General features: G+C 56.3%; 40 protein-coding genes, 1 tRNA gene and 5 pseudogenes (2 of these 46 running past the window's edge). 36 read left to right on the forward strand and 10 right to left on the reverse strand.

Going from position 1 to position 57,671, the window contains the following annotated elements:
• From BBOMB_RS00895 to BBOMB_RS00905, 3 genes are all read right to left on the reverse strand, one after another.
• On the reverse strand, window positions 1–892 hold the 5' portion of the coding sequence (locus tag BBOMB_RS00895; RefSeq protein ID WP_044086386.1) for a YifB family Mg chelatase-like AAA ATPase. It extends 638 nt beyond the left edge of the window; 892 of the gene's 1,530 nt are visible here — the first part of the coding sequence; it begins with the start codon at window positions 890–892; its stop codon lies off the left edge, out of view.
• Window positions 892–1,302, reverse strand: coding sequence for a YraN family protein (locus BBOMB_RS00900; protein ID WP_044086817.1), 411 nt, complete (start codon window positions 1,300–1,302; stop codon window positions 892–894). Before BBOMB_RS00900 ends, BBOMB_RS00895 begins: the two co-directional genes overlap by 1 nt.
• Before the next feature lie 359 nt (window positions 1,303–1,661).
• Window positions 1,662–2,504: a pyridoxamine kinase gene (locus BBOMB_RS00905; RefSeq protein ID WP_044093266.1), complete on the reverse strand. Its 843-nt coding sequence runs from the start codon at window positions 2,502–2,504 to the stop codon at window positions 1,662–1,664.
• A gap of 524 nt (window positions 2,505–3,028) precedes the next feature.
• Here BBOMB_RS00905 and BBOMB_RS00910 point away from each other — a divergent pair.
• The 10 genes from BBOMB_RS00910 (at window position 3,029) to BBOMB_RS00955 (ending at window position 19,756) form a co-directional block, all read left to right on the forward strand.
• Complete coding sequence (locus BBOMB_RS00910; protein ID WP_044086389.1) at window positions 3,029–4,309, forward strand: glycoside hydrolase 5 family protein; 1,281 nt, start codon at window positions 3,029–3,031, stop codon at window positions 4,307–4,309.
• A gap of 278 nt (window positions 4,310–4,587) precedes the next feature.
• Window positions 4,588–5,865, forward strand: coding sequence for an ABC transporter substrate-binding protein (locus tag BBOMB_RS00915; RefSeq protein ID WP_238549845.1), 1,278 nt, complete (start codon window positions 4,588–4,590; stop codon window positions 5,863–5,865).
• Window positions 5,866–5,941: 76 nt separating this feature from the next.
• Window positions 5,942–6,856 (forward strand): carbohydrate ABC transporter permease, encoded by a 915-nt coding sequence (locus BBOMB_RS00920; RefSeq protein WP_414133059.1) that lies wholly within the window; start codon window positions 5,942–5,944, stop codon window positions 6,854–6,856.
• Window positions 6,856–7,689: a carbohydrate ABC transporter permease gene (locus BBOMB_RS00925; protein ID WP_044086392.1), complete on the forward strand. Its 834-nt coding sequence runs from the start codon at window positions 6,856–6,858 to the stop codon at window positions 7,687–7,689. The genes BBOMB_RS00920 and BBOMB_RS00925 overlap by 1 nt, the downstream gene beginning before the upstream one ends.
• A 284-nt stretch (window positions 7,690–7,973) precedes the next feature.
• A complete protein-coding gene (locus BBOMB_RS00930) occupies window positions 7,974–9,578 on the forward strand; it encodes an EndoS/ChiA family endoglycosidase (RefSeq protein ID WP_052377321.1) in 1,605 nt (534 codons plus the stop codon).
• Between the two features lie 268 nt (window positions 9,579–9,846).
• On the forward strand, window positions 9,847–13,047 hold the full coding sequence (locus BBOMB_RS00935) for an alpha-mannosidase (protein ID WP_044086393.1): 3,201 nt from the start codon (window positions 9,847–9,849) through the stop codon (window positions 13,045–13,047).
• A gap of 281 nt (window positions 13,048–13,328) precedes the next feature.
• Window positions 13,329–14,432: a LacI family DNA-binding transcriptional regulator gene (locus tag BBOMB_RS00940; RefSeq protein WP_044086394.1), complete on the forward strand. Its 1,104-nt coding sequence runs from the start codon at window positions 13,329–13,331 to the stop codon at window positions 14,430–14,432.
• 173 nt (window positions 14,433–14,605) lie between these two features.
• On the forward strand, window positions 14,606–15,535 hold the full coding sequence (locus tag BBOMB_RS00945; protein ID WP_081867196.1) for an ABC transporter ATP-binding protein: 930 nt from the start codon (window positions 14,606–14,608) through the stop codon (window positions 15,533–15,535).
• Between the two features lie 178 nt (window positions 15,536–15,713).
• A complete protein-coding gene (locus BBOMB_RS00950; RefSeq protein ID WP_044086395.1) occupies window positions 15,714–18,479 on the forward strand; it encodes an ABC transporter permease in 2,766 nt (921 codons plus the stop codon).
• A gap of 275 nt (window positions 18,480–18,754) precedes the next feature.
• Entirely contained in the window at window positions 18,755–19,756 is a 1,002-nt protein-coding gene (locus BBOMB_RS00955) for an aldo/keto reductase (protein WP_044086820.1), read from the forward strand.
• A 319-nt stretch (window positions 19,757–20,075) separates the two neighbouring features.
• Here BBOMB_RS00955 and BBOMB_RS08455 read toward each other — a convergent pair.
• From BBOMB_RS08455 to BBOMB_RS00965, 3 genes and pseudogenes are all read right to left on the reverse strand, one after another.
• Window positions 20,076–20,573 (reverse strand): annotated as a pseudogene (locus BBOMB_RS08455) (LuxR C-terminal-related transcriptional regulator); the annotation flags it as partial.
• Window positions 20,574–20,702: 129 nt separating this feature from the next.
• Window positions 20,703–20,930 (reverse strand): annotated as a pseudogene (locus BBOMB_RS08460) (response regulator transcription factor); the annotation flags it as partial.
• Between the two features lie 45 nt (window positions 20,931–20,975).
• Entirely contained in the window at window positions 20,976–23,516 is a 2,541-nt protein-coding gene (locus tag BBOMB_RS00965; protein ID WP_044086399.1) for a sensor histidine kinase, read from the reverse strand.
• Between the two features lie 222 nt (window positions 23,517–23,738).
• Between BBOMB_RS00965 and BBOMB_RS00970 the strand changes: the two genes are divergently transcribed.
• The 4 genes from BBOMB_RS00970 (at window position 23,739) to ychF (ending at window position 28,075) form a co-directional block, all read left to right on the forward strand.
• Window positions 23,739–25,124: an alpha/beta fold hydrolase gene (locus BBOMB_RS00970; protein ID WP_044086400.1), complete on the forward strand. Its 1,386-nt coding sequence runs from the start codon at window positions 23,739–23,741 to the stop codon at window positions 25,122–25,124.
• A 52-nt stretch (window positions 25,125–25,176) separates the two neighbouring features.
• Window positions 25,177–25,983 (forward strand): pyrroline-5-carboxylate reductase, encoded by an 807-nt coding sequence (proC, locus tag BBOMB_RS00975; protein WP_414133042.1) that lies wholly within the window; start codon window positions 25,177–25,179, stop codon window positions 25,981–25,983.
• A 176-nt stretch (window positions 25,984–26,159) separates the two neighbouring features.
• Window positions 26,160–26,813, forward strand: a complete 654-nt coding sequence (locus BBOMB_RS00980) for a Type 1 glutamine amidotransferase-like domain-containing protein (protein ID WP_044086401.1) — start codon at window positions 26,160–26,162, stop codon at window positions 26,811–26,813.
• A 173-nt stretch (window positions 26,814–26,986) separates the two neighbouring features.
• On the forward strand, window positions 26,987–28,075 hold the full coding sequence (ychF, locus tag BBOMB_RS00985) for a redox-regulated ATPase YchF (RefSeq protein WP_044086403.1): 1,089 nt from the start codon (window positions 26,987–26,989) through the stop codon (window positions 28,073–28,075).
• Between the two features lie 213 nt (window positions 28,076–28,288).
• Here ychF and BBOMB_RS00990 read toward each other — a convergent pair whose 3' ends face one another.
• Window positions 28,289–28,894, reverse strand: coding sequence for a Type 1 glutamine amidotransferase-like domain-containing protein (locus BBOMB_RS00990; protein WP_044086404.1), 606 nt, complete (start codon window positions 28,892–28,894; stop codon window positions 28,289–28,291).
• 200 nt (window positions 28,895–29,094) lie between these two features.
• On the opposite strand from BBOMB_RS00990, the gene BBOMB_RS00995 reads away from it, so the two are divergent.
• The 6 genes from BBOMB_RS00995 to BBOMB_RS01020 all read left to right on the forward strand — a co-directional run bounded on the left by BBOMB_RS00995 (window position 29,095) and on the right by BBOMB_RS01020 (window position 33,496).
• Entirely contained in the window at window positions 29,095–29,307 is a 213-nt protein-coding gene (locus BBOMB_RS00995; RefSeq protein WP_044086407.1) for a zinc ribbon domain-containing protein, read from the forward strand.
• A gap of 61 nt (window positions 29,308–29,368) precedes the next feature.
• The gene (locus BBOMB_RS01000) at window positions 29,369–29,746 is read left to right on the forward strand and encodes a DUF488 domain-containing protein (RefSeq protein ID WP_044086408.1); all 378 of its coding nucleotides are present in this window, start codon (window positions 29,369–29,371) and stop codon (window positions 29,744–29,746) included.
• A 153-nt stretch (window positions 29,747–29,899) separates the two neighbouring features.
• Complete coding sequence (locus tag BBOMB_RS01005; RefSeq protein WP_161787676.1) at window positions 29,900–30,397, forward strand: nuclear transport factor 2 family protein; 498 nt, start codon at window positions 29,900–29,902, stop codon at window positions 30,395–30,397.
• Between the two features lie 365 nt (window positions 30,398–30,762).
• Entirely contained in the window at window positions 30,763–31,218 is a 456-nt protein-coding gene (locus BBOMB_RS01010; protein WP_044086410.1) for an Hsp20/alpha crystallin family protein, read from the forward strand.
• Window positions 31,219–31,470: 252 nt separating this feature from the next.
• The gene (locus tag BBOMB_RS01015; RefSeq protein ID WP_081867198.1) at window positions 31,471–32,796 is read left to right on the forward strand and encodes a uracil-xanthine permease family protein; all 1,326 of its coding nucleotides are present in this window, start codon (window positions 31,471–31,473) and stop codon (window positions 32,794–32,796) included.
• A gap of 181 nt (window positions 32,797–32,977) precedes the next feature.
• Entirely contained in the window at window positions 32,978–33,496 is a 519-nt protein-coding gene (locus BBOMB_RS01020) for a gluconokinase (protein ID WP_044086412.1), read from the forward strand.
• Between the two features lie 368 nt (window positions 33,497–33,864).
• Here BBOMB_RS01020 and BBOMB_RS01025 read toward each other — a convergent pair whose 3' ends face one another.
• The gene (locus BBOMB_RS01025; RefSeq protein ID WP_044086823.1) at window positions 33,865–34,539 is read right to left on the reverse strand and encodes a FadR/GntR family transcriptional regulator; all 675 of its coding nucleotides are present in this window, start codon (window positions 34,537–34,539) and stop codon (window positions 33,865–33,867) included.
• 282 nt (window positions 34,540–34,821) lie between these two features.
• Here BBOMB_RS01025 and BBOMB_RS01030 point away from each other — a divergent pair.
• From BBOMB_RS01030 to BBOMB_RS01085, 12 genes and pseudogenes are all read left to right on the forward strand, one after another.
• Window positions 34,822–35,235 (forward strand): annotated as a pseudogene (locus BBOMB_RS01030) (6-phosphogluconate dehydrogenase); the annotation flags it as partial.
• Between the two features lie 146 nt (window positions 35,236–35,381).
• Window positions 35,382–38,717, forward strand: a complete 3,336-nt coding sequence (locus BBOMB_RS01035) for a UPF0182 family membrane protein (RefSeq protein WP_081867199.1) — start codon at window positions 35,382–35,384, stop codon at window positions 38,715–38,717.
• Window positions 38,718–38,979: 262 nt separating this feature from the next.
• Window positions 38,980–39,579 carry an aminoacyl-tRNA hydrolase gene (pth, locus tag BBOMB_RS01040; RefSeq protein ID WP_044086826.1) on the forward strand — a complete coding sequence of 200 codons (600 nt, stop codon included), beginning with the start codon at window positions 38,980–38,982 and terminating at the stop codon, window positions 39,577–39,579.
• A 67-nt stretch (window positions 39,580–39,646) separates the two neighbouring features.
• Window positions 39,647–43,147 carry a transcription-repair coupling factor gene (gene mfd, locus BBOMB_RS01045; protein WP_044086828.1) on the forward strand — a complete coding sequence of 1,167 codons (3,501 nt, stop codon included), beginning with the start codon at window positions 39,647–39,649 and terminating at the stop codon, window positions 43,145–43,147.
• Window positions 43,148–43,310: 163 nt separating this feature from the next.
• The gene (gene eno, locus BBOMB_RS01050; RefSeq protein ID WP_044086414.1) at window positions 43,311–44,606 is read left to right on the forward strand and encodes a phosphopyruvate hydratase; all 1,296 of its coding nucleotides are present in this window, start codon (window positions 43,311–43,313) and stop codon (window positions 44,604–44,606) included.
• A 368-nt stretch (window positions 44,607–44,974) separates the two neighbouring features.
• Window positions 44,975–45,352: pseudogene (locus BBOMB_RS08465) on the forward strand (FtsB family cell division protein); the annotation flags it as partial.
• A 263-nt stretch (window positions 45,353–45,615) separates the two neighbouring features.
• The gene (locus BBOMB_RS01060) at window positions 45,616–46,197 is read left to right on the forward strand and encodes a DUF501 domain-containing protein (RefSeq protein ID WP_044086830.1); all 582 of its coding nucleotides are present in this window, start codon (window positions 45,616–45,618) and stop codon (window positions 46,195–46,197) included.
• A 295-nt stretch (window positions 46,198–46,492) separates the two neighbouring features.
• Entirely contained in the window at window positions 46,493–47,515 is a 1,023-nt protein-coding gene (locus BBOMB_RS01065) for a Ppx/GppA phosphatase family protein (protein WP_044086832.1), read from the forward strand.
• Window positions 47,516–47,578: 63 nt separating this feature from the next.
• Window positions 47,579–47,658, forward strand: a tRNA-Leu gene (locus BBOMB_RS01070).
• Window positions 47,659–47,958: 300 nt separating this feature from the next.
• A complete protein-coding gene (locus tag BBOMB_RS01075; protein WP_044086833.1) occupies window positions 47,959–49,578 on the forward strand; it encodes an L-serine ammonia-lyase in 1,620 nt (539 codons plus the stop codon).
• 162 nt (window positions 49,579–49,740) lie between these two features.
• Window positions 49,741–50,142 carry an FKBP-type peptidyl-prolyl cis-trans isomerase gene (locus BBOMB_RS01080; RefSeq protein ID WP_044086416.1) on the forward strand — a complete coding sequence of 134 codons (402 nt, stop codon included), beginning with the start codon at window positions 49,741–49,743 and terminating at the stop codon, window positions 50,140–50,142.
• Between the two features lie 62 nt (window positions 50,143–50,204).
• Entirely contained in the window at window positions 50,205–50,687 is a 483-nt protein-coding gene (locus tag BBOMB_RS01085) for a GreA/GreB family elongation factor (RefSeq protein ID WP_044086418.1), read from the forward strand.
• Window positions 50,688–50,786: 99 nt separating this feature from the next.
• Here the strand turns inward: BBOMB_RS01085 and trhA are convergent, their stop codons facing one another.
• Together trhA and rpsT are read right to left on the reverse strand one after the other, a co-directional pair.
• Complete coding sequence (trhA, locus tag BBOMB_RS01090; RefSeq protein ID WP_044086420.1) at window positions 50,787–51,671, reverse strand: PAQR family membrane homeostasis protein TrhA; 885 nt, start codon at window positions 51,669–51,671, stop codon at window positions 50,787–50,789.
• A 271-nt stretch (window positions 51,672–51,942) separates the two neighbouring features.
• Window positions 51,943–52,203: a 30S ribosomal protein S20 gene (rpsT, locus tag BBOMB_RS01095; RefSeq protein WP_044086421.1), complete on the reverse strand. Its 261-nt coding sequence runs from the start codon at window positions 52,201–52,203 to the stop codon at window positions 51,943–51,945.
• 210 nt (window positions 52,204–52,413) lie between these two features.
• On the opposite strand from rpsT, the pseudogene BBOMB_RS07455 reads away from it, so the two are divergent.
• The 4 genes and pseudogenes from BBOMB_RS07455 to gltB form a co-directional block, all read left to right on the forward strand.
• Window positions 52,414–52,737: pseudogene (locus BBOMB_RS07455) on the forward strand (HIT domain-containing protein); the annotation flags it as partial.
• A 249-nt stretch (window positions 52,738–52,986) separates the two neighbouring features.
• Window positions 52,987–54,867 (forward strand): translation elongation factor 4, encoded by a 1,881-nt coding sequence (lepA, locus tag BBOMB_RS01105; protein ID WP_044086834.1) that lies wholly within the window; start codon window positions 52,987–52,989, stop codon window positions 54,865–54,867.
• A 254-nt stretch (window positions 54,868–55,121) separates the two neighbouring features.
• Window positions 55,122–56,537 (forward strand): radical SAM family heme chaperone HemW, encoded by a 1,416-nt coding sequence (gene hemW, locus BBOMB_RS01110; protein WP_044086836.1) that lies wholly within the window; start codon window positions 55,122–55,124, stop codon window positions 56,535–56,537.
• Between the two features lie 228 nt (window positions 56,538–56,765).
• Window positions 56,766–57,671 carry the start of a glutamate synthase large subunit gene (gene gltB, locus BBOMB_RS01115; RefSeq protein WP_044086422.1) on the forward strand. 3,672 nt of this gene lie beyond the right edge of the window, so only the first 906 of its 4,578 coding nucleotides appear in the window; its start codon is at window positions 56,766–56,768; its stop codon lies beyond the right edge, outside the window.

Consider the following 57,671-nt stretch of genomic DNA (forward strand, 5'->3'; position numbering starts at 1 on the left):
GCTGGGCTATACCGGGACCTCCACCGACGAGAGACGCTGTTGATGCGGTGTGGTGCGGTGCTTCGAATGGCGGCACGTCGCTGATGCCGTAGCTACTCAAAGTGCCGCACAGTGAGCGTATGGAGGCTACCTCAAGCTGTTCTTTTTCGTTCAATGGAGCCATAATGCCAGGAAGGCGCGAAGCAAGCATGGTCTTGCCTGAACCCGGAGGCCCGGTCATGAGCATGTGGTGTCCACCGGCGGCCGCCACCTGAAGCGCCCATTTGGCGTATTCCTGGCCGACTACTTCGGCCATGTCGCCTATTGCTGGAGCATGGGCGGCCGTGTTCTCGTCGGTATCTTCCGCGAATGTCTGGCTGTTTTTGAACTCATATGAGGCCTTTCCTCCCATCATCTCGATCAGTTCACCCAAATGCCTTACCGGTATCGTCTCCATGCCTTCCACCAATGCGGCTTCTTCCTGGTTGCCTTCGGGGATGAACATACGTTTGATGCCATGTTCTTTGGCGAACAGGATGATGGGGAGCAATCCTTGTATGGGTAGTACGGACCCGTCAAGATTCAGTTCGCCGAGCACAATTGTCCGTGACAGGCTGTCATGATCAATGACGCCGGCCGCGCTCAGCACGCTGATGGCTATCGCCATGTCGTGGGACGAACCTCTTTTTGGCATGGATGCTGGGGAAAGGTTCACGGTGACCCTAGTTTGTGGCCAAGCGAATCCACTGGCTTGGCAGGCGGATTTCACACGTTCACGCGCCTCGCTCAATGAGGCGTCAGGCAGTCCGATAATCGAGAAATACGGCAAACCCGGGGAAATGAACGCCTGCATTTGGATGGTGAACGCCTTCAGACCGACCAGCCCGACGGACATGGCATTGCCGATTACCATCAGAACGCCCCTGGTATCCAGTGGACCAGCACATGGCCGTCATGCACCCACAGTGATATAGCGTCGAAACGAATCTGCGTGTGCTTGAAGTTCCTGCCTGGTCCAGAAAGCCATGAGACTGCGGTTCTGCGCAGGTTGAGCTGTTTGTGTCTGGTGATAGCCTCCTGAGGTGTTCCATAGTGCAGCGTCCTACGGGTCTTGACTTCCACGAAGACGAGAGTGTCGTCGCGCTCGCGCATGATGATGTCGAGTTCGCCGTGACGGCTGCTCCAATTGCGGGCAAGGATCTGCCAACCGCGTTCCTTAAGCCACTGTGCTGCATATTGTTCACCGAAGGCACCCAATTTACGTGGGGAAAGCCTTTCGTCACATAGGATCCGTTCAATGTTCTGGAGGGATGCCTCTTCCATTGCGATTCCCGCCGCACGCGGTTGTCCTTCTGGTGAACTGTTCGAGATCGCAACGAGGTTTCTTGCAGCCTCGATGGTCTCGGCGGCGCATTCCGACGTAGTTGCCGCTGGAAGGGCGCCATCGGTTTGCTGATTCAGTGCCATTCGCGTGCAGTTGGTTTCATTGTAAACTGTGTTCGTATCCATGCACACAAGCCAAGCATGATTCGGGCCATGAAAGAGCCTTGAGGGAGGTCATGTGGTCGAACGGTCCACGCTCATGCGGCGATGGCGTGTCGAATTTGTGGGATTCCCTCCGACTGTTGGATTGAGAATATACCTATGAGTGTACCAATTCAAGGATGCTCATGCGTTTCGCTTCATCGCGCCAGTCCTGTGAGTTCATGTAAATCCAGTTCGAAGCTGACTCCGCGGTTCTCAAAATCCGGCTGATTAACGGTGTGCTCCATGGAGTGGCGGACGAATTCACCTGCCAGTGCTACCGCGTCTTTCAGCGGTTCACCTGCCATGACGGCGCCGCATACGGCTGAAGCGAAGGCGTCGCCTGTGCCGTGAATCATGTAGGGCAGCTTTTCGTGTGTCAGGGAGTCCTTCACGAGTTTCCCGTCTTCTCTTCTACCCACAAAGTTGTGCAAGGCGCCGTCATTGCGGTCGATGCCTTTGAGGATCACATTCTTTGTGCCCAAATCCAGCAATGCGTTGAGCCAATCGTCAACCTGTACGTCCGTGAGGTTCTGGCCAGGGTATGTACGTCCCGTCAGCAAGCTTGCTTCAGTGAGATTCGGCAGAAGCACGTCGGCACCTGCGGCGAGCGTGCCGGTTGCGTCGCACATCTCTTGTGTGTAAGTGGGATACATCTTCCCGCCATCTCCCATCACGGGATCGACGATGCGTAAAGCCGTGGGGTATTCATCGTAAAGTCGTTTGATCAGATCGACCTGTGTGGCTGAACCGAGGAAGCCGGAATAGATGCCGTCAAGCTCGACACCGATTTGTTTCCAGGTATCGAGATAGTCGTTCAACATGTCTGTGGTGTCGTGAAACGTGTAGACAGGAAATTTTGTATGCGCAGAAAAAAGCGCGGTCGGCACCGGGCATACGTCGCATCCAGCTGCGGAAAGGATCGGAATTGCCGCGGTAAGGGAACATTTGCCATAGCCGCACATGTCATGCACTGCGGCGACGCGGGGGGATGTATCCATGGGCCCTCGTGAAGAGCACTGAACTGCTTGTCATCTTGACCTTCTATCTGCACTGCCAGATGGCGGCTTATGTCGCTTTAAGAACTGGCTCTGCGTGAATACCGTACCATCGTAGTCAATGCTTCGCCACTTGAAGACCATATCTGAGTGATTCCCCGGGTGAGGGAGCTATGGCGGCAGCCGTTGTACACGAAATGTTGGCGGCGAAGGAAGTCTGGATTTTCGTGCGGGGTAACATTTGAAGCCGCGCTCATTGACGTCAAAAGCCTGGGCCTCATGGCTTGTCGGCGTTTGGCGCGGAGCTTGATGTTTCATGCTGACACACCTCATACAAATAGAATTTGACATTTTCGTCACAACTAAGCATTATTGAACTAAAGCGCTTTAGTAGTGTCGCATTGGAGGCTGATTGTTGCCTTCATTTGCGTCCTTGCTAATTAGTGAAGTCGACGCAAAGACGATTCCGTGCATGGCATACGATGCGAAAACGGATGAGGACCAAAGAGGGAAGGTGTAAGCAAAAGATGAGGTTTGGAGTTAACTACACTCCTTCGCATGGTTGGTTCCATTCCTGGTTGCATCAGGATTGGGACAGCGTGGCTAGGGATTTGGACGCCATAGCTTCTCTAGGTCTTGACCATGTCAGGATATTCCCGCTGTGGCCTGTGCTTCAGCCCAACCGTACGTGGATCAACCAGTCTGGGCTTGACGATCTTCGTCATATGGCCCAACTGGCTAGCGATCGTGGTCTTGATGTCTATTCGGATGTGCTGCAAGGACATATGTCGAGTTTCGATTTTCTTCCTTCGTGGCTTATCACATGGCATAAGACGAACATGTTCACCGATTGCAAGGCCATTGAGGCGCAGTCCCAGCTGGTAAGCGCAGTTTACGATGCGCTGGCTGACGTTCCTCGGTTTAGGGGGCTCACGGTCGGCAATGAATGTAATCAGTTTGAAGACGCCTCGCATCCAATGTCCATGCCCGCGAACGCAGAACAAATCAACGCATGGCTTCATGCCATGATCGATCCCATCGAGTCCGAGGCGTCAAGGCGCGGTCAGATTGTTGTTCATGGTGAAAATGATGCCGTCTGGTATGAGGAAGGCCATGCGTTCACGCCTACCGCAGCTTCGAGTATCGGTGATGTCTCGGTCATTCATTCATGGGCTTTCAATGGGACGGCCCAAAGGTATGGCTCACTCTCCGAAGCGACGACCCGGCATGCGGAATATCTTATGGAATTGTCCAAGGCGTTTGCGACGCAGCCGGATCGCCAGGTATGGCTTCAGGAGATCGGTGCGCCAGGCAATGTCATCAATCAAAGCGACGCCCCTGAATTCTGCAGGCGCTCCGTGGAACACGCGTTGGATTGTGAAAATACATACGCGATTACGTGGTGGTGCTCGCATGATGTCGATAAAAGCATGGGTGATTTTCCTCCATTCGAGCACGATTTGGGTCTTTTTGACCAAGATGGAAACCTTAAACCGCTTGGGGTGGAGTTCTCTCGGTTGGTCAAGGATTACAGCTTGGCCCGCGTTCCCAAACCCCGCAGGTGTGCGCTCGTCGTGCGGAGCGATGAGCAGGGTGAGCCCGTGATGAAGTCGGCTTGTGCTCCGGGCGGTTCGTTGTTTGACAAGTGGATGGAGCTCAGTGACGCTCATGAACGCCCTGCGATTGTCTCTTCAAAGCAGGCGCAGGACGCGGAGTTTCTTGCGAACAGAGGAATACAGGAGTGTATAACGGTTCCGATGCAAGCCGGCATTCCGTACAACGCTGTTTCCGACCCCTCACTTGGATAGTGCAATACGCGGTGTATGGAGGGAATTCTGAAGGCGGCCTGGTGCCGCCTGAGCTAATGGTCTCGCGAGCCTGTGTCTTAAGAGAAATGCCATCTGACTTTGAATGAAACACGTAGTGATGAAATTGACAATCCTGGTTCCATTGTGCATAATGTAACTAAAGCGTTTTAGTATCTTTGTTGAAACGACAGGAGGTGAGTGATCACAAGGAAGTGAAATGATGATGAACGTTGATTCTGACTTATCGAAAAATTAAAGAAAGGGAAAAGATGTTTTCAATGAAGAAAGTCGCAGCCGTCACCGGAGCGGCTGCTATGCTGCTTTCGATGGGCGCCTGCGGCAACAAGGACAATGAAGCCGCCAACGGCAACGTCGAGATTAAGTTCCAGACTTGGAACCTGAAGAACGACAAGTACACTCCGTACTTCACCAGTCTTATCTCCGCGTACGAGAAGAGCCATAAGGGCGTGACGATCAAATGGATCGACCAGCTCTCCGATAATTATGAAGAGAAGCTTTCCGCTGATGCGGCCGCCAATAACCTGCCGGATGTGCTGGATGCGAATCCGTCGTTGATGTTCGGCCTTGCGAAGGCCGGTGCCTTGATGGATGTGGGTAAGGAGGCTCCGAACGCTTCAAAGAATTACTATCCGAACGCTTGGAAAGCGGTCACTTTCAGCGGCAAGGGCATTACGACGGCGGCTTACGGCTTCCCCTGGTACGTCAATGACGGCCCGATGTATTACAACATCGAGCTGATGAAGAAGTGCGGGCTTGATCCCGACAAGCTGCCGGTGACGTATGATGACTACTTCGCCGATGCCGACACGATGGTTAAGAGCGGTTGTGGTGCGTTCATGTCCACGAACACGGCCAGCGACGCAGCCGACTATGCATCTGCGGGCGTTCAGTTCATGAGCAAGGACAAGACTGAATACACGTTCAATACGCCGAAGGCGGTCGCTCATCTGCAGCGTTTCATCGATCTGTACAACCAAAAGGGTATTCCGCCGGAAGCACTGAATGCACAGTGGTCGCAGCAGGGTGAGTTCTTCCAGCGTGGCAGCATCATCGCCATGGGCGGCAGCGCCTATTCGGCGGCCGATTTCAAACAGAACTCGCCGGATTTGTACAAGAACCTGGCTGTAGGGCCCAAGATTACTGATGAGGGTCGTTCCGCGACCGTGAGCTACGAGATGCTGGCGGTGAATTCACAGACCAAGCATAAGAAGGAAGCACTCGACTTTGCCCAGTTCGTCACGAACTCCAAGAATCAGCTCGAGTTCGCCAAGAAGTCCAACACCTTCCCGTCCAGTGCCGGCGGTCTCGACGATCCTTACTACAAGAAGATCGATACCAGCGATTTGCAGGGCAAGGCTCTCGCCATCACCCTCAAGGAAGTGCAGACCGGCTATTCAAGCCGTCCTCCGCAGTTCACCGATGCGGCTGGGAGCCAGTATCTTCAGCAGCAGGTGGCGCTTGCGATGCAAGGCAAGCAGACGGCAAAGCAGGCCCTTGACAAGACAGTTGATTTCGCGAATAAGAAGTTGAAGTAGTTATAATATGAATGATACGGATATTTCCGTCGGTTCCCGTTCGGAGGCTTCGGTCTCCGGGCGGGTGGAACCGTCGATGAAGAAACTTGAGGAAGGCAAGCCTCGCAAGCCGAAGCGTTCAATCGGAACAATACTTGCTCCGTACCTGTTTTCCTTCCCGGCGTTTGCGATTGTGTTTGTATTCGTCGTCATAGCAGCCCTCAATACGTTCCGTTTGGCTTTCACCGATTCAACGCTTTTGATTCCCGGAAAGTTCGTAGGTTTCCAGAACTTTGTCGAGGTCTTCCATGACGAGTACTTCTGGACCGCAATGTTGAACTCAACGCTATATGTGGTGTGCGTGGTGCCGTTTATGGTCATCTTGCCCTTAATATTAGCCAATTTGGTGCGTGGTAATTCTAAGATTATGGGCTTTTTCCGGACAGCTTTCTACACACCAGTGGTGATGTCGGCGGTAGTTGTCGGTATGATTTGGACGAATCTTTTGGATTCCAAGGGATTGATCAATTCCATTCTGGAAACCACACGCATCATCAAGCACCCAATACCTTTTCTCACTGATCGCTGGCTTATACTTTTCAGCGCGATGTTCGTCACGATTTGGCTGGGTTTGGGCTATTACATGGTAATTTATCTCACCGCCCTGGCCAATATCGATGATGCGCTTTACGAGGCGGCTTCGTTGGATGGAGCCGGTCCCGTGCGCCAGTTCGTCTCTATCACCATGCCAGGTGTGCGTTCCACGATGGTGCTGATTATGATGCTTTCGACCATTGCCGCATTCCGCGTGTTCAATGAAATTTATGTTCTTACGAACGGCACCGCAGGTCCTGGTGGTGAAGACATCACCATGTCCATGCTTATTCAGCAGCAAGGCACTGGCATTCAGGCTCGCACGGGGTACGCGAGCGCTATATCGCTCATCGTATTGGCAGTTGTCGGAACCATGCTTATTGTGCAGCAGATTGTCCAAAAAAGGGGTGAGGACTGATGGGCCATAAGAAAATAACCTTGGGGAAGGTCGTCCAATATGTTGTTCTTGTTTTCATGTTCGTCCTTTTGGTAGGTCCGTTCGTGTGGGAACTTTCCCTATCTTTCAAAGGGCCAGGAGACAACGTCTACGCAGTGCCGCCGTATGTGATTCCCAGAACGCCGACCATCGAAAATTACAAACAGGTGTTCCGTCAGGTACCCGTTTTTCACTACATGATCAACACGATCATCGTTGCGATTATCGCCATTGCAGGGAATGTCATATTCTCGACTATGGCCGGTTACGCGCTCGGCCGTTTGAAATGGCGTGGGCGCAATGCGATGCTCGCCTTGTTCATGGGCACGATGGTGATTCCCGTCGAAGGCGTCATGATCTCCCAGTTCCTTATCATCCGCAGCATTCATTTGCAGAATACGCTTCTGGCGGTGGCTCTACCTGGGATGGTGGGTGCCATCAACATCCTGCTGATGACGAATGCGTTCAAGGCGATACCGAACGAGCTTGAGGAGGCGGCGCAGGTCGACGGCGCCAACGTATGGCAGCAGTTCTTCCATGTGTGCCTTCCGCAGGTTAAAGGAACGATGACCGTGGTCGGAATATTTGCTTTCGTAGGGGCTTGGAACGATTTCCTGTGGCCATTGATCGTCATATCGGATGAAAAGAATTACACGTTGACACTGGGCATGAACAGGTTGAAGGGCATGTTCGTCTCAGACCCCAGGCTCATAGCGGCCGGTGCCTTGGTGTCGTTGATTCCTATCCTCATCTTCTTCGCCTGCTTCCAGAAGTACTTCTTCCAAGGTCTGGAACAAGGCGGAATCAAAGAGTAAAACAGGCATGGCAATCAGCAAAGGTTGTTTGCTTGGAATTGCTCGTATGCTTTCAATGGCGGTCAATGATTGGAAGCATACGAGCAATGTTGTTTACGGATGTTATGGGAATGCGTCCATTGTCCTGTGTTTGTTTTTCGACAGCTAGGCGGTCACTTCTCTCATTATTCCGCTGGTCTCTTGGGGCTTTCGAGGATGAAGCCCATGCATAAGGCATCGAGTGTCTTTTCATTTTATGGCGGTGCAGCACAATTGAAAGAGAAATCAACAGCAAAGGAGCAGTTATGAAAAGAAGTGCACGTTTTGGTCACCTTTTGTGGGTGGCGTTCGCGGTGTTGCTTGCATTAGCTGTGGCATTTTCGGGATTTTCATTGGAGGCCAGCAACACTTATGCGCAGGCGGACAAACAATCAAGCTCCCTCAATCGGAAGCATTTTATGGTGTATTACCGTGCTTGGCGTGACAAAACCATGAAGGGTGTCAATACCTCATTGCCGGATGAAAACTGGCTTACGATGTTGGACATCCCTTACGGCGTTGATGTCGTTAACGTGTTCAGTTATGTTCCGGCCGGGCAAGAAGAGCAGGCCAAGCCTTTTTACGATGCCTTGAAGAGCACTTACGCACCTGAATTGCACAGAAGAGGCGTTCGATTAGTCCGTGGGGTCGGTTACAGCACGATAGTTGCCGTGCCTCATGCCGGAGCTGAGCCGACTGAACAGGAGTATGAGAATTACGCCGCATATCTTGTCAAGACGCTGTCCACTGATGTCGGTCTCGACGGCCTAGACATCGATATGGAAGAGTATCCCAACGATCAACAGGTTAAGCTGAGCGATGGAGTTATCAAGGCGATGTCCAGGTTGATTGGTCCACAATCAGGCAACAGACAATCGATATTTCTGTATGACACCAACGGCAGCTATCTGAATCCGTTCAAGAATGTAGAGAATTGTTTCGATTTCTTAGCCTATCAGCAATACGGAAGCGACTCGACGCGTACGGCGAGAGCAGTGAATGCTTACCAAGGCCAACTGCCGGCCGATCGATTCGTGCCCGGCCTCACTTTCCCTGAAGAACAGGACGGCAATAACAGATGGCTTGACGCTTCTGAGCCATATACCCAAAGCAATATATATGAGGTGGCCAGCTACGTCCAGCAAAAAAATCTCGGTGGTATGTTCTTATACGCTTTCGATCGTGATGGACGGACGTATGAACCTGATGATCTGAATCATATCAAGCCATCCAATTTACTCTGGACGAAAACCGCCATCGCTCAAGTCAACGGCATGGAATTGGGTGAAGCGAAGTCCCTTGCACATCACTTCGTCGATCGCATGAAATATGTGAAGTCCAATATCACTGAGGTGTCTGCGGCTATTGATGCCGGAACCAATCTATATGAAGTCAACAAAGCCGTATTGGGTTCTGATTATGGCACCGGTTATGACCCTACATATGATCCCATCCTTGAATCGGAGCTCACCCAGGTGGATATTTCCGAAGTGGAACGGAGCATCGACCGTGCGGATACACTCATCAACGCGTTGTCTCACGGCGGGTCGTATGATCCTTCTCGAGTCAGCGCATTAAAGAGCGCCCGAGACAACGCCGCGCGGGCCATCGGAGGGAAGACCTATACCGTTCAGGGGGTTGCTGGGGTGGCGTCCAATCTTATTGAGTCCTTGAAAACTTTCGACGTTTCGAACCTACCGGCTAATCCTGCGCAGAATCCTTCGTCGGTGCCCAGGCCGCGCGAGAAAGACTCGTTGGCAGCGACTGGATTTGATGCGGCTTCCTGCATCGAATTCACGGCAGCCGTGTGTTGCGCGGCCGGTATTCTGCTTGAAATGGCCAAGAAGAGGTCTTCGGCGACGCGGGCGTAGATTATAGGAATGTGCTCGATTTGAATTGACGCGAGAAGCATATGAAAAAACGGACTCGATCTGACGGTCGGGTCCGTTTTCTTGTCATCTTGCTTTGGGAATGCTTAGTGGTGGTGCTTGCCGGAGAATCTCCCGATGTCTACGTATAATTTAGCGTGTCGAGATTGACTTTCAGAGTGTGTTTAGGATAATTGAACTAAAGCGTTTTAGTACCGCAAGTTCCGGTGCTGCAACGATGCCGCAAAATTCAACCGAGGAGAATTCATAGATGTTTCTTGTACCGGACCAACAATTAAGCAGATGTGATCGGGTCATGCAGCAAAGGCTCGCTCCGCACATCCATCATGTGATGGCCACGTGCACTCTGCGTGCTTTTGATAATCCTGGGGAGCCGGAACCGTCATCGGAGTTCTTGGCCAAGGTTCGTGATGGTTGTGTCGAGTTCCATGAATTCAATGTCCCTGGCGTCTGGGGGACGGTATGGGGAACAACGTGGTTTGAAATCCGCGGCGTGATTGATTTGGCGGCGGCTCAAGGCAAGAAGATCGAGCTTGTGGTCGATCTCGGTTGGCGTGAGAATGCGGGTCCTGGTTTCCAGGCCGAAGGAATGGTCTATCGTGCGGACGGTTCCGCCATCAAGTCGGCTCACCCACGCAATCAATGGATCCCGCTGATTGATGAGGATGGCACCCGTCATTGCGACATCAACCCCGATGGAAGTTTTACGTTGTACATGGAGGCGGCTTCCAATCCGTTTGTAGAAGGGCCGACTCCTTTCTCTCCCACCGATCGCGGGGAATGCGCCACAGGTAAACCTGATGATCCGTATACGCTGCGGCGTGTGGACGTTTGCGTGTTCGATCGCGAGGCGCATGGATACTACGAAGACTTGGAAGTGGTCTCACAGCTGATGCGTGAATTGCCGAAGGATTCTCCTCGGTATTGGCAGCTGGCCAAGGCGTTGCAGCGTAGCCTCAATGCCTATGATGAGCGCAACCTGAGCACTCTCGATGAGGCAAGAGAGCAGCTGGCCGGTGTGCTGGCCGAACCAGCGCAGTCCAGCGTCGTTAATCATGTCGCAGTGGGTCATGCGCACATCGATTCCGCCTGGCTGTGGCCGGTCAGGGAAACTCACCGTAAGGTAGCTCGTACTGTCGCCAACGCTTTGGCTCTGATGGATGAGGGTCCGGACTTCATATATGCCATGAGCTCGGCGCAGCAATATGAGTGGCTCGAACAGGAACATCCGGACCTGTTCAGGAGGGTGCAACAGCGAGTCAAGGAAGGACGTTTCATACCCGTCGGAGGCATGTGGGTCGAATCAGACGGCATGTTACCTGACGGTGAGTCCTTGATTCGTCAAATAAGTTTCGGGCAGCGGTACTTCAAAGATAAATTCGGCATGAATCCACGTGGCGTCTGGCTGCCAGACAGCTTCGGATATACGGGGGCGTGGCCTCAGATAGCCAGACGAGCCGGTTTTGATTGGTTCCTGACGCAGAAAATCTCCTGGAATGACACTACCAAGTTCCCGCATCATTCGTTCGTGTGGAGGGGAATAGACGGAACGGGGATTCTCACGCACTTCCCGCCAGTGGACTCGTACGATGTGCCAATGAATGTGCACGATTTGACGTACTCGCAAAGTAATTACCTTGATAAGGATCTTTCGCGCAATGCTATCATACTGTTCGGCTACGGTGACGGCGGCGGTGGCCCCACCCGCGAGATGGACAGCAGGATTCGTCGTATGCGCGACCTTGATGGGGCTCCCAAGGTCGATTTCGGTGCGCCAGATGAACTCTTCGATAGGGTTCGCGAGGAAATCGTGGATCACGGCGACGGCGAGACGCCGTCGTATCAAGGCGAACTTTACCTTGAGCTGCATCGCGCCACGCTCACCGCACAGCAGGAGATGAAACGTGGCTGCCGGCGTGAGGAAAACATGCTGCGAGTTACTGAGTATATGTGCGCTTCGGCCAGTGTGCGCAACCCGGATTATCGGTATCCCGAAGATGAACTCAACCGTATTTGGAAGACGCTGCTGCTCAATCAGTTCCATGACATTCTCCCTGGTTCAGCCATCGCTTGGGTATGCCGTCAGGCCCGCGAGGAATATGCACGGGACATCGCGCGTCTCGCTGAAATAGCGCAGGAGGCCGGTGATGCGATTTCCTCCGTCAGACCAGATGTTGCAGAGGTGAGAAACGCACGTATCGTCTCGGTTGCCGACCGTCCGGAAGACGCTTGGAGAGTATTCCGGGCGAACCACGTGCCTGCGGCTGTGGAGGCTTCGAACCCCGTGACCCAAGCGCAGGTGGCATCTTCGGCTGTCGGCGTGCAGCCGGTCGGCGCTTCGGCTGTGCTGCTGGACCATGACGGTGAGGACACGGTTCTTGACAATGGTCTTCTTCGTGTCACCGTCACACCTGATGGTTGTGTCAGTTCACTGTACGATTTGTCGGCAGACCGTGAGCTTATTCCGCAAGGGTCTGCGATGGGTCGTTACGAACTTATGACCGATCAGCCATTCCAGTGGGACGCTTGGGACATCCAACGCGACTCGTTCCTCATGGCGAGCGCCATTGGAGACTCACAAGTTGTCAATTCAACCGTGGAGCCCGATGGTTCAGTGCGGGTTGATGTTGAGACCAAGGCGTCCGGCGTTGACATATGCACCCATATCTCATTGCGCCCCGCCAGCCGTGCGCTGGACTTCGACGCGCATGTGGATTGGCACACGAAGGAGCAGTTCCTTAAAGTCGATCTGCCGCTCGCCTTGACGCCCGTCAATGCCCAATATGAGTGCCAGTACGGCTTGATTGAACGCCCGATCCGTAAGAACACTCAAGCCGATGAGGCGAAGTTCGAAAGCTGCACTCGCCGATTCGTCCGTTTGGAGGATCCGACCTATGCCGCTGCCGTGGTGAACGCCTCCACATACGGTTCTGATATAGCTCCTATCGATGCGGACGCGCATGAGTCGAAGCAGGCAGGAACGATGCTTCGGTTGTCGTTGCTTTCCGCTCCGCTGTACCCAGATCCCAACACAGATCAGGGTGAGCACAGCTACTCCTGGTCCGTGGTGACTCAGGCGGATTTGGATACGGTGCTGGCCCAGGCGTCCAGAATCAACGCACCCGTCCTTCCGGTACTGCCGGACATCAGCCCACTGGCACAGGTTGAAGCACAGGAAGGCCGCATGGTACTGGACTGGATCAAGATGGCAGATGATGGTTCCGGCGACGTCATCCTAAGACTTTATGAGCCTTCAGGTGGCCGGGCGAAGGGAACGCTGCACCTGTGCGGCGAACTCGAAGGCGGACGTATTGAGGAAGTCGGTCTGTTGGAAAACGCGCAGATTGATGATGATTTGTCCCGCGCCATCCAACCGGGGATTCATGATGCAGGAGACATGGAAATACATTTGGAGCCCTACCAACTCGCCACATTGCGCATACACCGCTAGAGCTGGAAGTCCTAAATAACGTGGCTATAACATGATTCGTCAATGTGTTCCGCTGTATAAGCCTGTGCCATATGGTGGAACACATTGCGCAACGGACCTCCTGTCGATGGCTCGTTTTTCGCTACCGTGTTTGCGGCGGGCTTGCGTCTCCCCTATGATAAGAATCAGCCAATCGTTCAAGGCTGATTGGCGCGCTTGATGGAGGAAGGTCAACTCGATACGCAAGTGAGCAGGTTGTGTCGCAGATGCGTTCGTTACAGGTTGGAAAAGGACGAGTTGTTATGGAAGACGATGGTGTGAACGCTCGTCGGGGGCGTGTCAGCCTCAAGGACGTGGCTGACGACTTGGGTATTTCCCAGACCGCCGTGTCATTCGCAGTCAACGACCGTCCAGGCGTTTCGAAGGAGACGAAGGAACGGGTCAAGGAAGCGGTTGAAAGACTTGGATGGAGTCCTGTGTACGCCGCCCAGGCTTTAAGCTCCTCGAAGACCATGACGGTCGGTTTCGCTCCTTCGCGTTCCCACAGCAACCTTCAGTCGGAATCGTTCATGTTGCATTTCATGTCGGGCCTGCACGATTCTCTCAGTCGCCAAGGTTACGGTTTGCTCTTCCGTCCGACTTCTTCGTTGCGCGAGGAGGTGGAGACCTATCGCGATTGGGGCCGTCGCAAGCGTGTGGACGGAGTAGTGTTGGTGGATTTGCGCTCGGATGATCCGCGGCCCCAACTGCTTAGAGGAATTGGAATCCGCACAGTGCTTGCCGGAGGGCCTGATCCGAGCAATCTCATCCCGTCACTCTCGATAGATGATTCGGGAACAATGGCGAAGGTAATTGAGCATCTGGTGCAGGCGGGGCATAGCCATATCGCTTATTTCGCAGGCAATGAGAATCTTGACTACAGCAAGGCCCGTGTCGCCTCATTCATCAAGCTCGCGCAGCAGGACCATCTTCGCGCACCTACAGTGGTTCCCACACGGTTCGACACCCAGCTAGCCGTGCGGAAAACCTGTGGTCTGATGGCTTCCCCTGACCCGCCAACGGCATTCATCTATGAAAATGAAACGATGGCAGCGGCCAGTCAACGGGCGTTGGAAGAGCTGATGGCCAACAGAGGTGTGGTCGCACCAGGGGGTGAGAGTTTCGCTTCCAAAGAAGGATCCGTGGCGATGCCGCATTTGCCGGCCATCGTCAGTTTTGAGGATTCGTTCGTGTGCAGCGCCGTATATCCGTCGATAACCGCCGTTCACCGTGACCCCGCTGAATACGGCAAGAAGGTGGCTCGACTGTTGATCAAGGACATGGATGGCGAGCATGTGGCCGGCAATCGGAGAATTCTTGCGCCAAGACTGGTAGTGCGAGAAAGCACGAGTTGGACTGTCGATTAGAAGCTTTGCCTATACAGGGCGACCATGTTGTGGCTGCCATCTCATCCTCGGGAATGAACGCGAGGGCAATCACACACTGAGGTGAATTCGTCCTTTGGCATGATATCTTCCCGTTGCATCGTCGTCTACAGTTGTGGTCATTGGGTAATGCAACCGATAGATAGGAGAGCGACATGGCTCAACTCCCTAATGATGCACCCGTCTTATTGCGCAACGTGAGTGATGGGAAGCGTGCCGAAGATGGACGATTCGCGGTTCAGGCCATCGACCTCGTCAAGGATTATGGTCATGGTGAGAATCTCGTTCATGCGTTGCGGCATGTGGACATAGGGTTCGAGCGAGGTAGATTCAGTGCGATTATGGGTCCTTCGGGCTCGGGGAAATCGACGTTGATGCACACGCTCGCAGGTCTGGATTCAGTCACGAGCGGTCGAGTGTTCCTGGGCGGCGACGAGATCACCGGATTGAAGGACAACGAGCTCACCGTGCTCAGAAGGTCAAAGATAGGCTTCATCTTCCAGAGTTTCAACCTTCTGCCGATGTTCACCGCGGAGCAGAACATACTCATGCCATTGACGCTCGCCGGCGGCAAACCTGACAGGGAATGGTATTCCAGGCTGGTGGAGACGTTGGGGATTGCCGACCGTCTCAAACACCGTCCCTCCGAGCTTTCCGGTGGTCAGCAGCAGCGTGTCGCCATAGCCCGTGCCTTGATCACGCGGCCGCAGGTCGTCTTTGCGGATGAGCCTACAGGGAACCTGGACTCCGCATCAAGCGCCGAGGTCCTGAGTTTTCTCAAGCAATCTGTGAAGGAGCTGGGGCAAACCATCGTGATGGTGACCCACGATGCCGTGGCGGCTTCGTATTCTGATCGCGCAATAGTCTTCGCCGATGGCCGCATTGTGGCGGATGTCGACCATCCCGAAGCAGAGCAGATGAGCGATTTGCTGATGAGGGAACGGAAACTTGCCATACGCGATTCCATCATGCCAAGACACGGCGTGGAGCAGTCGCAGATCGGTGGTGTGGGTTCGGCATTAGGTGTTGCCGCCTCGTCGGGACGCCATGCCATGCCTGGATCCAACTCGGGTATGCATTATTGAACATGTATGGAACCATTGCCGCACGGGCACGGCGTTGCGGCGCCGCCTCGAGCGATTCGACGTAAAGGCGCGGAGGACAGTCGGCAGTTCACGCGCATATGATTGGAGTTCCAAAAAGCGATTCGACGCAAAGGCACGAATGACGGTGCCATGAGACCGAAGAAATGAGAGAACGGATATGTGGTCCATAACTCTGAGACTGATGAAAAAGAACGCGAAGATGCTCATCCCTGCAGGCATCGCCATCATGATAGGCACAGCGTTCATAGCGGCGACCTTCCTCTTCGGCAATGCCATGGAGGATTCGTTGACGACACAAATGACCGCGCAGTACGGACGGGCTACTCATGTGGTGAGCCAGAAGGACGAGGATGAGGTCGCGCTCCCGGAGGGTATGACGCCTACCGTGGGCGATTTCAACATTGATTCGATGCGTGCAATCGATGGTGTCGAAGACGTGAGGGTTATGATGCAGACCGAATTCACGGTTGCGACACAGGGCAGGAAAGCCCATCTGTACGTTGAATCCACTGCGGCGGACACGGCGTTGCTGCCTGTGAGCATCGTCAAAGGTTCACAGCCGAAGGGTGCCGGTCAGATAGCCCTACCGGAAGGCATCGCGAAGGATTTGCATGTGGGCGTCGGCCAGAGTATGCAGGCGAAGCTGGGAGCTGCCGATGTGCCAGATGAAAAGAGTGGTGGTTCTGCGCCGGGTGCGAGTCGAGAGGCATTCGGTGAGGATGTATCAGGGAAACCGGAAGACGGTGGGTCGTCCGACGATGCCGTTGCCTCCAGGACATCGTCCCCTGAGAATACAGGCGTGGATTTGAAGGTGGTGGGCCTTACCCGGGACGATACTGGATTATATGGTGCTTTCGGAGGTGCCGCGATCGTTTCGGATGACGTATTGGTGCGCAGTTACGGCGTCACCGATGTCAATCGGATTCCCGTGGATTCCGCGACGGTGCTGGTGAAGATCAATCCCGCCAAGTTCGGCACGGCGCCGGCGGCCATCAAAAAACTTCTGCCGAAAGGCTACTCTCTGTCCACCAGGCAGGCTCTGGCCGATGGGCGTATCCGCAAACTGAGCAAGGAAGGCACGTCTGTGGTCACCACCTTCCTGCTGTGCTTCGCGATTCTCGCCATGTTCGTGGCTGCACTGGTCATCGCCAATACGTTCCAGGTCATGGTGGCCCAGCGGCGCCGTACGCTTGCGCTGCTGCGCGCCATCGGAGCCAAGAAAGGGCAGTTGTACCGTTCGGTGCTTACGGAAGCTGGCTTGCTTGGCGTCATCTCCTCCATCTTGGGCATCGTTCTGGGCGTGGCACTCATGGAACTGATGTGCGGTACAAAATGGATGAACGCATCAGGCGCGCCCTTGAAGGTCGTCGTCACGCCTCCGGTCATTTGGGTGCCATTGGTGTTCGGCGTCATCGTTACGGTTCTGGCCTCCATCTCTTCGGCGCGGTCGGCTACGAGCGTCACGCCTTTGGAGGCGTTGCAGCCGTTCGAAGCTGCGGCCTCTCGCAAAGCCGGACGTGTTCGTGCCTTCCTGGGGATCTTGATGCTTGTGGCTGGATTGGTGCTTTGTTTTGCTGCGATTCGCCAGATGCCCGGTCTCATCAATGGTTCTGGAGCTTCGCAGAAGGATAGTTCGAACACATACGATGGGCTCCTGCTTTCGGCCATCGCTGGCTGCGCTCTGATATTTCTTGCTCTCGCAATCATGGCTGTCTTCTGGCTGCCTTGGATCATGAAGGGCGTGGGCTCAGTGATCTCGCATTGCGGTCCAAGCGCCAATGTTGCCAGCGCAAACATCCAAAAGAACCCTCGCCGTGTGGCGGCCACAGGGCTGGCCCTGCTCATCGGCGTCACATTGGTCTCAACCATCGCGACCGGGGCGGCAAGCGGAAAGCGGACCATCAACGAATCGCTGGACTCCCATTACAGTGTCGACATGTCGGCGGACGGCGACGGGCTCGACCGGGCGGCGGCCAGGGAGATTGCCGTCGTGAAAGGAGTGAGTAAAACCCTCTATATGCCGGCCGCCATTGTGCAGATCAAAGGGGACAAGGGCCTACAGGATGCGGATCGGCAAATGCTTCTTGTCGGTGTGGATTCCATCGAAAGCCTGCGGTCCGTGCTTCGTCTGAATCTCAGTCGCACGACATTGGACGACGGCAGCGTGTTACTGCCGCAAATATCCGAGGCAACGGGTCACAAGCTCACCGTCGAAGAAAAAGTGGTGTTCCAATCGGCGGATCTGGGTGATGAGGCCAAACCTAACGGCAAATCGTTGGTGTTGAAGTCGAGCCAACTTGATTACCGTCGGGTTTCAGGCAGCACTCAACCCGTTGGTTTCGTAACAATGAAGCATTTTCGCAACGGTGATCTCCACGCCCAAAGCCACTTGCTTATCGGCCGGCTGGTCGATCCGAACGACATGACGGTGTTCAAGGAAATACAGGCATCGGTCTCAAACAACCACGTGCAGATATCAGGCCCGGCCGTGGAAAGGCAGAGATGGAATAAGACAATCGAGAGTATCATGCTGCTGATCGTAGGGCTTTTGGCTGTCGCCGTGCTCATCGCGCTCATCGGCGTGGCGAACACGCTCAGTCTTTCGGTCATAGAACGCACCAAGGAGTCGGCGACGTTGCGTGCCATAGGTATGACACGTGGCCAGTTGAAGCGGTCGCTCGCCATCGAGGCGTTGCTCATATCACTGGTCAATGCCGTATTGGGAGTGATGCTTGGAACCGGCTTCGGCTGGCTGGGTGCCTACATGGTGTTCAGCCTATACGGGAAGGTTTCGTATCCGTTTAATTGGAAGGTCAATGGCATCATGCTCATCGTCGCCGTATTGGCGGCGCTCTTCGCCAGTGTGCTTCCGGCCCGCAGAGCTGTGAAGACGCCTCCTGTGGAGGCTTTGGCAGAAGCGTAGCGCAGGCATTCGATGACGTCCTTGTACATACGAAGTGAAGCGCGGTGTGCAAGGACATCATCGCTGCGCCATGGGCAGTGCAATCCGGGTGGCACGTTGTCATCCGCCAGCGACCATGGTCGTTGATTGCCCGCCATGCGCGTTGCCGTTGGGTTTTCTATCGCGGCTTTCTCGGACAAGGCGATATTGCGCCGTGCACTGAATGGCTGGAGTCGTGCGGTTGTCGTGCCTATAATAAAAGCATAGGCACGAAGCCTGTTTTCGGGGAGGAAACGATGTTTGATTATGCAACGACGTATACGCCGGATCAGAACCGGTATGGACGGCTGGATTACCAACGGTGTGGGAAGAGCGGTTTGATGCTGCCGCCCGTCTCATTGGGTCTGTGGCACAACTTCGGAGACACCGGCAATTACGACACCATGCGCCGCATGATGTTCACCGCGTTCGACAACGGCATCACCCATTTCGATCTCGCCAACAACTACGGTCCCGAACCCGGTAGCGCCGAGGTGAACGCCGGTCGTATTCTGCACAAGGATTTCGCCGGTCATCTCGATGAGCTGGTCATCAGCACCAAGGCAGGTTTCGAGATGTGGGAAGGGCCATACGGCAACTGGGGCAGCCGCAAGTACCTGCTCAACAGCCTCGATCAGAGTCTGGAGCGTCTGGGGCTTGATCATGTGGACATCTTCTATCACCATCGCATGGATCCGAAGACGCCACTCGAGGAGACCATGGGTGCGCTCGCCACGGCCGTGAGTAGCGGCAAGGCCTTGTATGTCGGACTTTCCAACTACGACGGACAGACGCTTGAGGAGGCCGCGAAGATTCTCGATGAACTGCATGTGCCCTTCATCATCAACCAGAACCGTTACAACATTCTCGACCGCACGGTGGAGCGCAATGGACTTAAGGAGACGGCCCGAAGACTGGGCAAGGGGTTGATCACGTATTCTCCACTTGAGCAGGGCATTCTTACGGACCGGTACCTCAAAGGCGTGCCGAGTGACTCACGTGCCGCGCGAGGCGAAATGGACGCTTCCGAAGTCGATCGAACGGCGGCCAAGGTCGTCAAGCTCAACGAGATCGCACGACGCCGAGGTCAAAGTCTTGCCCAGATGGCCTTGGCCTGGCTGCTTCAGGACGATACGGTGACCAGCGTGCTTGTCGGGGCTTCTCGCCCCGAGCAGATACTTGATGACCTCAAGGCGGTGGGGAATACGGAGTTTTCCACTGACGAGCTGAAGTCCATCGACGCCATATCCCAGGCCTGAGTGGTTTCGGCGTCCGGCCGTCGCAAAACGAGTCGCGCAGCGTAGGGTAATGCCGCAGGTTCACTGATTGTCAAGGTCCGCGATGGCTGCGGTGTCCCGATGCTCATCACTGTATCGTTATCCTGATTCCGTACTGATTGCTATGCGGCTTGTGCGCAATTCGTCGTGATTCCAGGGTCCGTCTTTGCGGTCGGTTTCCGGCATCATGACGAATGGGGCGGTATGGAGTGTACGTTATTGTGTGCGACTTTCTCGGCTGGTGCTCATCTTGGCGGCGCAGGGGCTTGCGAAGCCGGAATCCGCACATGCCGGGTGCGTTTTAGGAAACGAGATGGTTGTCGTAGGCGAATACCACTGCCTGCACACGGTTGCGAGCATGTATTTTGGCTAGGATATGCGCCACATGCGTCTTCACGGTGGGCATGCTGATGAAGAGCTTATCCGATATCTCTTGGTTTGACAGGCCGCGGGCGATTTCCACCAGCACTTCGCGCTCTCGTTCGGTAAGGTCGTCAAGCTCCGGATCGGCGTATGCGATTCCTTCACCATTCGTCTTTTTGTCATCGCCTTGATTCTTTGATATGGAAGGTTCGATCGTCGAGGTGCCCATTCCTGTGTCTCCTCTTGCACTCATATGGGCGATAAGGCGTTTTGTGGCGCTCGGGGCGATGATGGCATTGCCTTGGTATACGGTGCGAATCGAACTGAGCAGGGTCTCCGGTTCGGTGTCTTTGAGCAGGAAGCCTGAAGCACCTGCGTTGATTGCGCTCATCACATATTCGTCCAGGTCGAAGGTGGTGAGGATGATGACTCTGGTCGCTGGTCTCCGATTGGCGTATTCCCTGGTCTGCCTGTCATCAGATTTGGTGTCGTTGGCCTCCTTGTATGCATCATTCGCCTCATTCCCTGTCGTTGCCGGTGCAATGTTCCGGTCGTGGTCCTGATCCTCCATGATAAGACGGGTGGCTTCGATGCCATCGACCCTGGGCATACGCACATCCATAAGCATCACATCGGGCCGGAGCCTGCCGCACATCGACACGGCCTCATCGCCGTCGCCTGCCTGTCCGACGACGGTCATGTCAGTCTGAGAATCGATGACCATCGCGAAACCGGCGCGAACCAGTTCCTGGTCGTCCGCGATCAGTACCCGTATCGGTTGCGTTTCACTCATGCCATCACTGTAACACGGCGTATGTGCGGCTGGCCCGAAGAATGGTCATCGCGACACAGGGTGCATTCTCGGTTCCTTATGTGATTCGGAAGGGCTTTCCTCGGTCTGTCTCAGGACACCCAGCAGACTTCGTATGTGGCTCAGCGCTTGCCGTCCTTGGCGGGCGATGGAGGCGAAGGATTGGGCTATGCGTTCGGCGTCGGTTTCGGATGGTTGCAGTCCGTCTGAGCGGGCTATGGCCTTCAACAGTTCCAATCCGACTTCGGTTTCCTTGATGACGCTGCCAAGGGCTCGGTCCACGTCGGCTTGGATTTCGGAACTGATGTGTGACCGCTCAAGATTGGCAGCCAAGACCTTCTGACGTTCCCTTTCGCTCGTGAGCGCCTCGGCCCGCGCCCTGAGAAGGATGGCATTGTTGCCGTTTAGCTTGACCATCATTGCACAGATGATGATCACCAACGTCACCGCGGATGAGAAGGCCGCAATGAGCAGGAACAATCCAAGCGAACCGTACGAATCAAGCGCCGGCCGGGACGTGTTTCGTGGCCTGCCGTTCGGCAACAGGTCAAGCATGCTGCCGTAACCCTGTGATTGCGTCGTGGCCTTCGCTGAAAACAGCAGGCAGGTGGCGAAAGCAGCCAGGCTTGACCAGATTCTTGCGGAGCGTACCGAGTAGAGGCATATCGAGTAAAGCAATACCAATGCCAAAACATCCATCGATGGTATCGAATCGAGGAACACCATATGAATAAGCACCGTTGTCACCGCCAGGCCGGCGCTGAAGCGTGGGCATCGACGTCGTAGGGCCAATGCGAAACAGATGGGTAGGCTTTGCAGGAAGCTTTCGGTAGGAGTCAGTGAAGGCCGACCGATCAGATACGTTTCGGGGACGGAGGTCAGGAGCATGCCGGTCGAAGGTTTCATCGTGACGATGAGGAGAATCAGAGAGGCCACGGTGGCATCGACGGCCAGATAATGACGCTGCCCCCATATGGAAAACCGGTTCATGAGTCCGGACCATTTGCGTCGATTCTGGTTGTTGGATGCTCTGTTCTGCTGGTTGGACGCACCGGTTGCGGTCGTCACGGCGGCATGGGAGTGCGGAGAGGAGGGATATGCCAAGACATCGCCGTTTTCATCCGAGATTCGGTTTTGCTTGCTTCGTGCGTCTGTAGCGTCCCGTCCCTGCTTCGAATGGTTCCCGTATGCCGGACCGACCGCCTCTTTCGCAGCATCGTCGACATGCGCAATCGCCCCCTCTTGGGCGGACGTTTCGTCGGTTCGTACCTCGTTGGCCTCCCGTATGGCGTAGGGTATGACCGCGCGGACGGTGAATCCGCCCCCGACGCGAGGGCCGCTGCTGAGCTTGCCTCCTATCGCTTCCAGACGCTCGCGCATACCAATGAGCCCGTAGCCGCTTTTGTGGGCGTCCAATGCCGACGCCGCCCCGCGCCCGTCATCGGTCAGTTCGATTTCAAGCGCGTCGGTCGTCCACTGTTCGATGTAGTTCACGTGTGCGTGTGCCCCCGCGTGCCTGCGCACGTTCGTGAGTGCTTCCTGGACGACCCTATAGGCCACGCCGTCGGCCTGGACGCTCAGTGAGTTTGAATTCGGTTCGCCGACGATGCGGCGCGAGACCGACATGTTCGCTCCGTCGCACGGCTTCCCGATGAGGGTGGCGATGTCGGCATAACCGTGATGCTCGGTCTGTCCGAACATGCCGAACAGTCCTTTCATGTCGTCCAAGGCGTGTCGGGATTCCAGTCTTATGGTGTTCATCGTTCGCCTGGCGAGCTCCAGGTCGTGGGTTGCGGCGTACCGCCCTCCATCGGCCTGGGCGATGACGGTCGAAAGGGTGTGCGCCACGACATCGTGCATGTCACGCGCGATGCGTGCCCGTTCCGCCATACGCGCGATATGCGCCTCCTCCTCGTTTCTCGAGGCGATGGCCCGATTGCGTTCCCGCAACATGGTGACGGTGTGTCTTCTCGCCCTTTGCCAGTAGCCCAACACGATGGCCAATGCCAGGAATACGGCCGTGAATGAAAGCCTCTCGAGCGAATCGTGCAGCAGGCGGCTTCCACAGGCCTTGGTAAGACCACTCGAATAGGCGGTGGCGCAATCGAGATTCCCTGTGATGGTCCGGGTGCTTTTGGGGGGAAACATCGGGCCTGCGACCCGCGACCAGATGATGGTGGGCGTAGCCGCGAACGTCATGAGGAACGTCAGCAGAATGAAGGATTTGGTGTGCTCGGGTTTCCCATAGGCGATGACCGAATACACCAATGACATGGTCGAAAATACGTCCACGGGCAATAAGGTGGGGCCAAGTATGAGTTGAAGAAGAACGAGCAGCACGAAGATGAGTGCGCTCGGCTCGGGATATTTGCGCCGTGTCGCAATCGGCACGGCCAGAGCGACGGTCCACAGCATCACTGACAAATCCCCTGGCATCCACAACAGTCCGGCGGTCATGCTCCTGGTTGCGGCGGCCAGGGAGATCATGGTGAACAGCAAAGCAAGCGCCGCGTCGAAGATCATGGTGTGTCTCTTGCTCCATGCGACGAATTTGTTCAATGCTCCCATGCCTTCAGACTATCGTGAAGTGAGGGCGTGCTCCATCATACGCAGTGGTGATATGTCGCGTCGCTGCGCTCCCGATCCTTGATGCCGGCATGTGCGGATTTGGCACGGTGGTGGGCAGGTAGGCCCGTATACTGATGGCTGGCCGATGATTTATGCTGTTTGTCACACTGTTTGGGACTATCGGGTCTCAAGGGGCCGTGTGGTTGGATTGCGAGGTGCGAGATGGCGTTGCTGGCGAAATATCATGTTCCGGGACTGTATGTGGAAGACCGTTCCATTCCTGTTCCGCTTGACTGGAGAGGAAAGACGCCAGGGCAGTGGGTATGCGGGTCTCAAGAGGGCGTCGACAAGAGCGGAAGGACGCTGCAGCTATTTTATCGCGTCGTGTGTGCACCTGAACATGTACATGATGATCTGCCGCTATTGGTGTTCTTTCAGGGCGGTCCGGGTGGAGCGGGACCGCGTCCGATCAGCCCATCCAGCGACGGTTGGATTGAGGAGGCGGTCAGGCATTTCCGCGTCATCCTTCCTGACCAGCGTGGTACTGGCCGTTCCTCACGCGTGGATTCGCATGTCATGGTGCGTTTTGGCTCGGCTCAGGACCAGGAGGCATATCTTAAGCGCTTCCTCGCGGATTCCATCGTGCGGGACTTCGAGCATCTGCGCCTGACGCAATTTGCTGGTGCGCGATGGGTGACTCTGGGGCAAAGCTACGGAGGGTTCCTCACCTTGGCCTATCTTTCATTGTTCGCTCAAGGGGTCGTCGCCAGCTTCACCACCGGTGGCATTCCGCATGTTCCGGCCGACGCCCAGGAACTGTATGAGCATACGTTTCCGCGCATGGAGCGTAAATCGCTTCAATATTATGAACGCTATCCACAGGATGTCGAACGTGTTGGCATGGTGGCGCGAATGTTGACGGACGACGTGCGCCCTGTGAAGTTGACCAATGGGGATCGACTCACCGTGGAGCGTCTGCAGACGTTGGGTGCGACTTTCGGAATGAAGCCAAGTTTCGAATGGGTGCACTGGGTTTTCGATTCCGCGTTCGTGGACGGTGACGGGTCGGCCAGCGTCAGGTCCGCATTGTCCGATCAATTCCTGGAATCGGTGGAGTCCTATTCATCGTCGAATCCGCTGTATTGGCCGCTTCAAGAGGCTATATATGCGGATGGGGGCGACGAGGGTGAGCTTGCCCGTCCCCTCGATTGGGCCGCGCAGCGGGTGCGTGACGGGCTCCCGCAGTTCGGTACGGACAGGTGTCCGTTGCTGTTCACGGGCGAAGCAGTCTTCCCCTGGATGTTCGAGCAAGAAAGCCAGTTGCGACCGTACCGGCAGGCCGTTGAACTGCTCATGCAGGACGTGCGGTTCCCGAAGATCTATGATGCGGCACAGCTGGCCCGCAACGAAGTTCCGCTTCAGGCGGCGGTGTATTTCGATGACATGTACGTGCCTTCAGAACTTCAGCTAGACACGCTTTCGCGGATAGGCAACTCCCATGCCTGGGTCACCAATGAGTTCGAGCATGACGGCGTGCATGGACCGCAGGTGTTCGCGCGTCTGTTCAAGCAGGCTCTGGATCGCGGCGATTTGGAGGAGCTGTTCTGACCAAGCTGGTTAAGATGGTTACGATTATGTGAGGAGTATGAAAGGAACGCATATGGCTTACGATTTGACTGATATCACAGTGGGTTTCATCGGTTTCGGGAACATGGCCCAGGCTATGGCCAAGGGTTTGGTGAACGCCGGGGTGGTTCGAGGCAGTCAGATTATCGCGAACGCGGTTCATTTCGACAAGCTTGAGCAATCGGTCCAGGCTCTGGGAGCACGGGCCTCCCACAGCGCCGCCGAGACCGTCGATGCAGCGGATGTGGTAATCGTGGCCGTCAAGCCATACCAAGTCGAGAAGGCGCTCGCAGGTGCGGAGGACCTGCTGAGAGCGAATGGAAGATTTCTGCTTTCAGTGGCGGCCGGACTTGACCTTCGATATTATCAGGACTTGTTGGGTAAGGATGTGCATGTGCAGTGCGTGATTCCCAACACCCCCATCGAAGTGGGTCAAGGGGTGCTGGTGACTGAGAGCGCCGATTCGCTCACCGATTCACAGCGTGAGGCCTTCGAGGCGCTGTTCAGTCCGGTAGCTCTCATTGAGCGTGTGGACACCGCGCTGATGGGCATCGGCTCCTCCGTTGCCGGCTGTGCGCCCGCGTTCACGGCCATGTATATTGAAGCCCTCGGCGATGCCGGCGTGAAGTATGGGCTGCAGCGCAATGTCGCCTATCGGTTGGCCGCGAAGATGACCGAAGGTGTGGGGGCGCTGTATATGGACACCGGTGTGAACCCGGGGGCTCTGAAGGACGCCGTGTGCTCTCCGGGAGGAACCACCATCAAAGGTGTCACGGAGCTGGAGAAGGCCGGTTTTCGAGGTGCGGTGGTTCGTGCCGTCGATGCCATCGAGATGGGCTGAGTCGTTCTCGATGTCCGTCATATGTGACGAAGAAGCCATGTCAATGGTGGTCCGTAGGTTCTCTGGATTGGTATAATGGAGGGAAGTCAGGGGTTGTGCCGTTACCTACCAGTCAATCGTCGACTCGGTGGCCCGGCGTGCGACCTATGCATAGAGTATCGAGGAAAGGCGGGGTTATGTCTAATCTGGTACTTTCATCGCGCCTCGTTCCCGCCATTCGTTCCCTGCGCAGACTTGGGGCACCGCGCTCCGGCGCCAAGCTGGTCTACATCCCGACGGCGGATATGGGGGACTGGCGCAGGAAACCCGTTTCCCGCCATCTGAACATCCGTCGACTGACCCAAGCGGGCTTCAACGTGCATGTGCTTGATGTGGCCCATGCGACGCCGAATGAAGTGGAATCCGAGCTTCGAGGTGCCGATGTCATTTGTGTTGGCGGTGGCAATACGTTTTATCTTATGCAGGAATTGAGGCGTTCCGGCGCGGCGGACGTCCTTGTCGAGGAAGTGGATGCTGGCAAACCATATATCGGCGTTTCGGCCGGCGCGGTGGTCGCGGGGCCGGACATCGGTTATATAGCACCGATGGACGACCCGGCAAAGGGACGTTTTCTGCAGACCTGTAAGGGACTTGGATTGGTCGATTTCCGCGTGGTGCCGCATGTCGGTGCCGCGCTCTTGGGGCGTGCGGCGGCATCGATAGTCAGATTGCAGGAAAATCTGGCTGCTTCGATGGCTGGGCGTCAACCGCTGTCATCGAAGCTGGAACTGTTGACGGATAGAGAAGGCATCGTCATCAACGGTGCCAAGGCCATACGACTGGCCATCTGACACCGGCCCAAGAAGTTCGTCATACCGTTCCCACGGTGATGTTCGTCATGCCACGGACACCCCATCGTGGCATGTGACGCCGCCAGGCAAGGCTCGAAGACCGTGAAGCGAATGCCCATGGCGGTGCCGTTGTCTGCTTTGCACCGCGTCAAGCCCCGCCGTAGACTTAAGGTATGTCTTTAACAATAGGAATCGTAGGATTGCCCAATGTCGGCAAGTCCACCATGTTCAACGCCTTGACTCGCAACAACGTGCTCGCGGAGAATTATCCGTTCGCCACTATCGAGCCGAACACCGGCATCGTTCCACTGCCCGATAAAAGGCTTCCCGTGCTTGCTGATCTGGTACATACCGACAAGGTCGTTCCGGCGACGGTCACTTTCGTCGATATCGCCGGCATCGTTAAGGGCGCCTCCGAAGGTGAGGGTCTGGGCAACAAGTTTCTGGCCAACATACGTGAGGCGGATGCAATCTGTGAGGTGGTGCGTGCCTTCGAGGATGACGACATCGTGCATGTCAACGGGAAGGTCGATCCAGCCGACGACATCGAGACCATCAACACCGAGCTGATGCTGGCCGATCTGCAGACCATTGAGAACGCATTGCCGAAATTGGAGAAGGATCTGCGCGGAAAGAAGGTCAGTCAGGAATATGTTGACGCCGTCAAGCTGGCTCAGCGAATTCTGGGTGATGGTGAGACCATCGACCATGCCGCCGCTGCAGGCAAGATCGACAAGGATTCCATTTACGACCTGCATCTGATGACGGCCAAGCCGTTCATCTACGTGTTCAATGTCGATGACGACGAGCTTTCCAACGAGACCCTGAAGAAGCGGCTCGCGGATTCGGTCGCACCAGCGCAGTCCATCTTCCTCAATGCGCAGTTCGAATCCGATCTTACCGAACTCGATGATGCCGATGCCCATGAGATGCTGGAAGACGCAGGACTCAAGGAATCCGTTCTTGATCAGCTGGCTCGCGTCGGTTTTGATGTGCTTGGGTTGCAGACGTTCCTTACCGCCGGAGTCAAGGAAGTGCGCGCGTGGCAGATCCATCAAGGTTGGACTGCCCCGCAAGCGGCTGGTGTCATCCACAGTGATTTCGAACGCGGTTTTATCAAGGCCGACATCGTTTCCTACGACGATTTCGTGGCTGCCAAAGGGTCTATGAACGAAATCAAGGAGGAAGGAAAGCTTCGGCAGGAAGGTCGTGATTACGTCATGCAGGATGGGGACATCGTCGAGTTCAAGTTTAACGTGTGACCAGACCAGAATATTACGGCGGTTGACGGTTTCCTCGGACTGCGGCCGTGTGGTCAGTCTTCTGCGTGCAGCTTTTCGGGTTTCCTGAAGAAAGGGTCTGTGATGGCCGCGTCGGATTCTTGGGACGGGGACGTCGGTGACCACGGGCTTCGTGATTCGCCTGTGCAATCGGTGATTAGCCGCCGCTCGTCGGTGGTTGGAGCAACGGTGCGTCTAAGCGATGACGGATTGCCTGGTTCCATCGACTTCGAGCGCCTGTCCATCCTCCAAGAGGAGCAACGGATACGCGGAACCGTACCGTTCAACGGTTTCGGTGATGATCGTAGCGGGATATGCCCCGTCGCCTTGCGCATGGGGTATGATGACCCGATCGATGAGATCCAGGGCGGTGTAGTCATGAAGATTGGGAGCGAGGTCGGGGGAGTCCATCACACTTATGGGTTCGATGCTGGGTCCGGCCACGACCGAACCGGCCGATGAACCTACATAGGGCAGGCCCTCGCGCACTTTGTCCACGATGAGTTTATCGGCGCCCGAAGTCTTCAACGCGTTGAGCAGGTCGAAGGTCTCGCCGCTGGCCATATAGATTCCGTCCGCATGATCCAACACCTCAACGAGCTGGTCCGGTGGCGTGGTGGCGACCATGACATCGACGAGGTCACAGCCATACAGCCGGACCTGGTCGTGCTCCCATTCGGCGTGTTTGCGGCCACCGGGGCTCGCCAACAGTGTACGCGCGGCGTCTGCGATGTAGACGACTGTCCCTGAAAGAACCTCCTCCATTCGAGGGTGAAGCATTGAAGTCAGCAGCAGATGCATCGTGACGGTCCTTTCCGTTCCTCATTGTCAGGGTCGACAACGATTCTAACACGGCCACAGGGCTTGGAGCGTGGCATAGGGAAACGGATTCCCGCTTCATGTTTGCGATGCGTCATGGCGAGCCGTGATATTGTTCATGGTGGTGATGTATCCTTTTACTCTAGTGTTGATTGGTTTCACTTCGAATGAGAGGCCGTCTTATGGATCGTAGACAGTACCGTTGTGACAAGTGTGGATGCACCGCTTTCGTCTCCGACCAGTTCCAAGCCACCGGCGGCAATTTCGCCAAGCTTTTCGATGTGCAGAACAAGCGTTTCATCACCATCAGCTGCACAAACTGTGGCTACACCGAGCTGTACCGTGCACAGACCAGTGCCGGCATGAACGTGTTGGATTTCCTCTTCAGTTCGTGACGTATGACGCACACATGTTTCGCAAAGGTCGGCTTTGACGGTTGAAAGACAGGTATGGGAAGTGGCTAGGATAACAATCAAACGGGTCTATGACGACGCTTCGCAATCCGACGGCTTTCGTGTGCTCGTGGACCGACTTTGGCCACGAGGGGTTTCCAAGGTCGGAGCGCATGTCGCTGTGTGGCTCAGGGACATTGCTCCGAGCGGCGCTCTGCGCACTTGGTTTGGGCATGACCCCTCCAAGTTCGACGAGTTTCGTCGTCGTTATGCCTCTGAGCTTGACGCGATGGACGAAGCGTATGTTCCGGAAGCGGGACCGGTCGCTGAATTGCGTGGCATCTGTCGTGAACATGACGTGGTGACTTTGGTGTATTCCGCGAAGGATGAAGAACACAACAACGCCGTGGTATTGCGAGATTACCTACTGCGCATGATGTGAAGGTGCCTTAGTGCCGGATTGAGCATGAACGGCTCCTGAATTCCGGTTTGCTTATCCATCGTTCGCCGTCGTCCCGGTGCTTCGTACGCCGGGGTGGGAGAATGAGACGGATGCGGCAACGTGCCCTACAGTTTTCGTTACAATAGGAACATGGTGGCATATTCTTTTTCGATGAAGCGAGCACGAAGCCGTGAGCGCGCGATAACCGAGTATTTCAAGATGTGGGTGGCTCGCGATTTCGACAAGCTCGATGGGCTCTTCGCACCCGATTGCAGGTACGAGGAGTATACCGGTTCCATTTACCAAGGCCGCGATCAGATACATCGTTGGATCGACGCTTTGCAAGCCGCCCAAGTGGTGGTAAGTTGGCGGGTGCATGATTTCCTACATGGACGCGGGAACCAGGGGCAGCCTGAAATAACCGTGACATGGACGTTCTGCGCCTATGATCTGGCCGACCGTTCGCACTCACTGTGTGAGGTAGACGGCGTGGCTGGGCAATCCGATGGCGTGGGTGCCGAAAGGGAGGGGAGCTACGAATTCGATGGTGTTTCCATCATCGAATTCGACAGGCAGAACAAAATCAACTCCGTGCGTGAGTTCTATGCCAAACACGATCGTCGGTATCCATACGGGGACATCGCCGGGTAGCGGACCAAGTGCTCATTGGAGCCGGACGGGTGCGTCTAGCAAGCGGAGCACTCGCCATTTCCCGGTTGCCCTAACTGTCGGTCGTAGATGCCGGACACTGCTCGCCCGTCGTTGGCTTTCGCGATTCCGGTGCCTCATAGTCTGATTTCCTGTTCGGGAATGACTATGTAAGTCGAATTCCGAAACGATTTTACCGTCGGTAAAATTCAGGAATTCGCATGTGCGCGTGTGGTTGAAGGAAGTGAAAAGGAACGCAGGAGCCGGGAGGTTCCGGAAGGTTTCGGGTGCTGTTGTTGCACCGGGTGTTGCTCTCGTTGTCTCGGATGGGCAGCCAGCCTTCACTCACACGTAAGGGAGTATGTGTTATGGCTATGTTTCCAGCTTTGATGAATGATGCGTTTCATGATATGTTCGACGATCCGTTCTTCAGCCGTTGGACCGACGCCCCGGAGAGGATGTTGACCGGTGTTTCGTCGCCAAGCCTTATGAAGACCGATGTGCGCGAGAATGACAACAATTACGAAGTGGCCATCGATATGCCGGGCTTCAACAAAGACGACATCAAGGTTGATCTTCACGACGGATATTTGACCGTTTCCGCGCATAAGGACGAGGATGGCGGAGACAAGGACGAGAACGGTAAGTGGTTGCGTCGTGAACGTTATGTAGGTTCCGCTTCGCGTAATTTCTACGTGGGTAACCAGCTTCGTGAGGACGACGTCCGTGCCAATTACAAGGACGGCACGTTGCACCTTGAGATTGCGAAGAAAGATCCTCAACGTAAGGTCGAGGAAGGTCACCACATCGCCATTGAAGGCTGAGCTCTATCATGGTGTGACCGGTCGGGTGTCGTATGCGCGTCCGACCGGTTTTGCATGTTCGCGCGCGTTGTAGTCGTGCTTGAGGTTCGTGCAGACCGCAGTGGCTCTCGCACTTTCGTCGATAGGGGGAGCTTTCGGCAGCAGGCTTCATTGCCATTTTGTCGTTGCGGCGAATAGAATATTCCATCGGCGAACGGCAAACCGATTCGGCGTCAAGGACGTCTTTACGGCGAAGAATGATGAGGAGCAGCGATGAACGGCATGTTTACATGGAAACTTCACGGTGATGGAAAGACTTTGAACCCAGGCGAGGTGGTAGACCCCGATGAGCGCATGACGTGGGGCAGGACAGCAGGGATAGGCGCACAGCATGTGGTGGCCATGTTCGGTGCCACCTTCCTTGTCCCGATTCTGACACATTTCGACCCGTCGACCACCTTGTTCTTCACGGCAATGTCAACGGCGCTGTTCCTGTTGATCAATCACAATGAGCTACCGAGTTATCTCGGTAGCTCATTTGGTTTCATAGCCCCCATCATGGCCGTGGCCAGTGCGGGCAAGGGGCTTGCGGCCGCGAGTTTCGGAATCATGTGTACGGGGTTGCTTTTGGCTCTGATTGGAATCCTGGTTCATTTCGCGGGTTCCAAGTGGATAGACATCATCATGCCGCCGGTGGTCAATGGAGCCATAGTGGCCATCATAGGCTTTAATCTGGCCCCATCGGTGTGGAACAATTTCAAGCAGGCGCCAGACACCGCCGCGGTGACCTTGGCTGCGGTGCTTCTCGTGGCGGTTCTCTTCAAAGGCCTCCTAGGCCGACTGAACATCCTGGTCGGCGTGCTCATAGGTTACGCCTATGCCTGCATCCGCGGGCAGGTGGACTTCGCTGCAGTGGCGAAGGCCTCGTGGATCGGCTTCCCTCATTTCCGTACGCCGGTGGCCGACTGGTCGGTGCTCCCAATGTTTATACCGGTTGTCATGGTGCTCATTGCGGAGAACGTTGGGCACGTGAAGTCCGTCGCGCAGATGACCGGCCGTGACTATGACGACAAAATCGGCACGGCCTTGTTCTCCGATGGTCTGGGAACCGCGATAGCGGGCTTTGGAGGCGGCTCCGGCACCACCACGTATGGCGAGAACATCGGCGTCATGGCGGCCACACGCGTGTACTCCACCGCCGCCTACTGGTGTGCCGCTGGTTTTGCATTGGTTCTAAGTCTGTGCCCGAAATTCGGTGCCGTCATCAACACTATTCCGGCAGGCGTGCTCGGCGGAGTGACCACATTGCTTTACGGCATGATCGGCATGACCGGCGTGCGCATCTGGGTCGACAATCATGTCGATTTCGCCAACCCGCTTAATAACATGACGGCCGCCGTAACGATGATTATCGGCATCGCGGATTTCGGCTTCGCGGTAGCCGGCATCAAATTCAACGGCATCGCCATCGGCACCGTCGTGGTGCTCGTGGTCTACCATCTGCTGAAGGCCATAGGTCGGGCCACCGGTGCCATTCTTCCCGAAGCTGTGGAGGGTGAGGACGCGCCTGCCGTCGACCGGCAATCGGCAGGCAAGTAATTATCCGAAGGTTTGTACAATGTCCCCGCCGCATGAGCATGCAGCGGGGACTATTTTTTTGAGACTCTCTAAAAGTATATAAAAGCTCTCAATTACATAACACATCGCTCTTTTGACAAATCAAGAAATCCCTGATAGCCTGATTGCACTTTGGTTCATTGGCAATGTCGCAAGGAGCTTGATGAGCGTGCATATCGTTGTTATGGGTGTGGCCGGTTGCGGCAAGACTACCGTTGCCGAGGCGATACGGGATCAGCTTGGCTTTGAGATGGCTGAGGGTGATGACTTTCATTCAAAGGCGAATGTCGATAAAATGAGCCGAGGTGTTCCTCTTACCGATTCAGACCGTTGGCCTTGGTTGGGCGCCATCAATCGATGGATGATCGATCGTTCGGCACGAGGCTGTTCCACGGTGGTTTCATGTTCGGCCCTCAAACGGTCGTACCGCGATGTATTGTGCAAGGGAGTGGATGTGTTGTTCATTCACTTGGTCGGATCGCAGGAGCTCATCGGATCGCGGCTTGCAATGCGCACGGGGCATTACATGCCGTCTTCACTGCTTCCCAGTCAATTCGCTGACCTCGAGATGTTGCAACCTGACGAGAACGGTGTGGAGATTCCGGTGGACGGCACTCCCGAAGAGGTTGAGGCGCTGGTGATGAAGACCGTCAAATCGTATTGCGCCGGAAAAGGAGAATGACCGGCGCGCGCATCGGGCGTCGTGCGATTTGCGGCAGTCGGACCAATCGATTGAAGTGCGTACCTTGCCCGATACGGGAGAACCGGTAATTGGTGCTCGGGAATTGCAGACAGGGCGTTGGAAGATCCGGATGCTGTCGGACTGAGGATGGAAGAGCGTATTGGCTTGAGTCTGAATCCTGATTCGTTGCATACGAGGCATGATTGGCGCGTATGCCAATCGTCATCACGTCATCGTTGATGCGGGTAGGAAGTCATACATGACGGGCGACGGCGTTGTGCACAGGCACGCGTCCGCTCCTCGCGCGAGGTCGGGAATGGTGTGGTGCATATCTTACGAGCTGCGTCGCTGATGCGCTGGACGATACATCAAGGCCGTTCGGTGGCGGTTTTGACTTCATCCACAATGAGTGCCATGGCTTGGCTGGCAAGCGAGGGTTCCTGCTTCCAAATGGCCTGCGCTACCTGTTCATGGGCATCGAGTGCCTCAGGTTTTGGCTTTGCGGGATAAAGACCCATCTCCACTCGACTCACGATCACAGTGCTGATCTGCGGGGCCAAGGCGGCGAACAGCTCGTTGTTGCTTTCCGTCAACACCAATGTATGGAAACGGCTGTCAAGTTTATGGAATGTGTCAAGGTCACCGGATTCGCCGCTTTTACGCATCTCCATGGCGAGCACGGGCATGAGAGCGCGTGTCTCCAGGGATGCGTGACGGGCGGTATCGGCAGCGGCGGTGGGTTCGATGGCGAGTCTGAGTTCCGTGAGACTCGCCAGTTGCCTGTTTCGGGCGTTCGAGTGCAGTTTCCAACGGATCACCTGGTCGTCGAGGGCCTGCCAGGCTTCGAGTGGCTGCGCCACAAGTCCCACTCTTTTCTTGATGATGACGGCGTGCGCCGATTCAAGCGTATGCGAGACCTCACGCGCGACGGTCCTTGAGATGGAGAAGCGTTCCTGAATGTTGCCTAAGGTGATGCTGGTACCGGCTTCCCATCGGCCTTCGATGATATCAATGGCCAAGGATTCCGCCACCGGCTGTTGCATGGGCGTGCTGCCGGATGATTTGTCTGTGCTCCGAGATGATGTCAAATCCATACGTTTAGGGTAGCAAAAAATATGCATAAACCGCCGAATGACTGGATAGTTCTTAGTTCAGCAGCAAAAAGAGTATTATTTATGAGAAACGTCATTATATAATAATATCTAATACTATCTAATACTATCTATTATGAATGATCAGTCATTTGTTTTCAAGGAGGAAATACGCAGTTGAGAATGGTCGGGTTGGGGCGCATGGGCGCCAATATGGCGGCTCGCTTGCGTTCCGCTGGGCCAGTTGGGGGTGGCCATTTCGCGAAAATGGTCCATAATGGCATCGAGTATAAAATGATGCGGACCTTTGGAGAAGGCTTCGCCACTATGGAACGCACGGAACTGATTGGGAACCCGGCCGAAGTCATGGCTTCATGGAAATCGGGAAGTGTGGTTTCTTCATGGCTCTTGGATCTGCTTGTCGAAGGCATGCAAAGCGATTCAGATTTGCGTCATGTTCCGCCTGTAGCTGATGAATCGGGTGAAGCGAAGTGGATGATTGAGGTGGCCTGCGAGCTTGGAGTGCCGACGCCGGTTACGAGCTCTGTCCTATTCGCCCGCCAGGCCTCACGCGGCAGCGAGGATGACGCGATGCGTGTGGTGACGTTGTTGCGTTGTCAATTTAGAGGACATGTGACGTCAGGTTGACTTGTCGCTTAAGACTTTGCATTTATCAAGCACGGTATCCCTCGGTGCGGGTGGTGAGATCGGTCCCTCCATTCCATGCTCGTTTGCATATTGCCGGTAGTGAGCAGGATGCTGGGCAGGGGAGTACGGTAGGGTACGATTGAGGCATGTCCTTCTTAGACGATTTCGTTGACATGCTTGGCGCTGCACTGACCGGTTCCTTCCAGGGCTCACCATATGAACAAACAGCCAGACGTCGCGGCGGTGAACGGCGGTCTTTCCACAATGGCGATGATGACGGTCCCACCATCCTCAATGTAGAAACCGATGGTGAAGATGATGATCCACATCGTCGTACCGGCGCCGCCAGACATGACGATTCCCATGGCCCGCGTGGACCGCGTGGTCCACGCAGGCCGCGCATCATGGGGGGTGGTGGCCGTTCGTCAAAGAATCTATCCGCAGCCCAAAAGGCAGTCCTCGTGATTGTCGTTTCATTGCTGGTCATATTTGCGTTGCTGTTCGGTCTCGATCACTTCATCACCGACCTCATGTGGTATGACCAGCTCGGTTTTCAAAGCGTTGTGTGGACGCAGCTGTGGACCAAGGTCGGGCTTTGGGTTGCCTATGCTTTGGCTTTGCTTGCCGTCAGCTATTGTTCCGCTTGGATGGCGATACGAACGCGACCGGACAGTCCTGACGGTTCGACGATTCGCATTCATGGCGACGTCGTGGAAGTGGGCAGGTCACTTAGTTCCAAAACGGCGCGTCGCGGTGCGATGATTATCGCGCTTCTCGTCGGAATCCTGTTCGGTGCCCGATTCAATTCGAACTGGTCCGAGGTGCTGTTGATGCTGCACGCTCAAAACTTCGGCATCAAGGACCCGCAGTTCGGCCTAGATAACGGGTTTTATGTCTTTATCCTTCCAGGGCTTCGACTGGTGCTTTCGGGACTCATGGTGCTGTTCGTCTTCGGTCTTGTCTTTTCGCTCGTCGCCCATTTCGCGATGGGAGGGATTCGCATATCCATGCCGGTCCATGGGCACGGCATCGTATCGCTCACCGGACATGCGCGTCGGCAAGTCGCTTTTTGGGTGGTGCTGAACATGCTGCTGTGGTCGGTACGCCAGATCGTGGGAGTTTTCTCCAACCTCACCGACGATGGCAGCCGCTTCACCGGCGCCGATTACACGACGGTTCACGCCAATATTCCGGTCACCTTCATCATGGCTGCGCTCACCGCCGTACTGGGCATTCTGCTTGGGGCATGGATTCTGCGCTCACGTTCCCTCGACAGTCCTGCTTCGGTGGGAGTCAGGGCGAGTGCGGCGTTGAAGGCGTGGCGCGTGCCTATCATCGCCGTTGCGGCGACGATAGTCATTTCCTTGGTGCTTGGGATGTTGTGGCCCACGGTACTGCAGCGTTTCAAGGTCAATCCCAACGAGCAGGAGATGGAATCGGCGTACATCTCCCGCAACATCGCCGCCACCAGACATGCTTATGGGCTGGATGGCGTCAGAACGGAACAATACAACGCCACCACCAAGGGGCGGTCGGGCGCACTGGCATCCGATCCCGAAACCACGGCGCAGATCAGACTGCTCGACCCTCAGGTCGTCTCCTCCACCTTCAAGCAGATGCAGCAGTCAAAGCAGTATTATTCGTTCCCCGATTCTTTGGCCGTGGATAAGTACGATATCGACGGTAAGAGCCAGGATACGGTGATAGCCGCGCGCGAGCTCAATCTCGAGGGCAATGACAACCGCAACTGGGTCAATGACCATACCGTTTTCACCCACGGCTACGGTATCGTTGCGGCTTATGGCAACAAGGTCACCGCCGATGGATACCCGAGGTTCTTCGAATCAGGCATTCCGACGCAAGGCCAGCTGTCCAAAAGCCAGCATTACGAACCGCGTATCTATTTCTCACCTAATTCACCGGACTATTCCATCGTCGGTTCACCGAAAGGCTCACAGCCTTGGGAGTTCGACTATCCCAAGGGGTCCACCGGTGCCTCCAACACGTTCCAGGGCAATGGCGGGCCGAAGATAGGCAACGCCTTCACCAGATTGCTGTACGCCCTGCGCTTCGGATCGGACCAGATATTCTTCTCCGACCGAGTGACGTCGAATTCTCAGATATTGTATGATCGCAGCCCCAAGGACCGTGTGGCCAAAGTGGCCCCCTACCTGACCCTGGATGGGCGTGTGTATCCTGCAGTGGTGAATGGGCGTGTGAAGTGGATCGTCGATGCCTACACCACCTCTGATGCCTACCCCTACGCCCAAACCACCGATCTTGGCAGAGCAACGGAGGATTCCACCACGATATCCTCGCATACCGTCAAGGGACTCATGAGCCAGCCGGCGAACTATATACGCAATTCCGTCAAGGCCACCGTCGATGCCTATGACGGTTCGGTGGACCTATATGTATGGGATAAGTCGGATCCCGTTATCAAGGCGTGGGAGAAGATATTCCCCGGGCAATACCATCCCATCTCCGACATGTCAGGGGACTTGATGAGCCATATGCGCTACCCGGAAGGCTTGTTCAAGGTCCAACGCCAACTACTGTCGAAGTACCACGTCACCAGCGCCGGACAGTTCTTCTCCGGTGAGGATTTCTGGCAGACCCCGGTCGATCCGACCGAATCGAAGGCGGCCCAAAGCAACGATGTGCTGCAGCCCCCGTACTATCTGACGCTGAAAACGGGCGGTTCTTCGGAGCCATTGTTCTCGTTGACGTCGACGTATATTCCAGCCGGCGCCTCCACTCGCGAGATTCTGACCGGATTCCTGTCGGTAGACTCCGATGCAGGCTCCAAGAAGGGCGAGGTGGGGCCGAATTACGGCACCATACGTCTGCAGGAATTGCCTAAGGACCTGAACGTGCCCGGTCCGGGGCAGGCGCAGACCAATTTCAACACCAACCCGGTCGCGTCAAATCAGCTCAACTTGTTGGAGACCGGTTCGACGAAGCTCAAACGTGGTAATCTGCTCACCTTGCCCCTTGGAGGTGGCTTGGTCTATGTCCAGCCTGTCTATGTGCAATCCAACAGTGGGACGAGCTACCCGTTGCTCAAGAAGGTTCTTGTGGCTTTCGGTGACCAAGTCGGATTCGCAGACACCCTTGATGAGGCGCTGAACCAGGTCTTCGGCGGCGATTCAGGGGCTTCTGCCGGTGATGCCGAGAACAGCGGCGGTTCCCATGATTCCGGCGTTACCTCACCTGACAACGGTGATGGCATCGCAAAGAGCCAGGAAGGTGGGGCAGGTGCGAACGGTAAGACGGCACCGGGCAAAGTGCAGTCGGGATCAGGCGCATCCGGTGGTTCGGCAGCATCAAACCCTGAGCTCAAGGCCGCATTGAACCGTGCTTCACAAGCCATGAAGGATTCAGACAGTGCCATGAAATCCGGAGACTGGACGGCTTATGGCAAAGCGCAGAAGGATCTGAACGACGCCATCAACCAGGCCATTGAGTTGGAAGGCAAATAGGTGGCAGTCAGGCCGGTCCTTCGATAGGTGCCGCACCGGGTTGTGCCTTGTGCGTTGTAGATGGCATGTGACATGCGTGTTCTGCTATCGCCCTGCGGCCTCCATGAAGCATCACGTGCTTTCCGCCGACAGCGTGCGTCGTTTGCACTGGGTACTATGAATCACAGCAAGGCCCTATACCCGGTCGTTTCGGTATGGGGTCATTGTGGCGTATTCATGATGGTCGCTGCGCTTGGCGACGCCGTTGGGGGAGTTCGGAACTGTGGCATCGGATTTTTGGTTGATAGCCGGGTTAGGTAATCCAGGCAGGAAATATGAGGGCACCAGGCACAATATGGGGTTCATGGTGGCCGACACTCTGGCCCAGCGGTGGTCGGTGTCGTTCAGTGATCACAAAGGGCTTGCTGACCTGGGCAAGGGCGTGATGGACCTCAATGGACGGCAGGTGAAGTTCTTCCTCATCAAGCCATTGACGTATATGAATGATTCCGGAGATGCGGTGTCTTCGGTCGGTGCATACTATGGGATCAATCCCGACCGCATCATCGTCATCCATGACGATATGGATCTGGATTTCGGTCGTATCAAGGTCAAAGCTGGTGGCTCGGCCGGCGGCCACAACGGTATACGATCGATTGACCGGTCTTTGGGTACCAACCGGTACGCTCGTGTCCGTATGGGCACGGGACATGCGGCGCGGGGTCCGCATGCTCATGAAAACACAGTCGATTGGGTGTTAGGTGGTTTTTCACCGGCACAACGCAAGGAGCTTCCTGATTTTCTGGCTGATGGCGCCGATGCTGCGGAGGCGGTCATCTTCCAGGGGCTTGCCAGGACGCAGGAGTTGTTCAATGGGCGCTGAAGCAGGCAATCGATTCGCAAACGCTTCCCAAGGATCCACGCCGTCCTCCGGATCCGATACGGACACGATGCAAGGGGCATTGGCACATCTGCTGAAGAAGCTCAGGAATGATCAAGGGTTTCGTGCGCTCACTGACGGTGATGTGCAGGAGTCCCACGCATCGGCCGAAAACGTGCTGGACGTAGGTGCGCCGGAGGGTGTCCATCCCGCCTTGGCAGCGGCCGTGGCGCGGCGTGAGACGGTGGTGATGGTGGTTTCCTCCTCGCGTGAGGCTGATGAGATGGTCAAGTCGGTGCGCTCGTGGTACGACGGTCCTTCGAGCGAAGTGGTTCAACTTGAGGCTTGGGAGACTCTGCCTCACGAGAGGCTTTCACCCAGGGCAGACACAGTTGCCAGCCGCATGGCCGTTTTTCGTCGACTTGCGCATCCCGAGAGCGGCAGCACGTTGTTTGGACCCATACGTGTCCTCATCATGCCGGTGCGTTCGCTCATCCAGCCCGTTGTGGCTGGATTGGGCGATGTGGAGCCGCTCGTCTTTCGGGTCGGAGGGGAGATCTCTCTGGACGATGCCTCGTCGCGCTTGGTGCGTAACGCCTACGCCCGTGTGGAGCTCGTCGTCAACCGAGGCGAGTTCGCCGTGCGTGGAGGCATTCTCGATGTTTTTCCTCCGACGTTGCCGCATCCCGTACGCATTGAGTTTTTCGGCGATCAGATCGACGCCATCCATGAGTTCCATGCCTCTGACCAGCGCACCTATGGACAGGGCATCGACTTGGTGTGGGCTACGTCTTGTCGTGAACTGCAGCTTACGGATGACGTCCGAGCGCGCGCAAGGTCTCTCATCGGACGGCTTCCCAATGCTGAGGACATGCTCGCTTCCATCGCCGATGCCATCCCCGTGGAAGGCATGGAGTCCCTGATTCCCGCGTTGGTCGACGACATGGAATCCGTCTCTTCTATGCTTCCAGGCAAGGCCACCATCATGCTCTCCGATCCGGAGAGACTGCGCAGGGCCGCCGAGGATCTCAACACGACGGCGAATGAATTCCTGGCCGCAAGTTGGCATGTGGCAGCAAGCGGGCATTCGACCGGGGCACCGATTGATTTTGGGCAGGCGAGTTTCCTTGACTTTGACGAAACCGTTTCATCCTTGGAATATTCGGGGCATGATGTCTGGAATCTGACGGGTTTTGGCGTTGATTCCGCCATTGCCGGGAAGATCGCCGTGGATGCCCAAGCGGCCTCGGAGTACCGTGGCGATGAACGCAAAGCCTCCAGTGGCATCGAAGGGCTTATTGATTCGGGCTTTGAAGTCATCATCACAGCTGCCTCGGATCCGACGTTGGCGAGACTCAGGCGGGCAGTGGAAGGCACAGGTGTCACCGGTTTCTCCACAGTTCGCTCCCTGGCCGTCGATGGCTTCATCGATCGCTCGGCTTCCATCGCCTTGCTCACCGAACGCGACCTCACAGGTCGGACGAGCATTGGTGCACAGGTCAAAAACCGGTCGAGGCGACGTAAGCCGCTTGACTTGATGGAGCTGAAGACAGGGGATTACGTCGTCCATGAACAGCATGGCATCGGCCGTTTCATCAAGATGGTCCAGCGCACCACGGGAAAGGGCGGCAATCAGGCCACCCGCGAGTACCTTGTCATCGAGTATGCGCCGAGCAAGCGCGGGGCTCCTGCCGACAAACTCTTCATACCCGCCGATCAGCTTGAGCTTGTTTCCAAGTACATCGGCTCCGACGCACCCAAACTCAACCAGCTCGGCGGGTCGGATTGGGCGGCGACCAAGGCACGGGCCCGCAAGCATGTGCACGAGATAGCCGATGACCTGGTCAGGCTTTATTCGGCGCGTCAATCGGCGAAGGGCTTTGCTTTCAGCCCGGACACACCTTGGCAGAAGGAGCTTGAAGATTCGTTCCCGTATCAGGAGACCGAGGACCAATTGACGGCCATTGCTGATGTGAAGGCCGACATGGAGAAACCGGTGCCTATGGACAGGCTGATCTGCGGCGATGTAGGCTTCGGCAAGACGGAGGTTGCCGTACGGGCGGCGTTCAAGGCAGTACAGGATGGCAAGCAGGTCGCGATTCTGGCGCCTACGACCCTGCTTGTGCAACAGCACTATGAGACTTTCGTCGAACGCTATGAAAATTTCCCAGTGACCGTGGCTGCGATGAGCCGCTTTCAAACCACCAAAGAGAACAATGAGACTCTGGCCGGACTCGAGTCCGGCGCCGTGGATGTGGTCATCGGCACCCACAAGCTGCTCAACCCCAAAATAAAGTTCAAGGACCTGGGGCTGCTCATCATTGACGAAGAACAGCGTTTCGGCGTCGAACATAAGGAGACGCTCAAGGCGTTGCGGACGAATATCGATGTGCTTTCCCTTTCGGCGACGCCGATTCCACGTACTTTGGAGATGGCGGTGACCGGCATCCGTGAGATGTCGACGTTGTCGACGCCCCCGGAGGACCGGCTGCCGGTGCTTACCTACGTCGGGGCTCAGGATGATCAGCAGGTCATTGCGTCAATACGCCGTGAACTGTTGCGTGGAGGACAGGTGTTCTATGTCCATAATAGGGTCAGTGACATCGACAAGGTGTCGGCCAGGATACATGAGCTCGTTCCCGAGGCTCGCATTGGCGTCGCCCATGGCAAGATGAGGGAAAAGCAACTGGATGAGATTATTCAGGGGTTCTGGCATAGGGACATCGATGTGCTGGTGTGCACCACCATCATCGAGACCGGACTGGATATCTCCAATGCCAACACGCTCATCGTGGATCATGCCGACCGGTTCGGGCTTTCCCAGCTTCACCAGCTGCGCGGACGCGTGGGGCGCGGGCGCGAACGCGCTTACGCATACTTCCTGTACGATCCGACGAAGACCATGACTCAACAGTCTCATGATCGTCTGGCCACCATCGCGCAGAACACCGCCTTGGGGTCCGGCTACGATGTGGCGATGAAGGATCTGGAGCTGCGTGGTACTGGCAACCTGCTTGGCGGTGAGCAGAGTGGGCATATTGAAGGAGTCGGCTTCGATTTGTACGTGAGGATGGTGTCTGATGCGGTCGACCACGTCAAGGAACCGGAACGCAAGGAAAGCGTGTCCGTCTCCATCGATTTGCCCATCGAGGCCTCCATACCTGTGGATTACATCGATTCGGACAAGCTGCGCTTGGAAGCCTATCGAAAGCTAGCCGCGGCGCATGATGAGGCCGATCTGCACGATCTCGCCGACGAGCTGACCGATCGTTACGGACCCATGCCCGCGCAGTTTGATTATCTCTTCGCTGTCACTAGACTTCGCGAGGCGGCCGCCTCGTTGGGCATCACCGAGCTTGTGGCCCAGGGCTCGCGTATCCGCATAGCGAAAATAGACCCGCCCGAGTCGTTGCGTATGAGGCTGAATCGTATCTATCGCGGCATGCAGTACCGGCCGGTTACGCAAACGTTGCTGATTGCGACTCCATTCGCGGGCTCCTTGGGCAAGGAGCCGATGAATACCGGGCAGATTCTCGATTGGACGGCACAATTGCTCAGGGACCTGACATAGCCTTGCCTGTTCGCGTCAGTGGGCTAGGGGCTGATTGTCTAAGAACACACGGTTTCCCACGTTCTATGTTAACGCTAATATAAATTATGATTTCCTTGCACGCTCGTCCAACTTTGCAACTAAACTGGTAGCTGTTAGTACAAACAAGCTCGAAGGAGTAATTGTGTCTGCAATTGCAAGCGTATACGCAAGTGAAATTCTGGATTCCCGTGGCAACCCGACCGTCAAGGTAGTGCTGGACACCGACGATGGTGCTCATGGCGTGGGTCTTGTGCCCTCAGGTGCTTCCACTGGAGAGGCGGAGGCTTGGGAGCGTCGTGACGGCGACAAGTCCCGTTACCAAGGCAAGGGCGTCCTCAACGCGGTCAAGGCCGTGAACGACGTCATCGCCCCCAAGGTCATTGGCATGGAGGTCACCGATCAGCGCGCCCTTGATGAGACCATGATCGCGCTTGATGGCACTCCCAACAAGGGCAAGCTCGGCGCGAACGCCATTCTCGGCGTCTCCCTCGCCGCGTTGTACGCCGCGGCCGACTGGGCCGACATGCCCCTGTATCGTTACATCGGCGGCACCAACGGCCACATCCTGCCTGTGCCGAACATGAATATCATGAACGGCGGCGCGCACGCCGACTTCGCGACTGATATCCAGGAGTACATGATCTCCCCCTATGGCTTTGACGCCTACAGCGATGCGCTGCGTGCAGGCGTGGAAGTCTACCACACTCTCAAGGGCATCCTGAAGAAGGACGGCCACGACACCGGTCTTGGTGATGAAGGTGGTTTCGCTCCGAAGATGAAGACCAACGAGGATTCGTTGAAGTACATCATGCAGGCCATTGAGGCCGCGGGCTATGAGCCGGGCAAGCAGATCGGCCTGTGCCTGGATGTGGCGTCCTCTGAGTTCTACAACAAGGACACCAACACCTATCACTTCGATGGTGCCGACCGTGATGCCGATTACATGCTCGACTACTACAAGGAGCTTGTTTCCAAGTATCCGCTCGTCTCCATCGAGGATCCCTTCGCCGAAGAGGATTGGGGTGCTTGGCAGAAGATCACCGCCGCCATGGGCGACAAGCTGCAGTTCGTCGGTGACGACCTGCTCGTGACCAACCCGAAGCGTCTGCAGAAGGGCATCGACCTGCACGCTGCTAACAGTCTGCTGGTCAAGCTCAACCAGATCGGCACCGTCACCGAGACCCTCGACGCCATCGAGCTGGCCACGGCAAACGGTTTCACTTCCATGGTTTCCCACCGTTCCGGTGAGACTCCGGACACCACCATCTCGGATCTTGCCGTGGCCAAGAACACACGACAGATCAAGACCGGCGCGCCGGCCCGTGGCGAACGCATCGCCAAGTACAACCGTCTTCTGGAGATCGAGGAAGAGCTTGGCAGCACCGCCAAGTACGCCGGTTATAGCGCCTTCAAGGCGTGCAAGCAGTACATCAGGTAGTTCCCCGATTCGGGCGTATCCGATGCCCGGGTGTGCCGTTCGGCATCCCGCCGCAGAGTGTGCGTCGAGCGTGGTGCTAACGCCTGCTTGAGAAATACCCGTCATGTTCGCTCAAGTCGAATGTGACGGGTATTTTCGTGTATATGGCAGCAATGGGAAAACGTCGTGCATCCGGCGGCCGCGGTCGCGCAATCCGTGGTTCCGGTGAACGTAAGTCGAAACGGTCGGCGGATCACGGCGGCGTAAGTCGTGATGTCATGATGGCAGGTGTGGCCCCCAACAGGAATACCGATTCGTCAGGCGTCAAGGCACAGGCAAGTTCAGCCCAAACCCCCACCGTAACCTCAGTAAAACGCAGGAATTCCGGGGTGCTGGTGTTCATTGCGTCCCTCGTCATCATCTTCATTGGATTCATACAATTGCTTTCCGCCTTTCACGCGTACGCCGTCAACCTTGCTCAACTCAACGAGTTGAAACGCCAGGAATCTGCTCTCGTGGTCCAGAAACAAGATCTTGAGAACGATATTGCCAGATGGAATGACAAGGCATATGTCACAGCCCAGGCGCGTGACCGTCTTGGTTTCGTCTTTCCCGGTGAACAGTCGATTCGTGTTGAGCATCCGGAGGCGGTGACCGGGCAGAAAGCCGATCCTCGCAAACAGGCGATGTCGCAGAAGGCGGGGGAGAAGAAGCTGCCTTGGTACGGTGAGCTGTCATATTCCCTGAAAAAGGCCGATACCCCAGTACAGAAAGTCGAAAGACCCCAACGATAGGAATCCTTCCATTGTCTCAATCCACATCAGCTCAGCAACCATCGAAGGAACAATCCAAGTGGCTCGATGGTGGTCGCCAAGAATCCGGAAACCTGCACGCAGCGGAATCCGGGGGGCCACGGATCGTTCCGAATTCCTCCGGTCATGTCGCAACCTCGCTGGAATCGTCTCGAATTCAAGCCGATCCGTGCGGGCATGGGTCGTGTACTGCCCCGGCCTTAGCAGCGGTGGATTCCATAACAGACGATGATGCCTTATTCGTACGATCCTTGACCGAGCGCTTCATGTCGAACCCCGCCGGCGATGACGATATCCGCCTGGTCCAAAGGCAGCTCGGGCGCTACCCAAGGGGGATGGTGTCGGTCGGAGCGAGGTGTGCGGTATGCGGCGCTCCATTCGTCGTGGTCACCCGCCCCATGCTCACTGACGGCACGCCTTTCCCCACAACGTGCTACCTCACCAGTCCTGAGGCGGTCAAAGCGGTCTCGCATGTGGAGGCCGCGGGCCGGATGGCGCAGTTCAATGAACTGCTTGCCCAGGACGAACGGGTGAAATCCGGCTATGTACGGGCTCACCGTATGTATCTTGCGTTCCGAAGCGAACTTGCTGGTCGTCTGGGTGACGATGAACGCCATATTGCCGGTATCAGTGCCGGCGGTATGCCGACGCGGGTGAAGTGCCTTCACGCTTTGGTGGCTCAGTCGCTTGTCATGGGTAACGGAATCAATCCTATCGGGGACATGACATTGGAACTCATCAGCGACGAGTTCCAACCGGGTGTGTGTCGTTGTTCGATTCATGAAGCGCAATCACGCTGATTTCATGGGTATCACCGAGTTGATGCTGGGTCTTCCTGGAAGCCGGATGCGTGTTCTCGGTTCATCGCTTCTTTTAGTGGGTTTCGCAGCCAATTCGGTTGCGGTTCGAATCCGGTCGCAGGAGCGGGCGGGTTGTACGATGATGGATGGGGTTTGACCTTGCAGGGAAGACAGGGTCATCGGTGGTACGTGGCAGCAGTTGGAAGGACGGAAGTTGGAGATGAACATGGATGATCGGTCATATCATGGCATCAGGGCATCGCGTGATCGTGGTTCTTCGGAACGTTCCGAGGTGATGGGTGGCGTGGCCGCTTGCGGCGATTTCGTCACGGTGGCCGGCATCGACTGTGGCACGAACTCCATAAGGCTTAAGGTATCGCGCGTATTCGCTGATGGACATGGCGAAGACGTGGTTCCTCGGATGCTGCGCGTCATAAGGCTTGGCCAAGGCGTGGATGAGAATCACCGATTCTCCGATGAGGCGTTGATGAGGGCTTATGAAGCCGCTGAGGAGTTCTCCCGTGTTCTGAAGGAACATCCTGTCGATGGAATTCGTTTCGTGGCGACCTCGGCCACGAGGGACGCCGCGAACAAGGATGAATTCGAATCAAGGATTGAAGACATCCTTGGTGTGCGTCCTGAAGTCATCCCAGGCGTCGAGGAGGCCTCTTTGAGTTTTCTGGGTGCTACGAGCGTGGTTCCCCGTACCGGTCTGGAGGCACCGTATTTGGTCGTGGACCTTGGTGGTGGTTCGACGGAGCTCGTTCTCGGTGGGGATGGTGATTCAGCTCCTGCCACCGATGTCGTTTCGGCGTATTCCATGAACATCGGATCGGTGAGGATGACGGAGCGTCACCTGCTTTCCGACCCGCCGACCGATGCGCAGATTGATGCAGCAGTCAAGGATATCGACTCTCATGTGGACGAGGCGTTCGAGCATGTTCCTGTGGGGCGCGCACACACAATCATCGGGGTCTCGGGGACCGTCACGACCATGACCGCGTTGGTGCTGGGGCTTACCAAGTACGATCATCGCGCCGTGGACGGCGTGAGGGTGTCATACCATGACGTTTTTGCCGTCGATGATGCGTTCCTTAGGATGACGCGAGCCGAACGCAGCTCCTATGGCACCATTCATCCAGGACGCGTCGATGTCGTAGGCGGCGGGGCTTTGGTATGGAATCGTCTTCTTGCGAAAGTGGCCGAAGCCGCGTGGCGTGATCATGGCCAGCATATCGACTCGTTTGTTTCCAGCGACCACGGTCTTTTGGACGGTATCATCCTTGATTTCGGAAGACGTTTGCTCGAGAACCGTTGAACGTCTTATGGCATGTCAGGTACGGCGTTCGTGGCATAATGAAGAAGCTTGCACAGCAAGTGTGCCCCCGTGGCGGAATGGTAGACGCAGCTGACTTAAAATCAGCCGCCTTTGGCGTGTCGGTTCGATCCCGACCGGGGGTACCGGCGATGCATCTTCCGTTGGTTTCTCAGGACTATGTTTGTCTTGTCCCTTCCTTCGGCGTGTTGTTTTGCGCCTTCACGCCGTGACCGTCAGTTATGCGATTGTCCAGGCAAGACCTTGGGGCTCTTGTGCTTGGGTTCCGCCGGTGCCTGTGCCCGTTCACTTGGTCCGGGATCGACCCCGCCATGGGAGACGATGCCTCACTGGTGCAGGTCGGAGCCCATGCGTTTCCATCGGGAATGTTCAGGTTTCTTGCGCCACAGCGGCGGCTGTTTGTCATGACGGCTACACTGAAGGTTATGTTCAGTATTCTCGACATGTTCAAGGTCGGTGTGGGGCCGAGCTCCTCGCATACGATGGGGCCGATGGTCGCGGCGGCGGCATTTGCAGACGACCTGCGACGCAACGATGTTCTGCAATCCGTGCGACGCGTGCAGGTGACGCTGTACGGCTCTCTTTCGCTCACCGGTCTCGGGCACGGCACCGATAGGGCGGTGATGGCGGGGTTGGAAGGGCAGGTCCCACAAAGTGTCGATACTCGGCGTCTACTGCATATCAGGGAGGAATGCAGCGGGGGGCATTCCCTTATGCTTGACGGCACGCATCGCATCGATTTCGACTATGAACGCGACGTGGTGTTCGAACGTTGGCAACGATTGGCATTGCATACGAACGGCATGAGGTTCGTCGCCTTCGGGGCGGGCGTGCCCGCAACCAATCTTCCGGGCCAAGATGTCGAGAATCCGTCTTTTCGTTCCTCCGGACTGCACGTCGCTGCGGATTGTGCACTCGGGCATGCCGGTCAAGCTGCGTCCGAAGCTCTGCCTGAAATTCTCTGTGAACAGGTCTGGTATTCCATCGGTGGAGGGTTTGTCAGGCGCGGTCGTGCCGATGATCCCTTGATAGGTATCCACGACGATGTACCTGACGGCACCACGTTCGCGCAGCAGGAGGTTCTGCGTGGACATGAAGCGGGTGAGGAAGGCGGTGATATCTCCTCCGACTCCGATTTTCCTCCGGAAGCGCCGTTCCCGTTCCGGTCGGGAAACGAACTGCTTCGCTTGTGCAGCGAACGGGGGATGTCCATAGCCGAGATCGCCTGGGAGAACGAGATAGCCACCCAATCGCCGCGGCAGGTGCGCACAAGGCTGCTCGATGCTTGGAAGAACATGCAGGAATGCGTTGAAGCCGGCTGCACCTCGACCCAGGAGCGGCTTCCCGGAGTCCTTAATGTGCCCAGGCGAGCGCCGCAAATCTACCGCAAGTTGGCTTCAGGGTCGGACGTGTTTCATTCGGATTCAACGTCGCCCGTCGGTGTGCTGTACAATTCCCAATCGGCATGGATTGACCTGTTCGCTATGGCTGTGAATGAGGAGAACGCCGGTGGGGGGCGGGTGGTGACCGCTCCTACGAACGGATCCGCCGGTGTCATTCCGGCGGTTTTGGAATATTATTGGCATTTCGTCGATTCAGCCGATGAAGACGGCGTGGTGTGTTTCCTGCTCACGGCAGGGGCCATCGGCTATCTGTTCAAACGCAACGCATCGATATCGGGTGCGGAGGTGGGTTGTCAAGGGGAAGTGGGAACGGCCTGTTCGATGGCGGCCGCCGGGCTGTGCGCTGTCATGGGCGGCACACCAAGGCAGGTGGAGAACGCCGCAGAGATCGGAATAGAGCATCATCTGGGGCTTACTTGCGATCCTGTCGCCGGTCTGGTACAGGTGCCGTGCATCGAGCGCAATGCCATCGCGGCGAATACCGCACTCAATGCGGTGCGGATGGCGCTTCTCGGTGACGGGGGGCATGTCGTCAGTCTTGACCAGGCGATCAAAACGATGAAGGACACAGGTGAGGACATGATGAGCAAATACAAGGAGACATCAAAGGGCGGTCTGGCGGTCAACGTCGTGGAATGCTGATGCGCTCGCAAAATGCTGATTCAAAAGCGTCCGCATCGACGAACATGGCCTGCAGTGACCTTCATGCCATTCCCGGTGCAATGTCAATTCCCGGTTTGTGCTAGGCTTGTGACATTGTCTGTTGTGCATCATAGAGACGTGAATTTAAGGAGACGAGTGTATATGAGCATGCCTGAAGTGAATGCGGAGTTCGGCGCAAAGCCTGAGATTAGGTTCACTGACGGGGAAGCGCCCAAAGGACTCAAGTCCGTGGAGATTATCGAGGGCGATGGTCCGATGGTCCGCAACGGCGATACCGTCACGGTAAACTATCACGGCGTGGTTTGGGGTAAGGAACAGCCGTTCGATTCCAGCTTTGACCGCCATCAGCCGGCGAGTTTTGCAATCGGCGTTGGGCAGGTCATCCAGGGTTGGGATCGTACTGTTCCTGGACATAACGTCGGTTCGCGTTTGCTGGTTTCCATACCGCCGGAATATGGGTATGGCCGAAGCGGAATGCCGCAGGCCGGCATCGGCGGCGATGACACCCTGGTTTTCGTCATCGATATCGTATCCACCCGCTGAGCCGCATTCAATCCCATTGATTTCATATACTCCATCAATTCCAGAGCAGGTAAGGAGGACACATGGCTGAAGAGGAGAAGGCCGTACTGCTGACCCAGGCGGCTTACGATAAACTGAAGGAAGAACTCGCTTGGCGTGAGGGTGATTACCGCGATGAAATCACCGAACGTATCGCGACTGCACGTGCGGAAGGCGACCTATCCGAAAACGGAGGCTATCAGGCTGCCCGTGAGGAGCAGGGCAAGAACGAGGGGCGCATCAATGAGCTTACGGTCAAACTTCGCAACGCCAAGATTCTGAAGGCACCGCCCAAGGGGAAGGTGGGCAACGGTTCTTTGGTCACTTTGGAACTTGCTGGCAAGGAGGTGCAGTATGTCCTTGGGGCCCGTGACATCGCCGTGGCGACCGATTATGAGGTCATCAGTCCCGAATCGCCTATAGGGGCGGCGATTATGGGTGCGAAAGCCGGCTCGACGGTCACCTACAAGACGCCGACCGGACGTGAGATTTCGGTGACGATCAAGGAAGCCAAACCTTTGAAGTAATGGTGCCACCATCGACATGCGTGCGGAAGGGGCGGTTCCGGTTCTCCGGTGCCATCCCTTCCACACTTTAGGTTCAATTCGGACGAATATCGGGAATTCTCACCTCAAGGCGACGATGACCATGTAGATGGCTACCATGTGGCAGGCGTACCCGGCCACCGTGCCGAGGTGGAAGATTTCATGAAAACCGAAGATGTGTGGCCATGGGTCGGGCTTGCGTAACGCGTAGACGATGGCCCCGGCAATATAGCAGGCTCCTCCGGCCGCCAGAAGAATCACCACCGCCGGGCCTGCGGATGGTGAAACCCAGAACAGCCACAGGAATGAGACACCCGAAACTCCGAATATGACGTACACGGCGGTGTATAACCAACGCGGTGCGTTGATCCAGATAACATGGATGAGCATTGCGGCTACCGTGCAGACCCACATACCTACGATGATGAGGTTTCTCCAGTGATGCGACAGTGCAAAGGAAATAGGGGTGTAGGTGCCTGCGATAAGCAGGAAAATGTTCACATGGTCGATTCGCCGCAAAACATCGGTCGTCCTCTTGGACCAATCTCCAAGATGATATGCTGCGGAATTTGCGAAAAGAACAAGTGAGCACGCCATGAACACGGCGCAGGCCCATTTGAGGCCGGCCCCACGAGCCAGACATATGAGCACGATGCAGGCGGCCAGGGAAAGTGGAGCCGCCGCGGCATGTATCCAACCGCGGAGCAGCGGTTTTTGACGACCATGCACGTCAAGCCGCACCTTGCGCGGCTTTTGGTTGGTTTGACGAAGGGTGGCGTCCTCTACGCGGGCTGCCTTGTATTCTCCTTTGGCCGTTACGCGGGCGGCTTTCTCTGCGGCTCTGTTTCGAATGGCATCCGCTCGGTTGTGGGCGTCGGCGCGGATGCTGGCCGCACGGAGGGCTGCGGTTCGCTGCCGTGCATCGGGCTTGGGCTGCCCTGAGCCTTCGTTGCTGGAATCGATCATGATTCCTCCCGTCTTCACGCTTAGATAACTTACGCTATCGTAGCTTTGTTCTGTGACATGCCACCGGACATCTTGAATCGTCTGGCTCTCGCGGCAAAGATGGGACGTGCCCCATGGAGGAGATGCTTTCGTGTGTATGTACGCCGTCAGAACGAGGGGCAGAGGAAATACCGTCGTGAGAGCTGAACCAGAGTTTCGATGAAGCTTCCCAAATACAAAAAGGGTCCACCACATGGCGTGGGGACCCTGGAAGGCTTGAAAGGTTCAAGCATCACATGGCGTTGATGGCCAATGCGAGGCTTGACTTGCGGTTCGCGGCCTGATTCTTGTGAATCACTCCGGTGCCGGCTGCCTTGTCGAGCTTCTGACCGGCGATGGCGAAGGCAGCCTGAGCGGCTTCCTTGTCTCCGGCCTCGATGGCTTCGCGTGTCCTGCGGATTGCGGTCTTCAGACCGGACTTCACGGACACGTTGCGCTTGTGCGCCTTCTCATTGGTGATGACGCGCTTCTTCTGCGACTTAATGTTTGCCACATCTACTCCAAACGACGAATGACTTTAAGGACATACAAAGCATTATGATACCATGTCCCCGAGCCAAGTAATGCATCGGCGCAAAAGACATTGTTTCTGCGAGGGGAGGCTCGTGGTGGGCGGATTGCAGAGGGACGATTGCGTGTTCTGCAGTATCGTAGCAGGCGCTTTGCCGTGTTACAAGGTCTATGAGAACGAAGATGTTATGGCTTTCTTGACATCTCGCCGGACGCGGACGGCCATACGTTGGTGATTCCTAAACGGCATGCGCAGAGCGTGCCCGATGCCGATGGGCAGTTGTGCCGAGCGAAGATGGATGCGGTGAGGAAGCTCAGCCGGCACTATGTGCGCGTGTGTGGCTACGATGGCGTCAACTTCATGAACGCCAGCGGTCGGGCCGCCGACCAGTCCGTGTTCCACTTCCATATTCACCTCATTCCGCGTACCAGCGGTGACGGCATCGATCCGTGGCCGAAGATGCAGGCGCATAGCCATAGCCTGGAGGAGATGCCAGAGATTCTGGCCATCCGATAGCCGCGTTCGGTTTGTCTGACACGGCCCGTTCTGATTGCCGGATTCATTTTCGTTCCTTGCCATTGAAACGACGGACTCTACGAGCTCTGTCTCACAAGTGAAACCGCAGGTGTTTGGGGAGTCGACCCCACGTACCTGTTTCGGACTGAGAGTCGTGCTCGACCGCGCTGTCTGCCCACCTCGTCGGCTAGACTGAAGACATTGATTTCAGGCCGCGCTTACGGGTGCGGCGGGACGAGGAGCGAAGGCATTTTGGAGTCGAAGAACAAACCGGGGTACACCGACCAGTCGTTGATCCGCAATTTCTGCATCATCGCGCACATCGACCATGGCAAGTCCACGGTTGCCGATCGCATTCTGCAACTCTCGGGCATAGTGCCCGAGCGTGAGATGCGCGATCGGTTCCTCGACCGTATGGATATCGAGCAGGAACGTGGCATCACAATCAAATCTCAGGCAGTGCGTGTTCCATGGATTTTCGACGGAACTGAATATACGCTCGGCATGATCGACACCCCGGGGCATGTGGACTTCACCTACGAGGTGTCCAGGGCACTGGCGGCATGCGAGGGTGCTGTGCTTCTGGTGGACGCCACGCAGGGCATTGAGGCGCAGACGCTTTCCAACCTGTACATGGCCATTGACCACGACCTGACCATTATCCCGGTGCTCAATAAGATCGACCTGCCCAGCGCCGAGCCCGACAAGCACGCCGATGAGATCGCGAACCTCATCGGCTGCAAGCCGGGCGAGGTTTTGAGGGTTTCCGGCAAGACGGGCGAAGGAATCAAAGACCTGCTCGACCAGATCGTACTTGAGGTGCCGGCTCCGCACGGTGATCCGAAGGCGCCCGCACGCGCCTTGATCTTCGATTCTGTGTACGACTCATATCGCGGCATCGTCACCTATATCCGCATGGAAGACGGCGAACTCAAGGCCCGCGAGAAGGTGCACATGATGGGCATCGGCATGACGCACGAGCCTATCGAGATCGGTGTGATCAGCCCAGACATGACCCCGACCAAGGCTCTTGGGGCGGGGGAGGTGGGCTACATCATCACCGGTGCCAAGGACGTGTCCCAATCGAAGGTGGGCGACACCGTCACCTCAGCGATTCGTCCGGCCGACCAACCGCTTCCCGGCTACAAGGATCCGCAACCGATGGTCTATTCCGGACTGTTTCCCGTGGACAACGCACAGTTCCCCGACCTGCGTGACGCGCTTGACAAGCTCAAGCTCAACGACGCGGCGCTGGTCTACGAGCCGGAGACATCGGTGGCGCTGGGCTTCGGTTTCCGCTGCGGCTTCCTGGGATTGCTGCATATGGAGATCGTCTCCGAACGTCTTAGCCGTGAATTCGGCCTCGACCTCATCTCCACGGCTCCGAACGTGACCTACCGCGTCACCTCGGAGGACGGCACGGAGCACCAGGTGACCAACCCGAGCGAGTTTCCCGATGGCAAGATCAAGAAGATCGTGGAGCCTATGGTCTCCGCCGAAATCATCACCCCCAAGGAGTTCATAGGAGCCGTCATGGACCTTTGTCAGGAGCATCGGGGGGAGATGGGCGCCATGGAGTACCTCAGCGCCGAGCGTGTGCAGATGCATTACCGCATCCCGCTGGCCGAAATCGTATTCAACTTCTTTGATGAGCTCAAGAGCCGCACCCGGGGCTATGCCTCACTCAATTACGAGGAGGACGGCGAGCAGGCTGCGGACTTAGTGAAGGTGGACATACTTATTCAGGGGGAGAAGATCGACGCCTTCAGCGCCGTGGTACATCGTGACAAGTCCTACAGTTATGGGGTCATGATGACGAAGAAGCTGAGCAAACTCATTCCTCGCCAGCAGTTCGAGATTCCCATCCAAGCGGCCATCGGTTCGCGCATCATTGCACGTGAGACAATACGCGCCCTGCGCAAGGATGTGCTCGCCAAGTGCTATGGCGGTGACATCACCCGTAAACGCAAGCTTCTTGAGAAGCAGAAGGCCGGTAAGAAGCGCATGAAGATGCTTGGTCATGTCGAGGTGCCCCAGGAGGCGTTCATCGCCGCGCTTTCGACCAACGAGGGCGGCGCGGATCGAGATACGAAGGACAAGATCCGCGCCGCTCAGAAGGCCGAGCAGTGAATCCCGAAGAGGGATTCTGAGCGGGAGCCGGCCCATGAGAATCGCCAAGGTCACGTATGAGGTTCTTGCCTGCTAAGGATCGGTGCCCGGTTGCGGGGTTTGGAACTTACCTCACAGGGTCGTTGTTGTGTTGGCGTCTGGTCTTTCTCCGTTGTTCGGCACTGCCGACGGTATGGGTAGGGCAAGAGTCATGGTTGTGGTCACGTTCCGTCAGCGGGAATGAGTGAACGGCCTTACAGAAATTAGGAGAGATGATGTTCGAGGTTTACGTCCATGTGCCGTTCTGTTTGCGTCGGTGTGGGTATTGCGATTTCAATACATACACGGCAGTCGACATGGGCGGCGGCGCTTCGCGTGGCAACTACGCGAATCTGGCCATCCGCGAGATGTCGATCACCAGGCGCTGGCAGGAGGAACATGAAATCCACGAACCTCGGGCCTCCTCCGTGTTCTTCGGGGGCGGTACCCCGACACTCTTGCCGGCCGCCGATCTTACGCGCATGCTCGATGAGGTCCGACAGGTGTGGGGCGTCGAACCGGGTGCGGAAATCACCACCGAGGCCAATCCCGACACGATTGACGAGGCGTACCTTGCGCGGCTCAAGGCGGCGGGGTTCACGAGGGTGTCGATGGGCATGCAGTCCGCTGTGCCGCATGTCCTCAAGACCCTTGACCGTACGCACACGCCACGGAACGTAATGGAGAACGTTCAGGCGGCAAAGAGCGTCGGATTGGACGTGAGTGTCGATTTGATATATGGGGCGCCTGGTGAAAGCATGGAGGATTGGCGCACTTCCGTCGAGTCCGCGCTCGAGTTGGGAGTGGACCATGTCTCCGCTTACGCCTTGACGGTGGAGCCGAACACCAAGATGGGAAGGCAGATTGCGCGTGGCGCCATATCCAAGCCCGACGACGATGACGAAGCCGCAAAATATGAGCTGGCGGACGATCTGTTCTCACAGGCGGGGTTGCAGTGGTATGAAATTTCCAACTGGGCTCGTCCCGGGCATGAAAGCCGGCATAACCTGGGATATTGGCGCAATGTGGATTGGGCCGGCATAGGTCCGGGTGCCCATTCGCATTATAGGACCTCGCGTGTAGGTGCTTGGGATATCCCCGTGGCCCCAAAGAGCGAGGAAGGATTCCGGCGTACCGTTCGGGTTCAGGACGAAGACGTCGACCAAGTCGGTATGGGTGCATGCGCTCAGCGGGAGGTGCGCGGCTCGGCTGGTCATGAGGTTGATCCGAATGCCGCAGCTGCACGCGATGACGGGAATTCCGTCAGGTGCGGTGCCTTCGCCGTCGGCGGCGACGAATCTCGCGGACCTAAGGTCGATGGCGGTCAGTTCGGGATTCGTTCCTGGGATATAGCACACCCGCATCGATGGGCGGATGAGGTCAATGCGCGAAGGATACCTTGGCAGGGCAGCGAATCAATCAGCCACGCCGAGCACTTGGAGGAAACGGTGATGCTCGGTCTACGGCTGCGTGAGGGATTGGCCATTTCGCGCATCGATGAGGTGGCGGGACGCAAATTTGGGGAGGCTGATTTCCATGATCTCGTGGACGAGGGGTTGTGTCGCATACACGATGACCACATCGTGGTCACCCGCCGAGGAAGGTTGTTGAACGATACCGTGATTTCTGAAATCCTTGGTATGTGCGTATGATCGTTTTTTTCGTCTTATTTGGAAATTGTGGACCTGAAGAACTGCAAAACCGCGGATTTCAGTATTTGGACATGTGGCATATTTTGGACAATCACTGCTTGTCTAAAAGATGAGGCGTTAATCTTGAGCACTATGACCGAGGGCGTCGGGCAGGCGGAACGATGAAAGCACGTGGCGCGGCGCGTCAGAGATTGTCTGCGATGCAAAGAAGGAAGTTGAAGGTGACCTATGGGCTGTGACGGACTGGACCTGAGCATTCATCGGGCGAATGGTTTATATGACCCTTCTGCGGAACACGATGCCTGCGGCGTGGGCATGGTGGCCACGCTTAGTGGCACGGATGAGCGCAAGGTGGTGGATGATTCACTTGAGGTGCTGGTGAATCTCAACCATAGGGGCGCCGTGGGGGCGGAGGAGAACACCGGCGATGGAGCCGGAATCATGTTGTCCATGCCCGATGAATTCATAAGGTCCCAGGTGGGGCCAAGCTTGCCGCCGGCCGGTCGGTATGCCGCGGGCATCGTTTTTTTGGATCGCGATATCGCCGAATCCGGTGAACAGAGAAGCGCCATAGCGCACATCGTTGAAGATGAAGGCATGGTGGCTGTGGCTTGGCGTTCGGTGCCGGTCAATCCTGATGGTCTGGGTCTGCAGGCGTTGGCCTCCATGCCTGCATTCCAGATGCTGGTCATCGCCGGCAACGACGGAGTGCTCCGAGGACTGGATTTGGAACGTAGGGCGTACCGTGTACGCAAACGTGTGGAACACGAGGTGGGGGTGTACTTCGCTTCGCTTTCCTCTCGTACGCTGACATATAAAGGCATGCTCACCACATTGCAGCTGGCCGGATTCTTCCCGGACCTTTCTGATGCCCGCATGAAGGCCCGCATCGCCATCGTGCATTCACGTTTCTCCACGAACACCTTCCCAAGCTGGCCGTTGGCACAGCCTTTCCGTCTGATCGCCCATAACGGCGAGATCAATACCATTCAGGCAAACCGCAACTGGCTCAAGGCTCGTGAGGGCAAGCTCAGTTCGAATCTGCTGGGTGACATGGCACCGCTTCTGCCCATCGCAACCCCGGGCCATTCCGATTCCGGAACGTTCGACGAATGCCTGGAGCTCCTTCATTTA

Origin of the sequence: Bifidobacterium bombi DSM 19703, assembly GCF_000737845.1 — a bacterium.
Classification (GTDB): domain Bacteria; phylum Actinomycetota; class Actinomycetes; order Actinomycetales; family Bifidobacteriaceae; genus Bifidobacterium; species Bifidobacterium bombi.

What these genes read in the sequence shown, in the direction of transcription:
- BBOMB_RS00900 (WP_044086817.1), bottom strand. Translation starts at nt 1,302, where the DNA reads ATGGAAGAGGCATCCCTCCAGAACATTGAACGGATCCTATGTGACGAA.
- BBOMB_RS00905 (WP_044093266.1), bottom strand. Translation starts at nt 2,504, where the DNA reads ATGGATACATCCCCCCGCGTCGCCGCAGTGCATGACATGTGCGGCTAT.
- BBOMB_RS00910 (WP_044086389.1), top strand. Translation starts at nt 3,029, where the DNA reads ATGAGGTTTGGAGTTAACTACACTCCTTCGCATGGTTGGTTCCATTCC.
- BBOMB_RS00915 (WP_238549845.1), top strand. Translation starts at nt 4,588, where the DNA reads ATGAAGAAAGTCGCAGCCGTCACCGGAGCGGCTGCTATGCTGCTTTCG.
- BBOMB_RS00920 (WP_414133059.1), top strand. Translation starts at nt 5,942, where the DNA reads ATGAAGAAACTTGAGGAAGGCAAGCCTCGCAAGCCGAAGCGTTCAATC.
- BBOMB_RS00925 (WP_044086392.1), top strand. Translation starts at nt 6,856, where the DNA reads ATGGGCCATAAGAAAATAACCTTGGGGAAGGTCGTCCAATATGTTGTT.
- BBOMB_RS00930 (WP_052377321.1), top strand. Translation starts at nt 7,974, where the DNA reads ATGAAAAGAAGTGCACGTTTTGGTCACCTTTTGTGGGTGGCGTTCGCG.
- BBOMB_RS00935 (WP_044086393.1), top strand. Translation starts at nt 9,847, where the DNA reads ATGTTTCTTGTACCGGACCAACAATTAAGCAGATGTGATCGGGTCATG.
- BBOMB_RS00940 (WP_044086394.1), top strand. Translation starts at nt 13,329, where the DNA reads ATGGAAGACGATGGTGTGAACGCTCGTCGGGGGCGTGTCAGCCTCAAG.
- BBOMB_RS00945 (WP_081867196.1), top strand. Translation starts at nt 14,606, where the DNA reads ATGGCTCAACTCCCTAATGATGCACCCGTCTTATTGCGCAACGTGAGT.
- BBOMB_RS00950 (WP_044086395.1), top strand. Translation starts at nt 15,714, where the DNA reads ATGTGGTCCATAACTCTGAGACTGATGAAAAAGAACGCGAAGATGCTC.
- BBOMB_RS00955 (WP_044086820.1), top strand. Translation starts at nt 18,755, where the DNA reads ATGTTTGATTATGCAACGACGTATACGCCGGATCAGAACCGGTATGGA.
- BBOMB_RS00965 (WP_044086399.1), bottom strand. Translation starts at nt 23,516, where the DNA reads ATGGGAGCATTGAACAAATTCGTCGCATGGAGCAAGAGACACACCATG.
- BBOMB_RS00970 (WP_044086400.1), top strand. Translation starts at nt 23,739, where the DNA reads ATGGCGTTGCTGGCGAAATATCATGTTCCGGGACTGTATGTGGAAGAC.
- proC (WP_414133042.1), top strand. Translation starts at nt 25,177, where the DNA reads ATGGCTTACGATTTGACTGATATCACAGTGGGTTTCATCGGTTTCGGG.
- BBOMB_RS00980 (WP_044086401.1), top strand. Translation starts at nt 26,160, where the DNA reads ATGTCTAATCTGGTACTTTCATCGCGCCTCGTTCCCGCCATTCGTTCC.
- ychF (WP_044086403.1), top strand. Translation starts at nt 26,987, where the DNA reads ATGTCTTTAACAATAGGAATCGTAGGATTGCCCAATGTCGGCAAGTCC.
- BBOMB_RS00990 (WP_044086404.1), bottom strand. Translation starts at nt 28,894, where the DNA reads ATGCATCTGCTGCTGACTTCAATGCTTCACCCTCGAATGGAGGAGGTT.
- BBOMB_RS00995 (WP_044086407.1), top strand. Translation starts at nt 29,095, where the DNA reads ATGGATCGTAGACAGTACCGTTGTGACAAGTGTGGATGCACCGCTTTC.
- BBOMB_RS01010 (WP_044086410.1), top strand. Translation starts at nt 30,763, where the DNA reads ATGGCTATGTTTCCAGCTTTGATGAATGATGCGTTTCATGATATGTTC.
- BBOMB_RS01015 (WP_081867198.1), top strand. Translation starts at nt 31,471, where the DNA reads ATGAACGGCATGTTTACATGGAAACTTCACGGTGATGGAAAGACTTTG.
- BBOMB_RS01020 (WP_044086412.1), top strand. Translation starts at nt 32,978, where the DNA reads ATGAGCGTGCATATCGTTGTTATGGGTGTGGCCGGTTGCGGCAAGACT.
- BBOMB_RS01025 (WP_044086823.1), bottom strand. Translation starts at nt 34,539, where the DNA reads ATGCAACAGCCGGTGGCGGAATCCTTGGCCATTGATATCATCGAAGGC.
- BBOMB_RS01035 (WP_081867199.1), top strand. Translation starts at nt 35,382, where the DNA reads ATGTCCTTCTTAGACGATTTCGTTGACATGCTTGGCGCTGCACTGACC.
- mfd (WP_044086828.1), top strand. Translation starts at nt 39,647, where the DNA reads ATGCAAGGGGCATTGGCACATCTGCTGAAGAAGCTCAGGAATGATCAA.
- BBOMB_RS01065 (WP_044086832.1), top strand. Translation starts at nt 46,493, where the DNA reads ATGGGTGGCGTGGCCGCTTGCGGCGATTTCGTCACGGTGGCCGGCATC.
- BBOMB_RS01075 (WP_044086833.1), top strand. Translation starts at nt 47,959, where the DNA reads ATGTTCAGTATTCTCGACATGTTCAAGGTCGGTGTGGGGCCGAGCTCC.
- BBOMB_RS01080 (WP_044086416.1), top strand. Translation starts at nt 49,741, where the DNA reads ATGAGCATGCCTGAAGTGAATGCGGAGTTCGGCGCAAAGCCTGAGATT.
- BBOMB_RS01085 (WP_044086418.1), top strand. Translation starts at nt 50,205, where the DNA reads ATGGCTGAAGAGGAGAAGGCCGTACTGCTGACCCAGGCGGCTTACGAT.
- trhA (WP_044086420.1), bottom strand. Translation starts at nt 51,671, where the DNA reads ATGATCGATTCCAGCAACGAAGGCTCAGGGCAGCCCAAGCCCGATGCA.
- hemW (WP_044086836.1), top strand. Translation starts at nt 55,122, where the DNA reads ATGTTCGAGGTTTACGTCCATGTGCCGTTCTGTTTGCGTCGGTGTGGG.